At 35.0% G+C, this 50,902-nt stretch carries 40 protein-coding genes, 1 pseudogene and 1 riboswitch; of the genes and pseudogenes, 15 read left to right on the top strand and 26 right to left on the bottom strand.

All coding sequences use genetic code 11. The annotated features are described in order from the left end of the window. Positions 1-227, top strand: a pseudogene (locus JUJ52_RS11720) (hypothetical protein); the annotation flags it as partial. Between the two features lie 133 nt (positions 228-360). Here JUJ52_RS11720 and JUJ52_RS11715 read toward each other — a convergent pair. From JUJ52_RS11715 to JUJ52_RS11705, 3 genes are all read right to left on the bottom strand, one after another. Continuing rightward, positions 361-3,948 carry an N-acetylglucosaminidase gene (locus JUJ52_RS11715; RefSeq protein WP_205389079.1) on the bottom strand — a complete coding sequence of 1,196 codons (3,588 nt, stop codon included), beginning with the start codon at positions 3,946-3,948 and terminating at the stop codon, positions 361-363. A 144-nt stretch (positions 3,949-4,092) separates the two neighbouring features. After that, entirely contained in the window at positions 4,093-5,319 is a 1,227-nt protein-coding gene (locus tag JUJ52_RS11710) for a glycosyltransferase family 4 protein (protein WP_121603909.1), read from the bottom strand. 11 nt (positions 5,320-5,330) lie between these two features. Next, positions 5,331-8,135 carry a CDP-glycerol glycerophosphotransferase family protein gene (locus JUJ52_RS11705; protein ID WP_205389080.1) on the bottom strand — a complete coding sequence of 935 codons (2,805 nt, stop codon included), beginning with the start codon at positions 8,133-8,135 and terminating at the stop codon, positions 5,331-5,333. 594 nt (positions 8,136-8,729) lie between these two features. Here JUJ52_RS11705 and tagD (JUJ52_RS11700) point away from each other — a divergent pair. The 7 genes from tagD (JUJ52_RS11700) to csaB all read left to right on the top strand — a co-directional run bounded on the left by tagD (JUJ52_RS11700) (position 8,730) and on the right by csaB (position 17,951). Further along, entirely contained in the window at positions 8,730-9,128 is a 399-nt protein-coding gene (tagD, locus tag JUJ52_RS11700) for a glycerol-3-phosphate cytidylyltransferase (protein WP_121603912.1), read from the top strand. Beyond that, positions 9,121-10,302: a CDP-glycerol glycerophosphotransferase family protein gene (locus JUJ52_RS11695; protein ID WP_121603913.1), complete on the top strand. Its 1,182-nt coding sequence runs from the start codon at positions 9,121-9,123 to the stop codon at positions 10,300-10,302. The genes tagD (JUJ52_RS11700) and JUJ52_RS11695 overlap by 8 nt, the downstream gene beginning before the upstream one ends. A gap of 251 nt (positions 10,303-10,553) precedes the next feature. Further along, entirely contained in the window at positions 10,554-12,650 is a 2,097-nt protein-coding gene (locus tag JUJ52_RS11690) for an SH3 domain-containing protein (RefSeq protein ID WP_205389082.1), read from the top strand. Between the two features lie 39 nt (positions 12,651-12,689). After that, complete coding sequence (locus JUJ52_RS11685) at positions 12,690-13,424, top strand: WecB/TagA/CpsF family glycosyltransferase (protein ID WP_121603915.1); 735 nt, start codon at positions 12,690-12,692, stop codon at positions 13,422-13,424. Then, the gene (locus JUJ52_RS11680) at positions 13,421-14,989 is read left to right on the top strand and encodes a putative polysaccharide biosynthesis protein (RefSeq protein ID WP_121603916.1); all 1,569 of its coding nucleotides are present in this window, start codon (positions 13,421-13,423) and stop codon (positions 14,987-14,989) included. The genes JUJ52_RS11685 and JUJ52_RS11680 overlap by 4 nt, the downstream gene beginning before the upstream one ends. Next, the gene (locus JUJ52_RS11675) at positions 14,986-16,845 is read left to right on the top strand and encodes a DUF5693 family protein (RefSeq protein WP_205389084.1); all 1,860 of its coding nucleotides are present in this window, start codon (positions 14,986-14,988) and stop codon (positions 16,843-16,845) included. The genes JUJ52_RS11680 and JUJ52_RS11675 overlap by 4 nt, the downstream gene beginning before the upstream one ends. Next, positions 16,845-17,951 (top strand): polysaccharide pyruvyl transferase CsaB, encoded by a 1,107-nt coding sequence (csaB, locus tag JUJ52_RS11670; RefSeq protein WP_205389086.1) that lies wholly within the window; start codon positions 16,845-16,847, stop codon positions 17,949-17,951. The genes JUJ52_RS11675 and csaB overlap by 1 nt, the downstream gene beginning before the upstream one ends. 684 nt (positions 17,952-18,635) lie before the next feature. Here csaB and JUJ52_RS11665 read toward each other — a convergent pair. The 7 genes from JUJ52_RS11665 to JUJ52_RS11635 form a co-directional block, all read right to left on the bottom strand. After that, the gene (locus JUJ52_RS11665; RefSeq protein WP_121603919.1) at positions 18,636-19,985 is read right to left on the bottom strand and encodes an ArnT family glycosyltransferase; all 1,350 of its coding nucleotides are present in this window, start codon (positions 19,983-19,985) and stop codon (positions 18,636-18,638) included. A gap of 3 nt (positions 19,986-19,988) precedes the next feature. Beyond that, positions 19,989-20,330 carry an EamA family transporter gene (locus JUJ52_RS11660; protein WP_121603920.1) on the bottom strand — a complete coding sequence of 114 codons (342 nt, stop codon included), beginning with the start codon at positions 20,328-20,330 and terminating at the stop codon, positions 19,989-19,991. Beyond that, a complete protein-coding gene (locus tag JUJ52_RS11655; protein WP_121603921.1) occupies positions 20,327-20,701 on the bottom strand; it encodes a DUF2304 domain-containing protein in 375 nt (124 codons plus the stop codon). The genes JUJ52_RS11660 and JUJ52_RS11655 overlap by 4 nt, the downstream gene beginning before the upstream one ends. A 6-nt stretch (positions 20,702-20,707) precedes the next feature. Then, positions 20,708-21,427, bottom strand: a complete 720-nt coding sequence (locus JUJ52_RS11650) for a glycosyltransferase family 2 protein (RefSeq protein WP_255637645.1) — start codon at positions 21,425-21,427, stop codon at positions 20,708-20,710. After that, positions 21,405-22,589: an acyltransferase gene (locus tag JUJ52_RS11645; RefSeq protein WP_226983630.1), complete on the bottom strand. Its 1,185-nt coding sequence runs from the start codon at positions 22,587-22,589 to the stop codon at positions 21,405-21,407. The genes JUJ52_RS11650 and JUJ52_RS11645 overlap by 23 nt, the downstream gene beginning before the upstream one ends. Positions 22,590-22,661: 72 nt before the next feature. Further along, positions 22,662-23,714 (bottom strand): MraY family glycosyltransferase, encoded by a 1,053-nt coding sequence (locus JUJ52_RS11640; RefSeq protein WP_121603923.1) that lies wholly within the window; start codon positions 23,712-23,714, stop codon positions 22,662-22,664. A 333-nt stretch (positions 23,715-24,047) separates the two neighbouring features. Further along, complete coding sequence (locus tag JUJ52_RS11635) at positions 24,048-24,776, bottom strand: glycerophosphodiester phosphodiesterase (RefSeq protein ID WP_121603924.1); 729 nt, start codon at positions 24,774-24,776, stop codon at positions 24,048-24,050. A gap of 166 nt (positions 24,777-24,942) precedes the next feature. Here JUJ52_RS11635 and tagD (JUJ52_RS11630) point away from each other — a divergent pair, with 166 nt between their 5' ends. After that, complete coding sequence (gene tagD / locus JUJ52_RS11630; protein ID WP_121603925.1) at positions 24,943-25,341, top strand: glycerol-3-phosphate cytidylyltransferase; 399 nt, start codon at positions 24,943-24,945, stop codon at positions 25,339-25,341. Then, on the top strand, positions 25,334-26,491 hold the full coding sequence (locus JUJ52_RS11625) for a CDP-glycerol glycerophosphotransferase family protein (RefSeq protein ID WP_205389091.1): 1,158 nt from the start codon (positions 25,334-25,336) through the stop codon (positions 26,489-26,491). Before tagD (JUJ52_RS11630) ends, JUJ52_RS11625 begins: the two co-directional genes overlap by 8 nt. 233 nt (positions 26,492-26,724) lie before the next feature. Here the strand turns inward: JUJ52_RS11625 and JUJ52_RS11620 are convergent, their stop codons facing one another. The 9 genes from JUJ52_RS11620 to JUJ52_RS11585 all read right to left on the bottom strand — a co-directional run bounded on the left by JUJ52_RS11620 (position 26,725) and on the right by JUJ52_RS11585 (position 39,711). Next, on the bottom strand, positions 26,725-28,185 hold the full coding sequence (locus tag JUJ52_RS11620; protein WP_121603927.1) for an APC family permease: 1,461 nt from the start codon (positions 28,183-28,185) through the stop codon (positions 26,725-26,727). A gap of 577 nt (positions 28,186-28,762) precedes the next feature. After that, positions 28,763-29,302 (bottom strand): DUF1572 family protein, encoded by a 540-nt coding sequence (locus JUJ52_RS11615; RefSeq protein WP_205389092.1) that lies wholly within the window; start codon positions 29,300-29,302, stop codon positions 28,763-28,765. Positions 29,303-29,406: 104 nt separating this feature from the next. Beyond that, positions 29,407-29,658, bottom strand: coding sequence for a hypothetical protein (locus tag JUJ52_RS11610; RefSeq protein ID WP_026679837.1), 252 nt, complete (start codon positions 29,656-29,658; stop codon positions 29,407-29,409). Then, on the bottom strand, positions 29,655-29,780 hold the full coding sequence (locus tag JUJ52_RS23390) for a hypothetical protein (protein ID WP_255637642.1): 126 nt from the start codon (positions 29,778-29,780) through the stop codon (positions 29,655-29,657). The genes JUJ52_RS11610 and JUJ52_RS23390 overlap by 4 nt, the downstream gene beginning before the upstream one ends. Before the next feature lie 193 nt (positions 29,781-29,973). Further along, positions 29,974-30,171: a hypothetical protein gene (locus JUJ52_RS11605; protein ID WP_121603754.1), complete on the bottom strand. Its 198-nt coding sequence runs from the start codon at positions 30,169-30,171 to the stop codon at positions 29,974-29,976. A 486-nt stretch (positions 30,172-30,657) separates the two neighbouring features. After that, on the bottom strand, positions 30,658-32,091 hold the full coding sequence (gene pdxR / locus JUJ52_RS11600; RefSeq protein ID WP_121603929.1) for a MocR-like pyridoxine biosynthesis transcription factor PdxR: 1,434 nt from the start codon (positions 32,089-32,091) through the stop codon (positions 30,658-30,660). A 428-nt stretch (positions 32,092-32,519) separates the two neighbouring features. Further along, on the bottom strand, positions 32,520-36,290 hold the full coding sequence (locus JUJ52_RS11595) for a S8 family serine peptidase (protein WP_226983561.1): 3,771 nt from the start codon (positions 36,288-36,290) through the stop codon (positions 32,520-32,522). Positions 36,291-37,118: 828 nt separating this feature from the next. After that, positions 37,119-38,525 carry an NADP-dependent phosphogluconate dehydrogenase gene (gene gndA / locus JUJ52_RS11590; RefSeq protein ID WP_166530677.1) on the bottom strand — a complete coding sequence of 469 codons (1,407 nt, stop codon included), beginning with the start codon at positions 38,523-38,525 and terminating at the stop codon, positions 37,119-37,121. Positions 38,526-38,625: 100 nt separating this feature from the next. Continuing rightward, a complete protein-coding gene (locus JUJ52_RS11585) occupies positions 38,626-39,711 on the bottom strand; it encodes a glycosyltransferase family 4 protein (protein WP_026681744.1) in 1,086 nt (361 codons plus the stop codon). 180 nt (positions 39,712-39,891) lie between these two features. On the opposite strand from JUJ52_RS11585, the gene JUJ52_RS11580 reads away from it, so the two are divergent. Further along, positions 39,892-40,296, top strand: coding sequence for a hypothetical protein (locus tag JUJ52_RS11580; RefSeq protein WP_026681745.1), 405 nt, complete (start codon positions 39,892-39,894; stop codon positions 40,294-40,296). A 590-nt stretch (positions 40,297-40,886) separates the two neighbouring features. Here the strand turns inward: JUJ52_RS11580 and hprK are convergent. The 7 genes from hprK to JUJ52_RS11545 form a co-directional block, all read right to left on the bottom strand. Continuing rightward, the gene (hprK, locus tag JUJ52_RS11575) at positions 40,887-41,813 is read right to left on the bottom strand and encodes an HPr(Ser) kinase/phosphatase (protein ID WP_166530678.1); all 927 of its coding nucleotides are present in this window, start codon (positions 41,811-41,813) and stop codon (positions 40,887-40,889) included. A gap of 105 nt (positions 41,814-41,918) precedes the next feature. Further along, positions 41,919-42,863, bottom strand: coding sequence for a lipoyl synthase (gene lipA / locus JUJ52_RS11570; protein WP_026681747.1), 945 nt, complete (start codon positions 42,861-42,863; stop codon positions 41,919-41,921). Continuing rightward, positions 42,856-43,677: a lipoate--protein ligase family protein gene (locus JUJ52_RS11565; RefSeq protein ID WP_026681748.1), complete on the bottom strand. Its 822-nt coding sequence runs from the start codon at positions 43,675-43,677 to the stop codon at positions 42,856-42,858. The genes lipA and JUJ52_RS11565 overlap by 8 nt, the downstream gene beginning before the upstream one ends. Positions 43,678-43,828: 151 nt before the next feature. Further along, positions 43,829-43,936: riboswitch (TPP riboswitch) on the bottom strand. Between the two features lie 295 nt (positions 43,937-44,231). Continuing rightward, entirely contained in the window at positions 44,232-44,534 is a 303-nt protein-coding gene (locus tag JUJ52_RS11560) for a PTS sugar transporter subunit IIB (RefSeq protein WP_121603933.1), read from the bottom strand. Positions 44,535-44,538: 4 nt separating this feature from the next. Beyond that, entirely contained in the window at positions 44,539-44,868 is a 330-nt protein-coding gene (locus JUJ52_RS11555) for a PTS lactose/cellobiose transporter subunit IIA (protein ID WP_026681750.1), read from the bottom strand. Between the two features lie 4 nt (positions 44,869-44,872). Beyond that, positions 44,873-46,144 (bottom strand): PTS sugar transporter subunit IIC, encoded by a 1,272-nt coding sequence (locus tag JUJ52_RS11550; RefSeq protein ID WP_121603935.1) that lies wholly within the window; start codon positions 46,142-46,144, stop codon positions 44,873-44,875. A gap of 1 nt (position 46,145) precedes the next feature. Next, positions 46,146-47,462, bottom strand: coding sequence for a 6-phospho-beta-glucosidase (locus tag JUJ52_RS11545; RefSeq protein WP_026681752.1), 1,317 nt, complete (start codon positions 47,460-47,462; stop codon positions 46,146-46,148). A 496-nt stretch (positions 47,463-47,958) separates the two neighbouring features. Between JUJ52_RS11545 and JUJ52_RS11540 the strand changes: the two genes are divergently transcribed. The 4 genes from JUJ52_RS11540 (at position 47,959) to JUJ52_RS11525 (ending at position 50,708) form a co-directional block, all read left to right on the top strand. Next, positions 47,959-48,690 (top strand): GntR family transcriptional regulator, encoded by a 732-nt coding sequence (locus tag JUJ52_RS11540; RefSeq protein WP_166530682.1) that lies wholly within the window; start codon positions 47,959-47,961, stop codon positions 48,688-48,690. 31 nt (positions 48,691-48,721) lie between these two features. After that, positions 48,722-49,423, top strand: coding sequence for a chitin disaccharide deacetylase (chbG, locus tag JUJ52_RS11535; RefSeq protein WP_121603937.1), 702 nt, complete (start codon positions 48,722-48,724; stop codon positions 49,421-49,423). Positions 49,424-49,499: 76 nt separating this feature from the next. Then, positions 49,500-50,246 (top strand): threonine/serine exporter family protein, encoded by a 747-nt coding sequence (locus JUJ52_RS11530; protein ID WP_205389095.1) that lies wholly within the window; start codon positions 49,500-49,502, stop codon positions 50,244-50,246. 36 nt (positions 50,247-50,282) lie between these two features. Next, on the top strand, positions 50,283-50,708 hold the full coding sequence (locus tag JUJ52_RS11525) for a threonine/serine exporter family protein (RefSeq protein ID WP_121605793.1): 426 nt from the start codon (positions 50,283-50,285) through the stop codon (positions 50,706-50,708). Positions 50,709-50,902 lie beyond the last annotated feature (194 nt).

Here is a 50,902-nt window from a genome sequence, read left to right as displayed (position 1 = left end):
ATCGTCTAATCCATCATTTCACTATCTTTAATATTAAAGCTGACTCTTATCATCTGATGGAAAAGAAAAAGGCTGGCAACAAGCCAGACAAAATTTCCGATAATAGGGAATTTGATTCCGTTGAAGGGAATTCTAAACCATTGTTGACAATTGGTGCAGAGCTCCCATATGATATTTTTTTCTCTAAGGAACGAAATGAAAGGTTTCCGTCTATATATACTCAGTGACAACCTTCACTTTAAATTCTTCACTATATTTAGCCACAAAAACACCCCCAGAAATTAGATCTTTCACTCTAACTTCTGGGGTCGGTACCGACTCGCTCGTCGGCTAAAGGTGTTTCATTTATTACCTTAAACACTATCTATAGGATGGTATATCTAAATGTAAAGAATAAGAACCAATTTGTTGATATAAATTATACATAGTTGTAATTTGCTTTGAAGCCCAACCAATATCCGTAGCATATTGATGTGTTGCTGATCCTGTATTATCCATAGCAAGAGGATTCCATCTCATTTTATATAAAGTATTTTGTCCGGAGGAAATATAATCTCGTCCAATAAATTTAGCGCCTCCTACAATGGCCTTATATGGAGTAGTCCACCCTTCTTCATAAGCCTTTTTAGCCCCACAATCAACCGGGCAACTGTCATATGCCCCGATTCCATACATATTATAGACCGTTTTCCCATTATACTTAACACCACTGGCAAGAGTAGAGGTACCATTACCCGTTTCTAAAATAGCATGAGATACTAGATAGACATCATTAATACTATTTATTATGCTTGCATCAATAAATGCCTGCCCTTGTCCGGCTAGTGTTCCTTTTCCCGATAAGAAATCATTTAGTACAGAAGCAGATATATCACTGGACCTTGATAGGTCTAAGAATTGAAATTTTTGAACATCATCATTAATAAAGTTATTCGGATCTAAATAATATCTAACATCTTCCTCCTTAGCGTTAACCCAATATAATCTATACCAGTCTCCAACTTTTTTTCTTATAGAAACTTTCTCCCCATAATTTAAAGTATCAACTATTGAATAATTAGTACCCGGACCACCTCTTACATTCAAAGTACTTGCGGTAACATAATAGTAATTACCTTTATTATTGTATTGTATATAATCACCATGTACATAATGCACATATTTATCTGTTTTTGGGGTAGCCTTCATTTGTATAGAGACAGCTTCGCTTAGTGTTAAATCATAATAAGAATAGTTTGCAGTATTTTTTTCTAAATGAGATTCATGTACCCAAACCGTCTCCCCTTGTAATTGCCCTTTATACCAAAGTTGACCTCCCACCTTATTTGTTAAAGTTACTTCTAGTATTTCGCCTTTCAAATTAATCATATCTTTTAAATCAAATACTATATTTTTACTTCCACCCCATGGTTTATTGTAAGCTATTCCTTTACCCTTTAAAGTTAATTTTTTCTTATTACTATCTACGCTTTGGTGACTGTATGACGTTAATTCATCCTGTTTGACCCATCCAATGGTTCCACTAGTACTACTTGGTAAATTACTAATTAAGTAATAAATTTCACCATTTATTTCACTTTGACGTTTAATGTAATATACACTATTTAAATACTTCTCTCCTGAATTAATAGCTGATGACTCGTCACCAAGCCTCTTATAAATCTTAGAAGAATCGCTCTTTAATTTCCCTAATTTACTTGTGCTGGTTCCAGTGGTACCAGTTACATGACTTGAGTGAATCCATACTGTTTTTCCATTAACTATTCCCCGATACCATATATTGTTGCCAACCTTTTGAGTCAAATTAACCTGAATACTATAGCCTTCCATAGCATTAATTTCAGTATTATTATAAATAATGTTTTCTTTTCCACCCCATGGACGATCATAGGCTAGACCTGTTCCTTTTAAATATAAATTCTTTGAATTATTATCAATTCCTTCATGAGTATATGAATTAACATCTTCTTTTTTTACCCAACCAATTGTTCCTTCTGTACTACTAGGTTTATTACTTAACAAATAGTAGATTTTGTTGTCTATTTGGCTTTTTCTTTTTATATAAAAAACCTTGTTGGTGTACGTACTTCCAGCATTGATTGTTGTTGTTTCATCACCTAACCCCTTATAGATCTTAGCGGTTTCACTTTTAATTTTCCCTAACCTACTTGTTGCACTACCAGTTATATTCATTAAATGGCTTGAATGAATCCATATACTATTACCTTTTAGATTGGCTCTATACCATATATTATCTCCTACTTTATTAGTCAAGTTAACAATTAGTCCATAGCCTTGCATATTTTTAAGAGCTTCAGAATCATAGATTACATTCTGACTGCCTCCCCATGGTTTGTTATAAGCAACACCTTTTCCGCTTAAGTAGAATATTTTAGAAATGTTATCTACATTTACATGGGTGTACGAAAGCATACTATCCTCTTTTACCCAACCAATTGTTCCTTTATGGATACTTGGATAATTACTTATATTATAATATAGAATGCCATTTAAATTAATTTGCTGTTTAATATAAAAAACTTTATTTATATTTTCTGACCCTGCAGAACTAGCTGTTAACTCGTTACCTGGTGAAGAATAAATTTTCTCTTTATTACTCTTAATCTTCCCTAATTTACTTGTAGATTGAGGCGATTTTACATGATCCGAATGAATCCATACTGTTTTCCCTTCTAGTATCCCTCGATACCATAGGTTATTACCTACTTTTTGAGTCAAGTTAACTTGAAATATCATTCCTTGTCTCTTTTTTAAATCGTTTATATTATAAACTATGTTTTCTTTTCCACCCCACGGCCTATTATAGGCTATGCCTTTTCCCTTTAAATATAAAGTTTTTTCTTTGCTGTCTAATCCTTCATGAGTATAAGAGAGCAAATCATTTTTTCTAACCCATCCTATAGTTCCTGTAGAGTTGCTGGGTTGGTTACTAATTAAATAATATAGCTGACCGTTCAAATTAATAGATTCTTTTATGTAATACACCTTATTTATAAGTTCATTCCCAGCATAGTTATAATCTAGTTCATTACCCGGGGCAGAATAAACTTTTGCATCCACATCTTTAAATTTCCCTAATCTACTTATTTCACTAGATCTTGTTAGATGATTCGAATGAATCCATACTGTTTTTCCATTTAGTAACCCCTTATACCAAGTATTATTACCTACATTATTTGTTAAATTAACTTCGAATTTGTAACCATTTAGTTTATCTAGTTGAGAAGAATTATATACTACATCCTTACTTCCCCCCCAAGGTTTATTATATGCAACCCCTCTCCCATTTAAGTAAAACACCTTTTTTTTAGAATCGACGCTTGTATGAGTATAAGTGGAAAGTTGATCTTTCCTTACCCACCCAATTACTCCATGAGTACTACTTGGTTGATTACTAATTAAATAATATACATCTTTATCAATATTCATTTGTTTTTTTATATAAAAGACTGTGTTCGTATAAGTATCGCCAGCTTTAAAATAATCTTCAGTTCCCTTTTCAGGATTATTATAGATTTTGGTATTAGACTTAATTATCTTGCCAAGTAGGCTTATATTTTTAGTATTTGTTATTTTAGTATCAAAATTATTAGTATCACTAATACTCTTGTTTTCGAGTTCACTAATAACATTATTTTCTTTAGGAACATTAATGCTATCATTATTCTCCACATCAGTATTATCATCACTAATAGAATCTTTAGCTTTTTGAGTTGTAGAACTATGTTCTTTATCCATCTCTAATTTAACTTCAGATTCCTCTTGCTCTAATTTAGGGTTAATAGATTCACCTTCATCATTAACTTGATTTACTGATGTGTCCCCCTCATTTTTTTCAAGATCATTATTTTCTACTGCTTCATCAGCTACTACACTATAAGGGTATAATAGGAATAATAATAATAACAAATTAATAATTTTCTTCATCTCAATCACCCTTTCAAAATTTGGATACTACTAAATTAAACTTTTATAATTAACAGAATTAAATTAATATGGTACTTAAGTGAAATTTAAAATAGATTTCACTTTTGTAGGTTTAAATTCATCCATTTCACATAAAATTTTTCTTTAATTACTACTGTTAGACGATAATGTTTTACTATCGATTTTATGGTTTTGTTCATTTATATTAATAAAAATACTTTTAAAAAACTCATCCCATTGTGCTCCTATAGATTCAATAGAAAACCTCTTTACACTCTCTATAGCATGCAATCCCATTTTTCCTCTTAATTCATTATCTTCTACTAATAGATTAATTGAGTTTGCCAATCCTAAGACATTTTCATTATCTACAAGAATCCCATCAACCTCATTTGTAATTATTTCTGAGGGACCATGCGGACAGTCAAAACTAACAACAGGAACACCACTTTGCATTGACTCTACGATAACCAAACCAAATCCTTCAATTCGTGAACTAACTGCAAAAATAGAAGAGTTTAATAATTCTTTGTTCAAATTCTTAGTCGGCCCCATTAAAAACACATGATTATATAAATGTCTATCTTGTATAAGCTTCATTAATTCATTCTTTTCTTTACCAGTACCATAAATTTTCAACTTCCAATCGGGATTTTTTTTAACAACATATGAAAAAGCTTCAATTAATAAATCATAGCCTTTAATGTAATCAAGTCTTCCCGCTGCTATAACGGTTTTCTCTTTTAATGAAGATTTATATACTTCTTGATTAGCAGAAACTGAATTAGTTATTTTTAAAATTTGTAGATTACTATTTCTATTAAATATCTTTTGATAATGTTCATTATCTTTATCCGTAAGGGTTATAAGATAATCTAATTTTGGATAATATTTTTTAATAGATTTTTTTAAACCTTCTGGGTGCCCTTCGAAGTTAATATGTTCTTGTCCAACTAATTTTATCTTCTTTCTACCAAACTTCGATATAAATAAGTTAAAACAGGGTCTTGTTGATACTAAAACTCCTTCTTTAATCGACCTCAAATATAAAAATAATTTAATATCCGTTAATAATGAGAACTGCTTTATAGATTCTTCATCTTTATGAATAAGTTTACTTTTTCTTGACAATAAAAAGTTAGCAATTTTTGTGCGTATGTCTTGACGATTTCTGTCACGAGCGTATACATCGTGGAGTATTGTTATTTTCACTCTGGGATCCACATGAAAAAAGGGTGTATTTTGCCTTCTAAATAGACTTATAATTTCAATACTATAGTTCTTATTAGCTAAATAATTTGCGGTATTTAAAACAGTTCTTACTGTCCCACCCATTCCATACACATTTAAAATTAAAAAATATATCTTCAAAATAAACCCTCCTAAGATTTCAAGCTATAAAATACCTGATTAATAATTCTTTGTGATGCACAACCATCTTCCCAAGAACAAAATTTATTATAAAACTCTTCATATTTATCAAAGTAAAGCTCAGGTAATGATCTTGAAATCTCTATTGTATCTAATAAATCTTTTCCATTAGTCACAATAGGGCCAGGTGCATCTCTGTGTAAGTTAAAATAGAAACCTCTAAGAGCTGAGGAATATTGTTTTATATCATATGCAAAAAAGATAATTGGTTTTTTTGTATTAGCAAAATCAAACATAACTGAAGAATAATCAGTTATTAATAGGTCAGAAATTAAATATAATAATTTAATATCATCATAGTTAGAAACATTATATATAATATTTTCATATTCCCTAATTTGACATCTTATTGAATCTCTAGGGTGTAAACGAACTAATAGAACATATTCATTTCCAAAGCGTTCAACAAAGTCATTTAAATTAAATTTAAATTCATATGGTTCATTGAACAAACCATTATGAAAGTCATTATCCCTCCATGTTGGAGCATAAAGTATTATTTTCTTATTAGCTGGTATATTTAAATAACTTCTAATTTTATTCACCTGATCACTCTTAAAATCTTTATCTTGATACAAGATATCATTTCTCGGATATCCAACATTTAATATTTGATTTTTAAATAAGTATGCTCTTTGTAATATATTGCCTGTATATTTATTTGGGGACACCAAATAATCCCACCTTTTATTTCTTCTAATTAAATTTTCAGAAGTATTTTCTTTGTATGAAGGTGAACTTGGGTCTATATCGAAGCCCAACTTTTTTAAAGGTGTGCCGTGCCATGTTTGAATATGAACAGTATTTTTTCTTTTTTTGTAGAAGTCTGGAAAATTTCCGTTATTAACGAAATACTTTCCAATTGCTAGATAATAGTAATATCTTAATGTGTTTGGTTTCACTATTTTGGGGTTTCCTTGTATTTTTTGGTTTGTTTTATTCACGACCCATACGGGTTTGAAATCAATACTTTGTTTAAGCATTTCTTCATATAGACCTCTAGGATTACATGAGTAATTCATACCAGTTGTACTTTGAAAAATAACATATTTTGAATTAATGGGTACTACTTTATTCATGAAGTAATAGAATTTTAATTTAATAGAATTACTTAATCTTCTTAGTTCACTATTCTTAACAAATAAACCCTCTAAAGTACTTTCTATTTTCGATGGAAGTAAATTCAAATAGAATACGCTATTGCTTTGGCCAAATTTAATTTCACACTCACATAAATCAAAATTAATATTTTGATATATATTTTCTTTCTGACTGTTGTTTATTGCTGCCGATATTATATACTTGTATTCTAATAATGTTCTACCTGTCTTAATTAATTTTACTTTAACCGGTAATTTCATTTTATGACCATAAGGAAGCTTAAACCTTATATTCCCCTCGATAAGCTCAGGAATTTCATCATTTGGGGTCTGTATATTTAGTAAACCGTCTATTATTAGTTCATTCTTATTAAAAAGTATTCTCTGAAGTTTTTTATTAACAATATGATTTCTGACTAATATTGACACTTCTTCATATAATGTATAATAAACTTTAACCACTTTATTTTCATTTTGTAAATTAGGTGATATTATCTGTGGCATATTGACTATCGAACGTTTATCTTCAATTCCATTTAATCTAGTAACAAAACGTATCCATTCTTCACCGGAAATTAAATAAATATCCCAAACTCCATTAATTAATCTATTACTATGTATTAAATTTTTTACTTCCAATTTATATTCAAATTTATTATTGTATACTTCAATAGAATCTTCAATAATTTCATTTGAATCTCTCTTTTTTATCTTTATCCTATGCAACCCGTTTATTTTTATATCATATCTACTGTTTATATATCCTTTTAAACAAACATTATCTGTATTAATTAATATGTTTGTTATTTCAACTTGCATTTTTTGATTTACAAAAATTACCGATAAATGTTTTGATTTATTCGACTTTTTGAATAGGAGTTCGAATAAAGAAGAATTATTTATCATAAATAAATCTTTTAAATTCACTTTATCATTTATTGACAGTGGAATTTTTTTTGTTCCCACTTGTATATATAACTTAAACTCGCTATTCCCCATAGATTTAATATCATCAAACACAATATTCTGTTTGAATTCAACATAGTTTGAACTCTCTAAGATATCTAACTTAAATTTATAATCGCGCTCAGTTTCTTGATCTTCAAAAACTAAAAACCTCTCAGTTCCTATATCACTATCAAAAACTTTACCAGAAATTAACAACTGATTATTATCTACACTTGTTAATTCATGTACTTCTGCAAAAGCGTTATTATAAGTCGATCTTATCGACAGATTCCCTTTAATTGTATTAAAAAGTTGTAGGCTGACATTCTTATTTACTGGATAATATGGTACTTCTAATGATTCGGTTGCAATATCTTTTATTCTAATATATTCTTTACTTGTAATAGAATCAGAAAGCAAATATAGATCCCAGACTTCATTATAACTACCTTCAAAAATTCTTAATGGTAAAAGAAAAACGAAAGTTTCATAACCATTAAAGTATTTTTTTTCCTTTACTTCAAAAAAATGTTTTTCATTAGAATTTCTGTTCTTCACTAACACAAATTCTTCTTTTATCTTTTCACGCTCGTCATTTCCATAGTCAATTTTAGTATATAATTTAATATACTCTTGTCGATAAGAGATTTCATATATTAAGACTTCTTTTTTATTTGAATAATCCCAAATGTAATTAAGTAGTTTCATTTTAAGCTAATTACCTCCACAACATTGAATTTAATAATTATAATTCCACAAACACCAACCATAGTACTATCAAAACTCCCAAAACAGGATGATATTACTATTTCATATTATTTGGCAATATTCGACAATAATTACTTCTAAATAATAATAATAGCATAATTAATATCATTTTTGGAGGTATTAATAGAAGTATCCTTTTAAGAAAGAATTTATATTATTGTACTGAAAATCAAAAATTCTTTTGTTTTCAAATTACTATTAATTATTATTTATGTATCAGTTTGAATTATAAAAGTAATTCAAAAAGTGCTTTCAGATAACAACCCGGACAAATTAAATAGGTTTTATGACCTATACTATAAAATAAACTAGATTTTCAGATTCAATATATTGAATTATAAATAAATTTATTGGTAAGCTTTTATATAGTATCGACAATTATTTTTAATATTTTAGATTTATGTATTTATATTATTCTAGTTTAATTGTATAATATAGTATGCGTGAAATGTTAATCTTTTGTAATTTTATTATAAATTCAACGTAAATATTTTATGGTATTATAGTCCAAGAATCTATACGGAGGTATTTAACATGAAAAAAGTAATCACTTACGGGACTTTTGACCTACTTCATACTGGTCATATTAATATATTGAGACGTGCTAAGGAGTTTGGAGACTATTTAATTGTTGCTATTTCTGCTGATGAGTTTAATGCGTTGAAGGGGAAAAAAGCGTACTATTCATTCGAACAAAGGAAAGCAATTCTTGAAGCAATACGTTATGTAGACGAAGTTATTCCTGAGTATACGTGGGAACAAAAAGTAGAAGATGTACAAAAACACGATGTGGATGTTTTTGTAATGGGAGATGACTGGGAGGGTAAATTTGACTTTTTAAAAGATTATTGTGAAGTCGTTTACTTACCAAGAACCGTAGGAATCTCTACAACAAAAATTAAAGCAGATTTAAATAAGGCGAATAATGGTTAAAGAACTTGCTATTAGTGTATACTTGTTTATTTTTCGTATACTCTTTAACTTTTTTAAGCTCTTTCCTTTAAAAAAGAAGGTAGTTGGAGTCGCTACATTTGGTGATAATATTTATTATACAACGAATGCTATAAAGAAGCTTTCTAATGAAGAAATTATTATTTTAAAAGACTCGTCATGCAAGTATCGCTTTGATAGTCGACAAGCCCAAATAATTGTATTTGATATAAAGCATCCCATTTCTTATATTAAATCTATTTATCATCTTGCTACTGCTTCAACTATTTTAGTAGATACGTATTATGGATTTTTAGCTGCTACTAAATTTAGAGATAATGCTACTTGCATCCAACTTTGGCATGCTGGCGGTGCCATCAAGAATTTTGGGTTAATGGATCCAACAAATGAATTTAGGACAGCAAAAGCAAATGAACGTTTTGCTCAAGTATATCGTACCTTTGATTTTACCGTTGTTGGATCTAACATGATGGCAGAGACATTTAAAAAAAGTTTCGGTCTTACAGATGACCGCATATTGCGTACTGGAATACCACGTTCTGATATACTGTTCGATCATTCTATGAAGGATCATATCTACAGGAATATGACAGAAAAATATCCGATGATTAAAAACAAACAGATTATCTTGTATGCACCGACTTTTCGAAATAACCAGCTCTCTAATTATCAATTACACTTAGATATTCAAAAGCTGTATCAAGAACTTTCGAATGATTATGTTCTGTTTATTAAACCACATCCTGCTGTAACGTATGAGATCAGTGAAGCGTATAAAGATTTTGTATATGATGTGTCGGACTTCTATGATACGAATCATTTATTGCTAATTACTGACTTATTAATTACAGATTATTCATCTATCCCATTCGAATATGCATTACTAGAAAAGCCAATGATATTCTTTGCATATGATATGGAAGAATATAGCTATACTAGTGGCTTAATTGATGACTATGAACATAAAATGCCGGGCCCGGTTGTAGCATCAACAGATGCTATTATTCTCGCAATAAAGGAAAATAGATTTGATTATTTGCAGATTAAAGAATTCGCTGACCAATGGAACGAATACTCTAATGGTACAGCTAGCCTGAACCTTGCTAAATATTTAACTGGTACAGAAGAAAAGGAAAAAGAAAGAGCTATTATCTAACATTCCATTCGATATGAGTGGGATGTTTTTCTATTTCTGTTACTTCACGTTGTATGAATAATACACTTCTTCCTCACTCATAGAATACCATACTCTCCCACTAACTACTGTTAAGATTCGGTAAATAATATTAATTATCTGTAAATTATACTGAAATTGCCTCTTAAATGTACTACTATTGGTGTTGTCATAAAAGTTAAGTAGAACATTGTATCTGTGAGCACACTTAAAGGGGGCATCTTTACAACGTCATGAAAAAGATATACAAATTTTTCTTCATTCCTATTATGCTAATCACGCTTAGCTTACCTCAACCAGTTTATGCTCAATCGGATATTCATGGACACTATTTTGAAAAAAGTATGTTGATACTTATTGAAAGAGGGATTATGAATGGATACAGTGATGGAACATATCGTCCAAATCGACCAATAACAAGAGCAGAGTTTACTGTTTTTTTAGTTAGAGCTTTAAACCTATCTACTGACTCTACAGGAACTAATTTTTCTGATGTTAAAAAGGACGATTGGTATTACACTGCGATCGTTACCGCAACAAATAATAAGATTATTGGTGGTTATCCAAATCACGTTTTCAAACCAAAAAAGCATATTTCTCGCCAAGAGGTAGCCGCTATGATGAAACGTGCACTAGATCTAAAAGGAGTAAGTGCAGATAAAGCCCCACTTTTATTTACGGATAACAAAGACATTAATCCTATGTTCTACGGTGCTATTCAGGAATTAGTCTATTTAAATATCATTGCTGGTAAAAAAAATAACGAAGGTTTATTTTTTGCACCATTAGATAGCACAACTCGAGGTGAAATGTCAGCTATATTAAATCGGCTGTTGCAACACATCGATGAACCTAAAATAAGAATTGATTACACTCATTATAATTATTCCTTTAAGAAAATGATTGACATTCAAGTAACCAAAACACCTAAAGTAGATGGCGCTGGAAAATATACTGCTAGTAGATCACTTGTCGAATACTATGCGAATCCAAATAATTTCTCTAAGGAATCAAGTGACTACTTTCAGTTTCTAAACCTTTCAGAGAACGCAAATCTAAATCCGCACGAGATTAATAGAAAAGTACTGCAAAATAAGGGCACTTTATCTGGACAAGCTAGCTCATTTATAGAAGCAGGTAGACGATATGGAGTTAATGAAGTGTATTTAATGGCACATGCGCTTCATGAAACCGGCAATGGTACTTCAAAGCTTGCAAGCGGGATTCCAGTGGATAAAAACGGCAATATTGTTTCCGAAAATAAGGCTACCTATACGGTATACAATATGTATGGTTATGGAGCTATAGATAATGATCCATTAAATGGCGGAGCAAAGTATGCTTTTCTGAAAGGCTGGTTTTCCCCAGCAGCAGCCATCATTGGTGGTGCAAAAAATATTGCAAATAACTACATAAACGACGGTCAAAACACATTATATAAGATGAGATGGAATCCAAACAACCCAGGATACCCTCAATACGCTACCCATGTAAGTTGGGCTATTTTGCAAACGAATAGAATTCAAGAGATTTATAATTTACTAGATAATTATGTTTTGAAGTACGATGTACCTACTTTTAATCAACAACCAAATGCCAAAGGTAAACCTAGCGGTGATAAGCAATACCATGTTGATACAAAAAATCAAGGCATAAAATTAACAACTACAGCCAATTTGAACCTTCGAACTGGTCCAACAACATCATTCCGTATTATCAAAACCTTGGAAGATAATATGACAGTAACAGTTATTGGTGAAAATGGAGGCTGGTACAAAGTAAGAGCAAATGAAACTATTGGCTGGGTTTCAGGTAGTTACTTGCAAGCCAAAAATAGTCGGAAGTCGAAACTGATCATGTTTCCTCCTACTGATGATCAAGAAATGCCAAGTCAATCAAAAGCGGTTGGTTCGCTAGTTGCTAGAATCACTGGAAATCATGTCCATTTAAGAACAGAACCTTCCACATCGAATCAAGAGTCAATCATTAAACAACTATTAATTGATACTCCTGTACAAGTGTTCGATGTGCATGAAAATTGGTATTATGTATCAGATTATCAAGATAAAGGTTGGGTGTTTAAAGACTATATTAAGCTTAACAACCTTTTTCAAGTTAAAAATATGGAATCAAATCTGCTTGTGCGCAATAAACCTAATCAAAAAGGAGATATCATTGGCAAACTACAAGCAAATGAATATATTAATGTAGCTTTTAACGAAGAATCTAACGATATTATTCAAGAAGGTGACTGGCTTAAAATTTATTATGAAAATGGATTCGGTTGGGTTCATCATGCCTATCTTCAAAAACAAGATACAACTAACTGATCTTATAATCATGCTTTTCCTTCAAAGGAGTTTGAAAATATGAAGCACGTAACAATTATGGATATACCTTTTTTAAATACAAATCAACATTCTTTTGTACAGCTACTAAACCAACGGATTCAGAAAAAAGAAAAGACATTTATTGTAACAGCTAATCCAGAAGTTGTTATGAAAGCAAATCATGATCAACAGTTCATGCAACATTTGCAGCACGCGACGTATGTTGTTGCTGATGGTATAGGAATCGTAAAGGCAGCTAAGTTGCTAAACCAGCCTTTGCCTGAGCGAGTTACTGGCTATGATACAATGATTGATTTGTTAAAACTCGCAGATAAGAATAGATATCGAATCTTTTTACTTGGTGCTAAAGAAGGAACTTTAGAAAAAACGGTAAACGAAATTTCAACTCGTTACCCAAACATTGAAATTGTTGGTTCTCAGCATGGCTACTTTGATCGAGAATCAAAAGATATTACAGCGTCAATCGCTCGGCTCCAACCAGATATAACTTTTGTCGCGCTTGGTTGCCCTGGACAAGAAAGTTGGATAGCAAATAACCTATCTAATTTTGATTACGGAATATTTATGGGTGTTGGAGGCTCCTTTGATGTTATCGCCGGAACAGTTAAACGAGCACCTATGATTTTTCAAAAGCTAAACTTGGAATGGTTCTACCGCTTATTAAAGCAACCAACCAGATGGAGGAGAATGCTTACACTTCCTCAATTTGCATTCCGGATCGTCAGGCAAAAAACAAAGGGGAAAATTTCATGAGCCGTTCTGCTTTTGTAAAAAGTACGCTGCTATTAACTAGCGCTACATTAGCATCTAAGTTATTAGGAAGCATCTTTCGTATACCACTGCAAAATATAGCGGGAGATCATGTTTTAGGAATCTTTAGCCTCGTGTATCCCGTTTATATGGTTGCTCTTACATTATCGGTGGCAGGAATTCCTATTGCCATTTCGAAACTAATTGCCGAAGCACGAACAAATGGTGAATTATCCTTTATCAAAGAAATTCATGTAACAGCTAGTATTCTTGCTTTGTTATTTGGTATTTGCAGCTTTCTACTAATTTATAGTTTTTCTTTCCCACTTGCATCTGCTTTGGGAGGACATTCTACAAGGCTAGCTTTAATCGTAGTAACAGCCACTTTATTAATAGCGCCATATATGGCCGTTTACAGAGGGTACTTTCAAGGCTTTGATGATATGAAACCAACAGCTATTTCCCAAGTTATTGAACAATTTATTCGCGTCGGATTAATACTAATGATCGCTTATTATTTTGTTCATAAAGGCTTGTCCGATGAAAAGGTAGCTGGTGGTATTATGATTGGATCGGTTGTAGGGGCGCTCGTATCACTTATCTACTTAAGATTAAAATACTTGCGGTCTTCCTTCAAGCAAACGTTAAGTAGAAAATATACGATGCAGCTATTTATTTCCTGGAGTAAACATATATTAAAGCTGTCTATACCTATAGCAATTGGAGCAATTACGATGGCATTAATTAATTTCATCGACTCCTTCACCATTCCATATGGTTTACGAAGTATCGGAGCGTCGGAAACGCGAATTAATTACCTTTACGGTATATATGGACGGGGGCTTTCCGTTGTACAAATTGCAACAGTGTTCGCTACATCCATTGTATTGCCACTCATACCTTTAATAACGACTAAACTCGCAGCAGGTGATAAGTCTCAAGTTCGGTCTATAACAGAAAAGACATACCACATAGCACATATACTTTCTTGGCCCGCAGCGATGGGGTTACTTGCATTAACCTTACCCATTAATTTAGCTTTGTTCACAAACCTAGAGGGAAGCAACGTACTGGCTATTATTGGACTTAGTTCAGTATTTACTTCGTTAACTATACTGAGTACTGGGATTCTTCAAGGTATGAACTTCGCTAAACAAGCAGCTATGATTATTGTTTTCGGTATTATAGCGAAAGCTCTATTCAATATTTATCTAATTCAATTATTGGGTTTACGTGGTGCAGCATTATCTACTCTAGCAGTATACATTATTCTATTTATCATAAATACAATGTTTATTTATAGACACTATTCATTTTCCTTCAGGAAAAAGGTGGTTACAAAAATCGTCGTAGCCTCGGTTCTTATGGGAGCAGTTATTGGGATACCAACATTATTTATCCCAATCTCTGAATGGACGCGAATTCAAGCATTACTCTATTTAGTCGGAGCTACCGTAATTGGAATTATCATATATATTTTACAATTACAGTTATATAACGTAGTGCATAAAAACGACATCCTAAAGAACATTCCTTATTTAAGTCAGAAAGGAAGAGCAAAAAAATGACAAAACAGAAATGGATTTGGCTTACTTTGATTGCCTTACTCGTATGCACGATACCTGGAATCGTTGAGCGCTGGCAGACAGAAACGAAGAACAACACCTATGAGATTGCTGTTCCTTACCAAGAAATTGAACAGTTAGCGACAGAAAATGGAGATGTTAATACGGATGATATTCTCTCTTCCTTAAAAGAAGCTGGATTAACTACCGTTAGTATAAGCCCAATCTCGCTAAAATGGTTGGAAAATCAAGACATAATTACGATTTATAATGAGCAGGAAATAAATAACGCCTTGCGGTTTAACAATCAACAAGCCGTTCATTCAAACAAAAAAGGATATTATTTTTCTCAACCAAAGGAATCCTATTTTAATAAACTCATTAAAGACAATTTGCAGCCTTCCTCTGTAACTATAAACGGTCAAGCATTTTATTTTATTGAACGAGAAAAAGATCTTCTTTCAAAAAATATTGCTTATAACAAAGAAACAATTGAACAAGTTGAACGACATGGATTTCATTATATGTTTAGAGTTGAAAATGCAAGCCCAACATGGAATCAGAAGAGTGTTAACGAACTAATTAAATTAAATGAAGCATACACTTCAAATATATTATTCTATGGGCAAGATGTGATTGGTTATCCACATATGGATAACGTAAAAGAATGGACAAACCAACTAATAGACGCTGGTTACCATTTTTATTCTATTGAATTTAGCCATCAGAAGGGATTACAAACGATTGCTCGTACTACAGATTACAGTACAATTCGCTTGCATAGCATTCACTTAAATAATAAAACACTCCCAGAAAATATTGATCAAGCTGTAAGAGCTGTTAAAGAACGCAATATACGTTCTATTTTCTTTCATATCCCAACAAATGAGCCTGATAAGAGCTTAAAACAGACAAACACTTTTATTACAGGCGTGCATGATGGCTTAGCTCGTAATTATCAACAGGGAATACCTATACCGTTTAAAGAAATAAGCACACCTATATGGATGCAAGTAATTATTTTCATTACAGGCATTCTGTTTACTGGATTAGCTTCATCGATGTTGTTAAACAGAAAATATACAGCTGCTTCTTTTATATTCATGACAATTTTAGCTTTAGCCTATTTCATGACTCAAAAGCTATTTCTCATGCAGGGATTTGCATTAATTATTGCGATCATCGCACCAATATTTGCAGTATTGTCTACAATAAATAAAGGAGATGGAAGACTTCTAAGCATTACCTTACAATTCTTAAAAGCACTGAGTATTACGTTCATCGGAATAATCATTGTGATCGGTTTGTTAAACGGCAATGCCTTTATGTCCGGATTTGAGGTATTTAGAGGAGTAAAATTAGTTTATATCATACCTATCTTGTTTATCGGTGGATTATTATTCTGGAGAGAAGCGTTAAAATTATTACATGTTCCTGTAAAGTATTGGCACCTTCTAGTAATCTTTATCCTTGGTGTAGTCGGTTTTTATTACATTACTAGGACAGGAAATAGTGCTAATGTTAGTGAGATGGAAATGATGATACGAAGCAAATTAGAGGAATGGCTATATGTACGTCCAAGGACCAAAGAATTCCTTATTGGGTTTCCGTTCTATCTATCAGCGATCTATGTCATTAGCACAAATAGACTGCTAGGAAAACTCATGCTTATCCCTGGAATCATTGGGTTTTTATCTGTAATGAATACCTTTACCCATATCCATATTCCTTTACATATTTCCTTGCTACGAACGACATACAGCATTGGAATTGGCTACCTTATTGGACTTTTGCTGATCCTGATATACAGAAAAAGTGCACCGTTTATTGAAAATTACTATCGGAAGAGGTGGACATAATGCATATTGTACTTTCAGGTTATTACGGATTTGATAATGTTGGGGATGAGGCTATTTTATTTTCAATTATTGAACAGATCCGTAAGGTCCAGCCCGATATAAAAATTACTATTTTATCCAATGACCCTGAAAAAACTAAAGATACGTATCAGGTTAATGCTGTAAATCGAAGAAAGATTACCGAGATTACTCAAGCGTTGAAAGAATCAGATGGATTAATTAGTGGTGGTGGAAGCTTATTACAGGATAAAACAGGTATGTTTACAATCCCTTATTATACTGGCATTATTAAGTTAGCAAAGATGTTGAATAAACCCGTTTTTATTTATGCGCAAGGTATGGGACCTATTAACGGAATCCTAAGCAAATGGCTAGTTAAGTATACTTTAAATAATGTTGAACAAATTACTGTACGTGACAAGGCGTCACAGAATTTACTTACTAAGATTGGTGTAAGACATGCATCTACTATTGTACCAGATCCTGTATTAGGTTTAGACTCCAGTTCGTTTACTCATAAGTGGGAAAAGGCTAATAAATTTAACCGAAAATTTATAGCTGTAAGTGTAAGAGATTGGCCGACAAATAAACCATTCATTCAAAAAATAGCATCCTGCTTAGATAAACTCGTTCAAGATGGTTATGCCATTGTATTCGTTCCTATGCATGGAAAACAAGATGAACGCAAATCAAAAGAAACCGCTGAATTAATGAATGAATATAGCTATATTTCACCAGCTAACGCTTCCTTAGAAGCTAAAATTGCACTTATTGGTGAATCCAATCTACTAATAGGTATGCGTCTGCATTCGCTCATATTTTCAGCAATTAATTACACACCATTTATAGCTATTTCCTATGACCCCAAAATAGATGCTTTTGCAGCGCTCTGTGAACAGCCTGTAGTCGGGCATGTTGAAGAAAATAACTGGAACAGCAAACAATTATATAACCAAGCTAATGAGGCATTATGCAATCAAGAACTGAAGCGAACTAAGCTAAGGAAGAAAATAAAGACTTATCAACATGATGCACGGAATACACCTGAACTCGCATTAAATCTTTTCTTTGGGAAAAGGCAAAAACGTCCGTATAGCAATGTTTAAATTTACAAGGAATGGATAACTAGGCCCGAATTTCTATGTTATGTTGCCTTCATTAAAACAGGTACTACATGTTAATTCTATCCAGGATAAGCATGTCTACGAAAAAGAATATGGGGTAGTTAATAGAAAATGCGAACAAAGCTATTAAACTTTGTTCGGATTAGTCTTAGAGTCCAGTTGTCTATTACCTAAGAACTTTAGATAGTACATAATCCTATCTCTTTACCCTAGATAGAATAAAGTGAAACCTCAATCGTTGGGGTTTTGTTTTCCCCTACTGATTGTTATTTAAACCAATCGAACATTTACTGGCAGTCGATCTGCGATCCTCACTTATCCACATCCTAGACTGCCATATAAATACACGGTTACAAGCTTTATTTTAAATTCTTCACTATATTTAGCCACAAAAACCCCCCTGAAATTAGATTTTTTACTCTAACTTCAGGGGGTCGGTACCTTATCGTTCGTTTTTTGATCAGAATCATTCATTTAGCACCTAAAATAAGCGAGACTCCGGCGAGAATAGCACGAGTCCGAAGATTTACTTGGTAATGTGTTTTTCTTTACCAAGTTAGCTGAGGCCGTACCCCCGTAAAGAGTGTATATTTTCACGGTGCGGTAATGATACTCCTATTGATAACATGATTATTCGTATTTTGTGTAAAGAAGTTGTGTTTTGTCTCAGCCTCTTAATACTTTCAATCCTTGGATAATATTTACAACTTTCTTTATGATGGTTACAATAGCATATCCACCTAATATACACATGATTGGTATGATGAAAAATCCATATCGTGGAATAGTTAAGAATAAATTTGATAATCCAATATACATAATAAGAATAGCAGCAATAGCAATTGCCTCTTTCTTTCGAGTAATAAATGAAACGATTGTGGTAATAAATGCTAGATTTACAATTATATTATGAATTAATTTAAATATGTTTACATAGCTATAAGCCGTATAGAAATAAATGGCGTCTGGAAGCTTAAATAATTCGTATGTTTTTCCTACAGTAAACCAAGCAAACCAGAGACCAAAATTATTTTCAAATCCTTCTTTTATTTTCATTATTGCATACTCTTTACTGTCCATCCCCAACTCTGCTTGTTCTTTCCAATAATCAGAAAAACTATACAGGTCAAACGGGTTACTGCCCGCAAACCAGCTATTCCCTGAATGCGTGGATAATAGAATAAACTCATTAAACATAATAAAGTTTCTGATTACCCAAGGTGCGATAATAACCGCTGCGCCAAATGCCCAAACCCCAGTTATAACTATCCACGTTTTTAGCTGATGTCGATATTTTACCAATAAAATAGCAAATGCGATCAGAACTAATGGAGCAATCACTGGTCGTATCATAACTCCATAACAAAATACGACAGCAAAAAGAAAATGAAATATTTTGTTATTCTTTTCAAGCGCTAGTAAAAATAAATAAATTGCTAAACAAAAAAAGAATATTCCTGGTATTTCCGTTAATGACGTCCGAAAGTAATGAAGTGGTGTAAAGTAAGCTGCATACAATGCACTGGCAACAATACCAATCCAACGATTCGCAAACGTCTTAGCGCCAATCAAATAAATTAGTAAAATGGTGCCTAAACTTAATAACATATTAAACAATTTAACTACGGTCATTTGATCTACGTCCAAAATATTTGCTATATGAAACAACACCACCAATATAATTGGATATCCAGGTGTAACAAATGCATTGGACTTCCCATCTGTGTTGTAGCCATAAACACCGTCTTCGATAATCTGGTTTGCCATCTTTGTATATAAGTATGCATCTCTACTTCCATACTTCCATGTATGCTCTCTTAACATTGCAATACGTTCACTTATTTCTCCATTTTCTAATTGTTGCTGGATCTCTGCATCCGTAGGTTGAATAAAATTACTTCCTGGATGCTGAAAGAAAAAATATGTATAAACGATAAAGGAACATAAAAGGATGATTCCAATAATGTATATTGGGGCTTTCTTGTATAACTGTTTATTATCATCTGCTTGATTCATAGTTTACCTCGCTATTAAATATACTCCCAAAACAATAACTGCTGCTCCTACCCATTGACTTGGGGTTACTACCTCTTTAAAAATAACATAGCCAATTACTACACCTAATACGTAAGCTAGACTTTGAAAAGGATATGCAACACTAAAAGGCATTCTAGATAAGATGTATAACCACAGCCCTGTTGCCAACACATAGATAAGGCCACCACCAATAATATAAGGGGATTTTATCACTTGAATAATCGTTCCAAACCCCATTGTTCCAATTTGCTGCATACCTACTTTCCATAACATCTGTCCACTAACTAGAAGCATAATATTTAAAACCAATAACAGATAATTCATACTTTCTTTTCCCTCTTTATCATATTCTCCGAACTTGTATTATCTTGCTGCTGTTCCTTAAGTAAAGCAAATTCTTGCGTTAAATGAATAACTTTACGGTTTAATTTCGAGATGCGTCTAGTTAAATCAAATATCATTATGATCGTACTTAGTAATCCAAATAAAAATAATAGACTCGGTGCATAAGCAATTCCTAACAAATCAGCTATAATTTCTAATAATTTTCGAGATAGACTTAAAATTCCTAAAATAACACATACAAAAATCCAAATTAAAGAGTCACGAGTTTCAAGGATGCCTCTTCGAACCGACTCTATAACGATTGTAAAGAAAAAGCAGATTATGAGAAAACTAAATAATGTAATATTCATGCGAAACTACTCCTTAACAATTGATTGCATCAGGATGGAAAGCGTAACCTTCCCAAAATAGTAAATACTCTTCCATGGAGTTATAGATGATGCTCCACCTTGACGTGCATGCATATTAGCAGTAACTTCTTTGATTCTCATCTTTTTTCGGTTCAAATGCATTAGTACCTCAGGTTCTGGATAATCCTTTGGGTAATTTTGTGCAAATAACGCAATAACTTTTCGATTAATTGCCCGATAACCTGAAGTAGGATCTGTAAAGTTTTTCTTCGTAAGAACTTTCAATACAAAATAAAAATAGTAAATACCAATTCTTCTCGTTATACTTCCTTTATACTCTGTTTTTTGTAAAAACCTGGAACCAATAACCATGTCTTCCTCCCCTTCTATAATTGGTTCCATTAATTCAAATAAATCTTTCGTATTGTGTTGCCCATCCGCATCAAATTGGATTGCAATTTCATAGCCATGATTGTATGCATATTTATATCCAGTTTGCACGGCTCCACCAATCCCTAAATTCTGAGGCAATTTTAATTGAACAATATCAAACTCCTTAATAATCTCCTCCGTACTATCAGTTGAACCGTCATTTACAACACAAACTTCTAGCTTTTCCGTTTTATTCTTTATTTCCATTAGACTTGTTAATGTTGTTGCAATACTATCTTCTTCGTTATAAGCCGGAACAATAATTATCGTTTTAGGAATACTTTTTATATCCATTGATATTCCCTTCCTTTTCAGGATTTTTTGGCATCCTTGGCTGATCCATCTTTCCAAATAGTATCCAATAAAAAGGGATATATCGAAAGGCAAAACGTACAGCAAACCAGCTCAGTAAACCAACAAATATAAATGTTATTACTTGCCAAGTATGATAAATTATCGGTGATCCTGACTGAATTATTTGCCTGAATATCATCAAAAATAAAGGATGAATTAAGTAAATACCAAAGGATGTTGCTCCAATCTCCATAAAGACAAATTTGGTCCGTGGCTGAAAACTTTGATCTGCTATGTGTGCTATATAAAACAATAACACCCCGGCAAACAAAGCATGTGTTGCCCATGTAAATTCACCGATATAATTAGTGACAAATTCAGGTAAATTACTTGAAATCGCAGTAAAGACACCAATTCTAACCAAATACATATAGCCCGTATATAAAATTACTAATACACCATAACCAATACTTATTGGTATGATTATACGTTCTTTAAAAAGCGGCTGTGTCCATTTATGCTTTATATCGTTATAGTAGATTCCAAGAAATGCCCCCAGAAAATAAAAGGATAAATAAGATAAGGATATAGAACCTTTCCAAGGGAACTCAAAGTAGTTATTATTTAATACTACCCAAGTCCATTGCAATACCAAGCCGATCCATATTGCGTGTTTTCTTAAGAATCGTAGCTTCCTAAAAGCAATTAGCAACAATGGAAATAGAAGGTAGAATTGCACACTAATAAAGACAAAGTATAAATGTGTATGCGCTTTTCCAAGTGCTAATAAAGTTAAAAATCGGTTTATCGCAAAAGGGATGCTCGGATAATCGTAATAAACAAACATTTTAATAACAAAATAGACTATTGAAAATACAACATAGGGAATTAAAATAAACTTGAGGCGCTTTACATAAAATCGTCTCATTAATCGCCAAGTTATATCTCTAGGAAAGTAATTATAAAATAATACAAAACTGCTTAGCATAATGAAAGTTGGCGTTCCTAACTTTCCGGCTATGTTCAAAAAATTATAAACAGGAAATAATAATGAATCCGTTTCTAAATACGTCACTCCACTAGACGAGGCATGAACTGTTAGTACTGCCAAAATCGCAAAAGCCCTCGCTAGCTGTATTTCATCTAAAGTATTTCTTTGCATATGCTTCACTACAATCACCAAGACCCTATGTAATATTCGAAGCTACTTATACAATGCAACTCCATTACTAAGCTACTTCGTCTTATCTTTACTAGTTGCAATCCAGTTTAATATGGGTCGATACCGCTCGCTAACGATACCGGTTACTTCAACAATAAGCTCTACCATAATAAGTACCGTAACTAATATTATGGTTGTTCCCCACATCGCTGAACGAGTTAATATAACAGCAGCTAAACTAAACAACATACTCAAAGCGTATATCATAATTACCGTCTGACTATGGCTATATCCCATCCGTATAATACAATGATGCAAATGAAATTTATCTGGGGAAGCTAATGGCTTCTTATGTACAATTCGGCGAATTATGGCAAATAATGTGTCTAAAATCGGTATGGCTAAAATAACAATAGGAACCATCAATGAGAAAAGTGCAACATTTTTGAACAGACCCATCACAGCAATAATGCTAATCATATAACCAAGAAACAGTGAACCAGTATCTCCCATAAATATCTTTGCAGGATGAAAATTATATACCAAAAATCCAAGCGTACTCCCTAACAGCATGAAGGATATTAATGCGATTGGATAATTTCCCATAGAAATAGCAAGCACGGAAATTGTTAGTAAGGCAATAGAGGATACTCCCGCTGCTAGCCCATCCAATCCATCGATTAAGTTAATTGCATTAGTAATTGCCACAACCCAAATGATCGTTATTGGAATGGCCGCTAATCCAAAATCAATTCGGTCGCCAAATGGTACTGTAATAAATTCGATGGTGTATCCACCGAATACAGGAACGATCGCTGCTAACAACTGACCTCCAAACTTAACCTTAGCTGATAATTGAAAAAGGTCGTCTAGTGCACCTACTAGCATAATAATGGTTGCACCAATGGCGACAGGCCAAAAGTCAAATGTTATCGGTAGGAAAATTAGAAAACCAAGTAGAAAACTGGTATAAATGGCAAGACCACCTAAACGTGGCATGATTTTTTGGTGTACTTTTCGATTATTTGGTTCGTCAACTGCGCCACATAAAATAGCTAGTTTCTTTACAAACGGTGTTAATATAATTGCTACAATAAAACATATAATAATACCACTATAATTCACAGTAATCCTCCTACTATTTACCAAAGAGGTTGTTCAAACGTTGAACAAACAGATACATCCAATTTTTTTATTGCTTGGAATATATAAGATTCCTTGCGTTTATTGGTATATTTTAGAATAATAGCCTTTTCCGGTTAAACAAAGAAGGCCGGCCTTTAAATGAAAATTGAACTTTCAAATACAGGTTATCTCCTATTGAGGGAACAGGATAGTATTATGAAAGTAGTTAACTACACTTTCCCACCATTTAAGGTTCAAAATTGTATATTACAAAAATAAAAATGCTCTAGGAGCAAAATGTTTCTACTTTTTCTACTCAAAGTATCTATAAAATTAAATAATTACTTTTTGTAATGTTGAAGAATCAGGGTAATGATAGGCTTTATACTTTTCCAATTCATCTGTTGTTACAAGAACTGATGGATACTTCTTAAAGCGTTGCATTTGTTCTACGCTGTTTACCGTCCATGCAACAACTTGAATACCTAGTCCATCACAACGATTTACATATTTTTCTTTTAATCCATCATGTTTCACAGCAATGTAACTTGCATCCAGCTTTTCAATTAGTCGAAAATGGGAGCGTTTCAACTTATTAACGAGAGGTCCTATTTTAATTTCGCTTGATAGCTGACGTAGCTTCGCAAGCGACTTATGATCAAATGAAATAACATAAACTTGATCAATCATATCTACCTTTTGAATCGCTTCAAAGACCTCTTTTTCTAAATAATCATATAATTTAGTATTTTTCATTTCGATTGAAACAATGATTTGATTTTTAGCTAATCGAAGTACATCCTCTAATGTAGGAATTTTTTCTGAATCACCAACTGTAAATTGTTGGAGTTCCGATAGAGTATAATTTCGAATCTCTCCACTTCCATTTGTCATTCGATCAATTTTATAATCATGCATAACCACTGGAATACCATCTTTACTAAGGTGTACATCTAATTCGATATGAGTGAAACCTAATTCAATAGCAGCTTGAAAAGAAGACAGTGTATTTTCTGGATATTTAGCAGGATAACCTCGGTGTCCAATACCTCTAATATTCATCATCATTCTCCTTTCTGCTTCTAAAAAATATATAATTTATTTTCCGATTATTTTCATTATAAATCTCACTTATTAAGCGCATATTAGCTAAGAGTAAATAGTTTGTAAATTTATTCAATAAATAAACATTGGGTAATCTTACTATAAATATGGGAGGCTAAATAAAATGAAAAAAGTCATTACTTACGGGACGTTTGATATTCTCCATACGGGTCATATTAATTTATTAAGACGTGCCAAAAAGTACGGTGACTATTTAATCGTTGCTATCTCTACAGATACATTCAATACACAAAAAGGAAAGCAGGCATACTATACTTTTGAACAAAGAAAAATGATCTTGGAAGCAATTCAATATGTTGATGAAGTGATTCCAGAACATACCTGGAATCAAAAAAAGAAAGATATCACGAAATACAGTATTGATGTTTTCATTATGGGAGATGACTGGAAAGGCAAATTCGATGATTTACAATCGCTTTGCGAAGTAATTTATTTACCAAGAACTATTGGTATATCTACAACAAAAATTAAAAAGGATTTAACAAAACCAAAACATGAGTAGAGAGGTAGTCATCGCTGTTTACTTATTTATCTTTCGCATATTATTTAATCTATTTCGATTGTTACCGATGAAGCGAAAGACTACATTTATTGCTTCCATAGGTCACAATGTCTCATATACAGCCAAAGAATTGAAACATCAAGCGACTGATTCTATAGTAATTTTGAAAACGAATCGCTTCCAGCTAAATTTCAATCCAAATCATGAATACACAATGATTCATTTTAAAGCTTGTCATCCGTTCGATTGGCTACGATCCGTCTATCATTTAGCCACTTCTCATGTCGTGTTTGTAGATAATTATTACGGAATATTAGCCGTTACAAACTTTCGCTCAAACGTAAAAGTTGTTCAGCTTTGGTATGCAGCAGGAGCAATTAAAAAATTTGGACTTCAAGATCGCTCTAATCAATATCGCTCCAGAAAAGCACGTAATCGATTTAGAAAAGTTTATCAACGCTTCACCCACGTTGTTGTTGGGTCAGAAAGAATGGCTTCTATTTTTATTCAAAGTTTTGGCATTAAAGAAAACAAACTATTACGCACTGGTGTACCAAGAACGGATTTCTTTTTTCAACCTGACAAAATGAAGGTTGCCATGGAAACAATTCAACATAGCATCCCTTTTGATCGTTCAAAGAAGGTTATCTTATATGCACCGACATATAGAAAAACACCTAAAACTGACATTCAATTAGATTTACAACAATTTCATGTTCATATGAAACACGACTATGTCCTATTTTTAAGTATTCATCCATCAGAACGAATGAAAGTGAAAAATAAGTATCCTAACTTTGTTTTTGATGTATCACGCTTTTCATTAAATCATATATTGACTGTTACTGATATACTCATTACGGACTATTCCTCTATCCCATTTGAATTTTCTTTACTAAAGCGACCCATGGTATTCTATGCATATGACTTACAACAATACAAAAGCGAAAGAGGCATATGGGATATGTATGAAGATCAGGTACCAGGGCCTGTAGTTATGAATACAATGGATGCTGTACAAAAAATAAAAGAAGGTTCGTTTAACTTAAATCGTGTATACTATTTTTCAAAGGAATGGAATACTTATTCTACTGGTGTTTCTTCGAAAGAATTAATTAAAGCTATCTATAGTACAAAGATAAAAAATTAATACGAATATAAAGTGAAAAATTTCCATCCGTGAGGGGTTGTTTATCCCCCACGGATGGTTAGTACCACATGGGTATGACTAAAGGCGATGAAACCAATCGGACATATACTAGCAGTCCACCCTTGGTTTTTTTATTGCTTGAAGTGAGGGGAGTACTGCCAGTTATATGCGGGATAAATAATTAAAAAACCTGTTAGTTCACTCTAAAGTGACTCCTAACAGGTTTTCCATCGTTAACTTCGATTTTTTGCTTCAATTTTCTTCGATCCGAGAATCAAATAATTTAATTCCTCTTTAGGAATCTTATTAAATTCCGTTCGTTTTGCAAAATAAAAAATCACACCTAATCCAATCCATGCTGCTAAAGCAATCCGTGATTGGATGCCAAGAAATGCTGGTGATCCAGGTATTAATAATAAAGCTAGGAAAACCAAGCTTGCTAGCATTCCAACTGCTGAGACCGTTTTTTTAAATGGCGACACAGCGTGCTTTTTCGGATCAAAGCTTTTGTCTTTTTTTGTTTTAAACAAAGTGAAAGCCGTGTAGCATGTATAGAAATAAGCAATCGTTACACCTACAGAAGACATATCCACTACCCATAGTAATGCTTCTCGCCCAAACCAAGGAGCGAATGCAGATACAACTACAGTAAATATAATTCCTACATAAGGTGTTTTATATTTTGGGTGAAGCTTTGAAAAGACTTCTGGTAAAATCTTTGCACGTGACATTGCAAATAACAGACGACTTGATGAAATAATAAAACCGTTCAGTCCAGTAAATACTCCCATTGTTAAAGCGGTAACCAGTAGCACAAGTCCCATTGTCCCCAATAGCTCTTGAATTGCAGCGCCTGTACCCCACACATGACTTTCGGCCACTAAACCCTGCCAAGGTTGAATCATTGCCGTTGCGATGATCATGAGACTGTATAATACCGCAGCAAAGAAAATGGCAAGTATGATTAACGAAAAGGCCTTTTTAGATGAAAAGTGAAACTCTTCTGCTGCCTGTGGAACATTATCAAAACCAACATATGCCCAAGGCGCAATTGCTACGATAGAAATAATGGCTGCAAATGCTGTCGTTTCAGTAGGAAAAAATGGTTGCACATTGGAAAGGCCAGCACCTGGCTGCCCACCAACCATAAAGGTTATTGCTACAATACTTAGAATCATAATACTACAAAAGATAAATTGCATACGCCCTGATAAGCCTGTCCCTCTAACGTTAAAATAACCAAATGTACCGAGCGCAACCGAAGCGATAATGATCTCCATTCCATAAACATCCCAACCAGCTACTTGATATAGGGGTAAATTTTCAATAAGTGCTGGAAAAACAAACTTAAACATTAACGCAAATGCCGAAGCGTTTAACGCGACAATACATATATATCCTAGGGTTAAAAACCATCCACTTATAAATGCATGCGTACGACCTAAACTAATAAATGCATACGCAAACTCTCCACCTGATACAGGAAAACTTTTTATAAGGAAACCATAGCTAACTGCTATAAGCATCATTAATAAAGCACCAATACCGAAGCCGATAATTACTCCCATTGGTCCTGCTGCGGACATCCATGTCGTTGGTTGAACAAAAGCCCCCCAACCTATCGATGACCCTAAAGCTATCGCCCAAACCCAATGAGCCTTTAAAGATTTTTTCAGCGTCGTTCTTTCTTCCATGATTGATCTCCTTTTTTTCTTGGTCCTTTGACCTAAGATGTTTACACACCTGTAGAATTCTATCACATTGTCTGATTATTAAACAAATTCCATATTCCTCTATATAGCAAGACATAGACTTTAATCGAGGCATATAGTCACCACCATCGCAAACGTAGTTAAATTATGAGCCATTTCGACTTATTTCCTCACCTACATAACCTTGCATAAGCAATAATGTCTAATGGAAAACTACAGATAGATAGTGGTACCCTTCTTTTATATCGAATAAACATGTTATCTGTCGGATCACCATCCACGTTACGTAAGTAAATCTTCTACATTAAGGAATAACGGTGAGCTTGCGAGCCGATGATGACTTTTCGTAGGGAGATTTGTGAAGTCGCCTCGTTTCTGTACACTGGAGCTGGCGCGGCGCAACACGCCCCTATTTATCAACAACAAAAAGAGAAGAATCAGATATAACAAGATTCTTCTCTAATCATAACGAAGACTCTCCTTCACCTTTATCAGATTGAAGAAGAGTCTGGATTATTCTATGGTCAAGGAGAGTCGTCTACTTTCCTATTCTCTAGTATTAACTTGTACCGTGTTTTTTCTTCATTTCTTTTAAGTATTCCTCTGACTTTCCCTTAGGAATACTTAACGATTGCCATTGCGTCCCTTTTAGTTGTTTACCTATGTAAAGAATTTGTCCAATATGTGATGAATAGTGTGTTAGTTGCCTTTCAATTGCATCGATTACCGATAAAGACTGAGATCGGATGGTTACATATTTTTCTAGGTCCTCTTCCTTTAAACTCTGAAGCGTGCTGATTAATATACGCCAACCGTATTCCCATGTTTCCAGCAAATCATCCTTAGAGGCAATGGTATTAATAAACTCTTGATCCCTATTTCGATTTTCCTTTTCTCCATCACTAGTTAAAAAATCTGTCCATCTGGATACCATATTTCCACTCATATGCTTAACAATAACAGCAATACTATTTGCTGCTTCATTAGGTACCCAATGGATATCGGGTTCCTCTAATTGTTCCAATGCCCGATCGCCTTGATTCTTCAACTGATTAAATCGGCTATTGATTACTTGTAAATACGTCTGTCCAGTTCCCATGTGTATCTCCTTTCATCGCTTACTTTTTCTTTTCAAAGTTAAATCGGTTACGAGATAGAACTATTATAATCTCACTTTGTAGTTCTATCTAAATTGGAGAAGCGTTAAAAAAGATAAATAGCAAAGGCTAAGATAGCTAAAAGAATGGTGATACTGTATATCCATGTTAATATTGGGACATTCGATGATAAAGACTTTGACTCATATTCAATGGATCGCTCCAGCTCATCCTGAGGCGTATGCCCCTCTTCTTCGTACTTCTTCATTTTATTTTCTTCTTGCTTTAATGCAAAAATAGTACCACCTAATGCTGCGATGAATAATACAATTAATAAAAGAATAAGACCTAAACTCATAATATATCACCTGACTTTTTCTGTTTTGGCATCTGCCTTTCTTCATGACAAGATCGCTGAATTATTCTGTTAATGCTTACTGGAAATCCATTAACAATCTTAAGATATACGTTACACTTCAATTCGATGCCTCCTTAAACGGAAAAATGAACCTTCTACCTACTATAATATACCGTTTTCAAATTATATCACCATCCAATTCAGTATCTTTTTCCCCATCAACTTTTATTAAGAAAAACGGAGCAAAATTCGCTCAGTCCTTATCACTAAATGCTCAGATTTACGCTTCCTCTAGTAGCTATTATGGAATAATAGCTACTGCTTGACCACCACTCCGGCTGCCCACTTCCCTTTCCGTGGGGTTTGTCCTTCAGCTAACTTTTTTAGCAAAACCCGCTCAAAAAAGTGGATCTTCAGGTCAAACATTTCCCACAGGAGTTGAAGTGGCCGGCCTTCGCTATTATCAGGCTCTACAACGCTAGCATGAAGTAACACAGCTGCTTTTATACTCACGGATAGCGATTTTCACTTTACCCATTGTAAAAAAAGTCAACCTATTTCTTATGACAAGAATTGTTGCACCTTCTCATAGCGGAGACGAATTACGTAGACTCCTGCGGGATTAGCGCGAGCCGAAAATCCACTTTGCAACGTGTTCTTCTTTGCAAAGTTAGTTGAGGCCGTGCCCACGGAAAGCGAAGTAATTAGTCGGAGCATTGCCAATATACATCAAACATTTCAAAATAACTACTTGGCTTAACACAGTCATTGCACTGATTTTATACTTTCTTAACTTAGAACAAAAGCGCAAGCTCCCGATTAGCAACGTAGCGACTGAAGCGAGTCAACGGAGATAAAGGAATCACGGTGCGCTTGCAAGCCCATGATGACTTATCGCAGGGCGATACGTAAAGTCGCTACGCTTCTGGGTGCTGGAGTTGGACACGACTCAACACGCCCTATAATTATACATAGGCTCAAATTTTATAATTTCCTATACTATAAGAAATGTTTTAGCGCTTCAGAAAATCGTTTAATACCTTGATCGATTCGTGCTTCATCTTCTTTCGCAAATGTAAAGCGAATATACGTACTTCGTGTGCCCAAGGCGCTACCTGGCAAATAAATAACCCCACTTCGAATCGCTTCTTCAAGTAAGTGCATCTCATTAATTTTGGTAGGAATTCTACACCACAAATGAATTCCCCCCTCAGGAGCATAAAAAGTAACATAATCACCTATATGAAATTGCAAACTGGATATGATCTGGTCTCTCCTATTAGCTAATTGCCGCCTTAAGCGCTTCATATGAGGATTGAAATAAACAGGCTGGAGGAATTTATCCGCGATCCTTTGAGAAAATGCACTATGACCAAAATCAAGCTGTTGCTTAGCATCTGACAATCTTTCAATAACAGCTCTTGGTCCAATAATCCAACCAATTCGTAAACCAGAGGCAACTATTTTAGACAAGGAACTAATGTAAAGCACATTCCCATTGAGATCCATTGATTTTAATGTACTCATTTTCTCCCCATTAAATGACGTTAAGCTGTAAGGATCATCTTCAATAATTGGAATTCCAAATTTAGCAGAGATGTCAATAACTCTTTGCCGACCGCTGTAGTTCAATATTGTTCCTGTAGGGTTCTGAAAGATAGGATTTAAAAAAATCATTCTTATCTTGTGTACCTTTAGTAATGAAACTAAATCATCTGGATTAATCCCATGCTTCCCAACAGGTAGCGGTAATGTTTTAACTCCAGCTGTTTGAAAAACTGGTAAATGGTAACTATATGAAGGATCCTCGATAGCCACAGTATCACCTGCCTTTAACAGACATTGAACAACAAGATGCAATGCCTGCTGTGCACCTGAGGTAATTAAAATAGAAGAAGGATTAGTATTAATTGCTTTATATTCTTTCACATGTGCGGCAATTGTCTCTCTTAATTTCTCATTACCTAATGGATGATCATACCCAAGCGTTTCTGGAAATTCCCCTGAACCAGCGATTTCCTTTAACGTAGTTGTTGGAAATAAGCCTTCAGATAACTCACCACTGGCTAAATTAATTATATCCTCTTCCGTCATCTCCTCCCGAAGTCGTTGTGTTATAGGAAGGTTTTGTAGAAAGGAGCCGGCTTCTATATATCTGTTCCAATTTGGAATCCTTTTCTTTTCCATTCCCCATATATCTCTACTAATTGTCGTCCCGCTACCTTTTTTTCTTTCTATTAAACCGTTTGCTTGCAATTCATCATAAGCCGCCACTATCGTACTTCTATTTACCTGTAAATCGTTTGCCAGTGTGCGCTCAGATGGCAAAGGCTTATCAGCCAGAAACGTTCCGTCATCTATTCCACTCTCAATATAATCAGCAATTTGTTTATAAATAGGCTTTTTTGCCATGCGGTCCGGTTTCCATTTCATTGCTTAACGTCCTTTACATAGATTCTTTTCTTCTATTATAACAGGATACTATTGGATTCGAATACGCTACCACGATACAATGTCAAACTTCATTAGTTCCTTTTCCCTTCATTCCTCTCTAAAGCCCCCACGCTTCTATCAATCCACGCTCTCCTATAGGTTCAATTCATCGACGGTAGTTGTTATACCTTTGAAAGAGCGTAAAAGGTGGTTTTCAAGTCAGCTCACCACACAAGCTTTGATGGGTCACTTACACTTTATAAAGTGAAACTTCAATCATTAGGGGAGCATTACTGCCAATTATATGTGGGGTAATTTCTTAAGAAAACTTGAAGTGGGGCTTTTTACGAATAAAAATAAACAATCGGATTCTAGAATTATTAGAACCCGATTGTTTGTCATTCACTTACGCATCAGTTAGTGATTGTTTAACCAAAGATTTCCCAAAAATTACCGAATATGGACCACAGTTTATCGAAGAGATGTCCAAATAAGCTATCCTTCACACTATCTGTATCTCCAGTCCGTTTAGTTACCGTATAGGTTTCAACCGTTTCATGTCCTGCTAGATCAACTACTTTAAACTCGAAGACATTTTCTCCATCTTCTAAATCTAATTCTACCTCAATCTCTTCATTAAATTTCTTCTTACCGTATGGTTTAGATAGTTCATGTGTATAAACATGATCTCCATCAACATATAAATTAATGTCATCGAAATTATCTTTCACTTTTGCAGTTAATGTAATATGATCTTCTTTCGTTTTCTTTTTGCCTTTTATTTTTAACTTTGCTTTCGAAGAATCAACAAAGTATCTTCTACCTATTTCCGTTTCATTTCCAACATTATCTACTGCCTTAATATGCTTAAAATAGTAACCATCTTTTTTATGAGATACCGGCATTGAAAAATCGTAACGCTCTTCTTCCTCGTTGTAAACAAGCTCTGCTTTTTCCCCGTCAATGGTTACTTCTTTTACACCAGACTCATCCGTAACATACCCAGAGAATACGACTTCTTTATCTGCATCAGCACTATTCATTTCTGGAGTTAATAAGTGAAGATCAGGAACCGTTTTATCAGGCTCTATCATTTCTGCTTCCGCTTCTACTTCATTACCTGCATAGTCAGCCGTTACGACTGTAATCGTTGCATCTTCATCTACATCCGTCAACGTATGTTCTGTTTCACCATTTACATATGGTTCTTCCAATACAGATTCTCCGTTTACAAGAACATCCCAATAAGCTACGCCACTTCCACCTTCCGTATCTTCTGCATGTACGGTGAGAAGCTCTTCATCAAAGCTATAAGATGCCTCTACCTCTGGAGCAGTAGTATCTAATATTACTGGAAGTCTTAGTGTTTGCCATTCCGCACCCTCATAATCAATGACTCCCTCTGCTTGTAGATAATAGTTACCCTCAGGAGCTGGTTTTCCTTTTATTTTCCCATCCCATGCACGATCAGCAGAAATAGAGTAATAAGGACCTGCACCTGAATCATAATAGTTTTTCACTAATTCTGATTCTAATCTAATGGTACGTACTTTTTTGCCATCCTCATCTAAGACCGTGAATTTTGCATCTTTTGCGTTCCTTAAGAAAGATAGCATCATTAATGCATCATCCTGCACGCCATCACCATTTGGTGAGAAAGCAATCTTTTCAGGATCTACTTCACCTGTAGCTAAATCTTCACCAAGGTAGCCATATTGCATTTCTCCTGAGTCATCTTTACCTAATGATGTAACGACAGAAGTCATTTCATAAAAGGAATCATCATCCCATACAGGCTCATCAAAAATAGGTGCATTATCCCACTCACCTTTGAACCCTACATATGGGACAGTTAATTCAGGGTTCGTATCTGTTGGATCCGTTAACGTAACAAATCCTTCTAACCAATATCCATTCGTAAATATTTCTGCAAGTGAATCATCTACCGAACTCACATCAATAGTTACTGTAAAGGTTGTTGAATCATTTGCTGGCACTTCTATGGTAGCGTCTTGATCTCCATTAATTGTTGCTAAGTCACCTAAATCATTTGATGGGAACATATTTGGTGCAGTGACAATCACACCACCTCCATCAACTGGTGTATCCGTTTGTACATTTGCCTCAACATCATAGGTTACCGCTTCATCACTGAAGTTTTGTGCAGTAAGTTCAAATGATACTTGATCACCAGAAATTTCTTTTAAAGCAACTTTAGCTTCATTGGTTTCTGCTTCTGTTACAACTACTGGTGTTGATAATGCTGCATGGAGTTGCATTAATCCTGAACCTTGTCGACGTGGTGATACAGGTTCTTCTTCAAAATATACTTGATCAGATGTATTCATCATTAAATTTTTTGCGAGATTAACACGATCTGCTTGCTCATAACCAAATTCCTCATCCACACGTTGCAGAACTAATGCACTTCCACCAGATACATGAGGAGCAGCCATGGAAGTTCCGCTCATTAATCCGTACTCATTATCATTTAATGTAGAATAAATTTGTCCACCTGGTGCTGTAATTTCCGGTTTAAAATCGAGATTCGGCGTAAGACCCCAGGAAGAAAAAGCACTCATTTTCCCAGCATCTGGATTATCTATCGTCGTTGTTTCTCCTGAGAATTCTACTGAAACAGCTTGTCCATTTGCTAATGCTTCTGCAAGTTGATCCCCATCACTTTTCAACATAAATAATTGCGGAATCGTAATGGATGCCTCTGAAGCCATATTCACAACACCATCTGTATTATTATAAATAATAACACCAGTAGCCCCTGCTTCTTGCGCATTTAATGCTTTTTCGGTAAATGCAAGCTCTCCACGTTGAATGAGTGCATATTTACCTGAGAGATCTTTTCCTTCAAAGTCTTCCGGATATCCTAGTCCTGCATCAACTAGTTCAAACGATGATCCATCCTCAGGCGGGCTTGTCTGACCAGCTGACAAAAATGCTGCAGAGCCTGCTTCTCCATCAATGGTATAACCTAATTGGTCTACTTCCATAAACGTGTTTTCATAGGAAGCAACTTGTAAAGATTCATAAGAAACACCAGGTGATCCTACTAAACCATAATCAGGATTAGATGCATACGGGTAAAAATATCCATCGGCAAATAAAGCAGAGTTCCCAGCAGAAATTGACATTAATACGCCATTATCTACCGCACGAGCAACTGCTTGCTGTTCTGGTGAGTCTGGATCAACATAACCTGCTGTAGACCCAAGGCTCATATTTAATGCGTCTACCCCTAATTTAATGGCATCATCAATAGCCTTCACATAAACATCACCATACGTATATTGCATTTCTGGGTCATTTCCGAATACTTTTAAGGCTAACAACTGAGCTTCTGGTGCAATTCCTAGCACCCCACCATTGTCTTCATCACCATTGGCACCTACTGTACCAGCAACGTGCATACCGTGATAATTTGCTTCTGCATGTATCTCACGAATTTCATCATTTTCATCCATATAGTTATAGCCATAAGGAACCTTATCGGTATAAAAATTCCCAGGTAACCCTTCCTCATCAATGGTTTCATTGACTGCCTCTTCGGTTAATGCAGCCGTGTCTGCATCTGATAAAACCATGTCTTGATGAGTAGAATCGATGCCCGTATCAATGATACCGACAACCATACCTTCTCCTTTATAGCCATAATCCCTCCAAGCCTGTTGGGCTTCTACTAATTCTTTACTGTATTTCATTTCAGGCTTAGCAATTGGGCGTTCATACTCATTAACTACGTGTACCTTCTTTACATTTGGTATGTCCTTTATTTTTTTGAGGTCGCCCTGTTTTACCTCTGCACTAAAGCCATTAACGACAGTTGTAAATTCTTGTAAGTATTTTGCTTCCACTTTTTGTTGCTTCATTTCTGATTTAATCGTTTTTTGCTTTGCTTTGGCATCTATCTCCAGTTTCTTTTTCTCGCTTTCTGCAAGACTATTAAATTTTATGCCTTTTTTTGTAGCCACTTCAATAGCTGGCTTATCTTTCACTTCAACGATAACACGTACTTCTTTATCTGGATTTCCTGTTTCTGTCAATTTTTCTGATGTTAAATCAGCTTTTTTCTTGGTTTGTCCAGATAATTGGCCCATTGCACTAGCTGTGGAAAAGTTACTGAATGCAAGTAATAGCACAAATAAGATGATAAAAGACCTTTTTAGCATTGGTTTCCCCTTCATACATTCTCCCCCTTATTAATTTGGTAGTTTACTAGAATCGTGACTCTAGCCTCCTTCCTCTGAATAAACTAAGACTTAATATTCAGATATTAACAATCATAGTAAATTTCCGAATATTAAGCCAGCATCAAAAGTCCTAGTGTTAAAGTTATAGAAATTCTTGGTAATTCGACAAAAAACAACATAAACCTCCAATATTTTGTCATGTTTCTATTACTTTTTCTACATTCAAATGGTAGATAGACTTGTACGGTTTTATTAATATAGTAGGAAATCCACGACGTAACCTGAAATAGGCTCGCTTCACGTTGGCACTTATCAAGCTAACTTGGTAAAGAAAAAAACATTACTAAATGAAGCTTCTGGCTCATGCTGTTCCCGCAGGAAAGATTCGGTAGCCGTACATTGCACGGAGAAAAAATGCACCCTTCTTTTCCCGTTTAAATGGGGAACTCCTTGTTATTCCATACTTCTTAGCCAACATGTCATATTCTAAATAACCCTTTTGATATGCTCTTACTACCATTAATTTATATGGAGCACTATATATAAGCCATAAAGAAACACCCCAAAAGATAGATTTCACTCTAACTTTTGGGGTGCCGTACATCATTTTAGTTCTTTTTATTGTTTCTTATTTACTTTTATGCCGTGGGAGAAATTATCAGTGATGTTTCCGTGTGGCATATTGATTTTTCGGAAAAGCTGAATGACTTTTGTTCTCAAACAAGCTAAGCATCGTCCACAGGATATAGAGACTTTCTGATAATTAGTCATGTTTGATGGACAGCTGATCATCCTTTATAATTCCCGTAATGGGTAATCTATTTATAGCCAATTCGTATGGAAGACGCCCTCTTTATCTTTTCTCTGATAGGTGTGAGCACCAAAGTAATCTCGTTGTGCCTGTAAGAGATTAGCTGGTAAATCTGCAGAACGATAGCTATCATAATAAGCTATTGCACTTGAAAATGCTGGTACAGCAATACCATGCTTAACAGCTGTAGCTACGACTTCTCGTAAAGCTCCTTGGTAGCCTTCGACAATTTCTTTAAAATAAGGATCGAGCATTAAATTAGCTAGTTGTGGTTCACGATCATAAGCTTCTTTAATTTTTTGCAAGAAGTGCGCACGAATGATGCAACCACCTCTCCATATCATGGCGATATCACCATAGCGTAAACCCCAATCATTTTCGTCGGATTGGGCACGCATTTGAGCAAACCCTTGTGCATAAGAGCAGATTTTACTCATATATAGTGCTTTTCGAACAGCTTCAATTAGTGCTTGTTTATCACCTGCAAATGGTACATCAGGACCTTGCAATTGTTTACTTGCTTTTACACGTTCATCTTTCATTGCTGAAATAAAGCGAGCAAACACTGACTCGGTAATCAATGGAAGTGGAACACCTAAATCCAATGCATTCTTACTTGTCCATTTACCAGTTCCTTTTTGTCCAGCAGTGTCGAGAATAACATCAACTAGTGGTTGGCCGGTATCTTCATCTTTCTTTGTAAAAATATCAGCTGTAATCTCAATTAGATAACTGTCCAATTCACCTTTATTCCATTCAGAGAAAACCTCATGAAGCTCATCTGCATTAAGCCCTAGTACATGCTTCAATATGTAATAAGCCTCGGAAATTAGTTGCATATCACCATATTCAATACCATTATGAACCATTTTCACATAGTGCCCGGCACCATCTGGACCAATGTATGTCGTACAAGCTGCTCCGTCTACCTTAGCAGAAATCGCCTCAAAAATTGGTGCCACAAGCTCATAGGCTTCCTTTTGTCCACCAGGCATAATAGATGGACCTTTTAGCGCACCTTCTTCGCCACCAGATACGCCTGTTCCAATAAAATGAATACCTGTTTCTTCAAGTGCCTTATTTCTGCGAATCGTATCTTCATACAGTGTATTTCCACCATCAATTAAAATGTCACCTTTTTCTAAATAAGGCTTCAATGATTCGATAGTTGCGTCTGTAGCAGGTCCTGCTTTTACCATTAGCAAGATTTTTCTTGGCTTTTCAAGGGAATTCACAAATTCCTCTATTGTCTTCGCACCTATGAAATTTTTTCCTGTTGCTTCATCTTCTAAAAATGCTTCTGTTTTATCTACAGAGCGATTGTATACGGCAACAGAGTACCCACGGCTTTCAATATTTAGCGCAAGATTTTTTCCCATAACCGCTAACCCAATTACACCAATTTGCTGTTTTTGCATATATATGCCATTCCTTTCTAATCTATATGTCAGTAAAGAATTTCTATCTTTATTCTATCCCATTATAGTAAACTTTGCTTAAATAACAAAAGCTTATGATTTACGTATTATCTTTATCTACTTTTCTCTTCTTGAATAGCCTCTGTAATAAGTCAAGCATTGGGCGCTTTCCCCCCATTACAATACCCGCCATTTCTGCAAATACATGCAGGAGAATAAGTACAAAAAAAGTAATAACAAAGGCTGTGGTAATACTCGCATTGGAAAATAAAATTGCCATTGCACCAAACAAGGCACTAAATGCGTAAATTATTAGCACTGTTTTGCGATGGCTATAGCCTGCGTGTAGCAGTTGATAATGTATATGCTTATTATCTGCCATCATTATATTCTCTTTATTATATGCTCTTCGAACAATAGCAAATAACGTATCAAAAATCGGCACTGCTAGAACGATAATTGGAATAATAAAGCTGAATAGAGCAATATTTTTAAATAAACCAAGCATCGACACTACGGCAATCATATATCCAAGAAAATTAGATCCCGTATCTCCCATATAAATCTTTGCTGGATAGAAATTATGATAAAGAAAGCCAAGATTACTGCCTATCAACACTACACATATGTAAGCTACAAGAACTTGCGCATCAATTAATGCCATAATAAATATGCTGATCAATGCGATTGTCGTAACTCCCGTTGCCAGCCCATCTAAGCCATCAATTAAATTGATTGCATTTGTAATACCTACCACCCAGACTACAGTGACAAAAACGCTAATAAAACCTAACTCCACAGTACCGAAAAATGGCAATGTCAGTCTTTCTATAATCAGCCCAGCAGATACGAGAAATGTAGCAGCAATTAGCTGGCCCGTCAGCTTTACAACTGGTCGAATGCTGAACCGATCATCTAAAGCACCTGTAAGAATGATTACAACAGCACCTGCAGCAATTTCTGGTAAATGTGGATGCATAGGATGTAAATAAATCATCCCAGCTATCGTTCCTAAAAATATAGCAAGTCCACCTAAACGAGGTGTCACCTTCGTATGTATTTTACGATGATTCGGTAAGTCGACAGCTCCAATAAACATAGCAAATTTTTTCACTGGATATGTAAGTAAAAAAGCAGTTAAGAGTGCTATTAAAAACGCAATCCATAAATCCAAGTAATTAAACATAGAATTCTCCTAAGTATCCTAGATGACTTTCCTAGCTGGATTATAATTATTTTCAATTCAGATAAGACCAGCTTAAATTATATCGAATAATAGCAGTTTTTAGCAAATCTTATTGTGGAACTTCATAGTACATGGTAAGCTGGTTTTAGCATTTTTACTAGAGGTAAGGAGGATGAGACAGTGATTCCCTATGTTTTTGTCGCTGCAGCAGCATTCGCTGTATTTCCCATTTTAATTCTATTTAAAATAAACGTTGAAAAGCTTAAAAAGGATCCTAGACAGCAAGGTAAAGTACAAACAAATATGATGTTAGGTGTAGCTATAAGCGAAGCCATTCCAATTATTCTCATTATATACGGCTTTTCAAAACTAGCCCCTGTTTCTGATGTTTCTACTTTATATGTCCCTGGAATAATTATTGTGTTTTTCATGTTATTTGCTGCTTTCTTTATTTTTATGCAGAGAAAAGTAGATGTGGAGGAAAATTCCAAATCGGCTGTAAACAACTTTTCGATGATCAGCCTAATGTTAACAATGGCCATCCCACTTATTTCTGTTATTTCTTTATTTTTAATGGTTCCATAACGTATAAAAACCTCCTTGATATGGTAGGAGGTTTAGCTTGTAGAGAACCTTTTGTGTTTTCTACAAGACTTTTTTCGTAGGCGAACGGAATACCACTCGCTTTCCGAGGAAACGACAATAACGCAGCCCATGCAGTTCTTCTGAATCTGCGTAGCTACGTTTCACTTCTCTTTTCTCATTCGGATACATCCACTTACTTTGATTATAAATCCAGTTCCTTTGAACCTGTTCTATCGCTACTTCCCACACATGACGTGTAATGGTTTTCTGGAATAAGCACACCTTCTTTACTCAAAATACGAATAATCATGTTATCAATAGGAGTATCATCGCCGCACCGTGAAAATATACGCGCTTTCCGCAGGCCGGCCTTAGCTAACTTGGTAAAGAAAAACACCTTACCAAGTGGATCTGCGGACGCGTACTGTTCCCGCTGGAGTCTCGCTTATTTCAGGTGCTGAATTAATAATTTTGATCAAAAAACGAACAATAATTAATTTCAACCAATTATCGTTCGTTTTTTGATTGTTTCTTCATTCTTTTGTCTCAGTCTCTTGATCCTTCTATGATAGAAGGACTTCTATCTATTTTTACTCTTCTGTTTCTGTCCGATCAGAATCTAAACGTTGAATAAATTCTTCCGCAGCACTATATCCTTGCTGCTGTAAATACCAATTATTTGCTGCCGCTTCAATTAAGCCGACAACATCACGACCAGGCTGTAGCTGTATTTCAATACGAGGAATTGTTACCCCCATATAATCACTAGTTTCCGTAGCTACTTCTAATTCATTATTTAACTCATTCTTTTGCCACGCTGCCAGCTCAATATCAAGAGCAATACGAGTTTCCTCTTGAAATGCCTTTCTACCATACAGTCTTACCACATTTAAGAGCCCAATGCTTCGTAGTGCAAGAAATTCCTTATTTGTACCATTATGTGTACCGAGTAATGTTTCTGGTCCTAATTTTTTTAAGACAACCATATCATCTGCTACAAGCCGATGTCCTCGACCAATTAAGGCATGGGCAATCTCGCTTTTACCAATTCCAGATTTACCACGAATCAATATACCAAGTCCAAAAATATTAACACATACACCGTGAACAGCAGTCTCAGGAGCTAATGCCTTTACCATATAAGCATCATATTTATCCATAAATGTAGATGTCGCTTCCTTCGTACGTAATAATGGAATACCTTCTTGCTTGCAAAATCTAGTCAAATACGTTAATCCCTCTTGATTTGATGTAACAATAAAACAAGGTGGATGATAGTTTACGATGTTACCGATACGTAGCTGCCGCTCCTCATGTGATAATTGATGTAAGTAGGTAATTTCTTTTCTTCCCAATACTTGAACGTGTTCCATCGGAAAGAAATCAAAGTATCCAATAAACTCCAATCCAGGCCGATGCGTTCTAGCTTTTGTTATCGTTCGGTTCAATTGGTCTTTTCCTGCCAATACTTCCAAACTAAATTGCTTTGCTAGTTGCTTTATTGTTACAGCATTCATCTGTATACGCTCCATTTCTATTCACTTCATAGGTCTGAATCTCTTGACTATTCTTATTACGAAAAACAGATACAAGAAGTTTCATGATAACGTATCATGATGAAGTTAAAAAGTGAAGTCGACTTCCTTATTTTCCTGTTTTTCATAGCCCTTCATATAATTAATTCGACGCTGTGCAGAAGCTTGTGTTACTTGCTCATCTGCATGATAGGAAGAACGAACTAATGGACCTGCCTCACAATGCCTGAAGCCTTTATTAATAGCTATTTCCTTCAGCTCTTTAAACTCATCAGGATGATAATAACGCTCTACATTTAAATGTTTTTTAGTTGGTTGTAAGTATTGACCAATTGTTACAATGTCTACCTGATGTGCTAACAGATCATCCATCGCTTGAATAATCTCCTCTTTTTCTTCTCCTAAACCTACCATAATACTAGATTTTGTTGGTGTGTTTGGAGCAATTTCTTTTACCCGTTGAAGTAGCTGCAAGGAACGGTCATACATCGCTCTAGCACGTACACGTTTTGTTAATCTCCTTACCGTTTCAATATTATGGTTAAAAATATCTGGAGCACTATCCATAAGTGTATGCAGACTATCATAGTCACCCTTCATATCAGAAGGTAGAATTTCGATAGTACAGCCAGGATTTTTTCTTCGTACTGCTCGAACAGTTTCAGCAAAAACTGCAGCACCACCATCGTTTAAGTCATCGCGAGCAACTGCTGTTACAACAACATGTCTAAGCCCCATTACAACAACAGAATCCGCAACTCTTTCTGGCTCTCCCCAATCCAGTTCATTTGGCAGTCCAGTCTTTACAGCACAAAAACGGCATCCTCGTGTACATGTATCTCCAAGAATCATAAAGGTAGCTGTTTTTCTTTCACTCCAACATTCATGAATATTCGGGCAACGTGCCTCTTCACATACAGTGTTTAAGCGATTATCACGCATTAGTTTTTTTAGTCCTCTGTATGATTTATTCGTATTTAACTTTGTTTTTAACCATTCAGGCTTTCGAATATACGTCTGATCTTTAGGCATGGGTGACCGCTCCTTTTCTCGTGTTCTCATCAGAATAGTTTGTTTCAGCAAGTTTATATACTTCATCCCATTGACTTTTCGTTAATGAAAAAGGCTCTAGCTTAATGTTTAGTCCTTTCGAGAACCCCTCCATAAAAGCAGGTTTAATTGTTTCGTACGAATGCGCTTGATTTGTTAACTGATTAATTGTTGTTGCTTTTTTCCAAAAGCCTTGTTTTTTTCTTTCTTTCAATTTGTCTGAAGGAAATAAAAATAGATCGAATAGCAAATCAATGTTCATGGTTATCGGTATCGATCCATGCTGAAGCAGTACCCCTTTTTTTCTAGTTTGTGCATTTCCTGAGAGTTTTTTACCATCTGCAACCATTTCATAAAAAGCAGGCCGCTCGAAGCAAATACTACTTCTCTCCTTGGAAAATGATTCAGCGTAGGTTGCTTCTATTCCTAAGTTTTGATAACCTTTTAGAATTCCTTTCGACAAATCATAATAAGCTTGGCGAATCGAAGAAGCTATCATAGGATGATCCTCAGAAATAACAATACTGTATGTTAATTCATCATCATGCAATACCGCACTTCCACCTGTCATTCTGCGTACAAACTGACATTGATGTTTTTGTACACCTTCTAAGTCAATTTTTCCATCTACTTTTTGAAAATGACCAATCGAAAGTGTCGGTTTCATCCATCGATAAAACCGTAATGTCGGCGGTATTTTCCCTTCATAATGCCAATGAAGCAAGGCTTCATCTAATGCCATATTAATGGAAGCATCATGTGGTACATTTTCTAAAAATCCCCATTGTTCATGCATGAAAATCGCCTCCCAATAAGAAATCGACTTCCAGCACATAGAAAGAGCTATCGAGATCAAAACTAGACTGACTACCTGCAAAACAGAGAACGATTTGCTATACATTAAATTAAAAACTGCATTCCTTGTGAATGCAGTCAACATTTATGTAGCCTTGGTGACCACACTTTCCCACGCAGGCATTATCCTGTTCGGGTACAGAGGGTCAAAACGAATACGTCTTTCTCAGCTATTCCAAATAGCTCCCCTAGTGCTGTAACATTTCCTATTAAATTTTCTAACAAAAACAGCTTAACAAGATTGGTATAAATTGTAAAGGTCTAAATAAGAAAACTCTGATAGCTCACCTTTAACAGACTAATAAATCCCTTTAAAACGCTATACGACCAAACAACATGAATGTCGCCTAGTTCTGGGGGCTGGGGCTGGACGCGGCCCAAAACGCGCCTATTTTCCACATTGGCAAATTTTACTATTTCCTAGACGATAAAAAAATAGCTGCGCTGTAATCCATCGTTTCAGAAAACAGGCAGCTATTCCTTTCATGTATGAAATTATTTTGCAAGCTCTACTGCCTGATCTAAAACTTTATCACCTTGTATCATGCCGTATGCCATTTGATCGATTACATCGACGGCAATGCCATGTGGTTCAACCTGTTCTTTAATTTTCTTTTCTAAATAGCGAACCTGTGGACCAATTAATACAACGTCTAGATTATCTAATTCATTTTTTAACTGTGATTCAGCAACTGCATTTATTTCTGCATCTAGATTCCGCTCCTCAGCTGCCTGCTTCATTTTTTTAACAAGCATAGACGTTGACATCCCCGCTGAACAAACTAGTATAATTTTCATTTTATTATCCCTCCAATGTTTGTATTTTCTCATACATGTCTATCATTTCAACCGCTAAGTCTTTCACTGTCATAGCCGTCATTAGATGATCCTGCGCATGGATCAATATTACGGATAAATCCGTTTGTTTTCCATCTGCTTCTTCCTGTAAGAGTTTTGTTTGCATATGGTGTGCGTCATTAAATTCTTTATCAGCCGCTTCAATCTTTTGACGTGCCTCGTTGAACTGGTATGCCTTTGCATGAGAAATTGCTTCCATCGCATGTGACCTTGCATTTCCAGCATGTAAAATAATTTGGAAAGATAACATTTGAACATCCTCTGTTGTTTCCATTGTATTAACCCTCTTTTCGTTGTCTTAGTGTTCTAACTCCTGCCATTATAAACGGTATATACATAAGTACAGCAAGCGTTAAATTAAATACCTGTAAAGCAATTCCACGCCAGCTTCCTCCAGTTACTAAGTAACCGCTTAAAATTGGTGGCGTTGTCCACGGCAAGATCGCCACTGTTCTTGGAACTAGCCCAGTCGCCAATGCTATATATGACGTAACAGTTAACGTAACCGGTATCAAAATAAAAGGAATTAACATTGCAGGATTCAAAACAATTGGCAAACCAAATATTACTGGCTCGTTAATGTTAAATAACCCTGCTGGTGCAGATAACTTTGCCACTTGACGATAAGGGTGATTCTTTTCTCTACGGATGACAATAAAGATAGCAATTAATAAGGCAATTGTGGTACCAGATCCACCCATGAACACGAATGAGTCAAGGAATGGCTTTGTTACAATATTTGGTACTTCAAATGCGGACATTCCACTCTTAAATAGATCTAAATTTTGTTCAATTAATGGTAAATATAATGGTTCAATAACGGATCCAATAATATTCGTACCATGTAAACCAAAGAACCATAGTAAATGATTGAGGAATGAGACAACCATTGCTGCAGGCAGCGTATTCCCTAACCCCTGTAATGGTTCTTGAATAACATTGAAAATAACCTCAAACACGCTTTGCTCTGCAAATACATTCATCAATGCTTGGAAGAAACCAAGAATGATGAGTATAATTACTGCAGGAATTAAAGCTTTAAAAGAACGAGTTACTCCTTCAGGAACACCTTCTGGCATTTTAATTGTCATTTTTGATTTTATTAAGATTCTGAATAATTCCGTTAATACTAATGCAAGAATAATTCCGACGAATAACCCTTGTGTCCCCAACCATGCTGCATTCAAGCCACCATCCTCAGTCCATGGGACGAGCATAATGAAGCCCCCAGCAGATATTAGACCTGCTGATAAGCCATCAACATCATAGGACTTAGCTAAATTATAAGCGATAGAAAACGAAACTAAAAGTCCCAATACAGCAAAGGTTCCATTCCAAATACTTCCCCCAACTGCCTGCCAATTACCGTCTCCAAAAATACCATTCATCCATTCTACGAAATTGAAACTTCCAAATGGCGGAAAGTTATTAATCAGGATTGCTAATGAACCAACAATAATTAAAGGCATAATCGCAACGAATCCATCACGCACTGCTACTAGATGACGTTGTGATCCAATACGACCAGCAATTTCAATGAACTTATTCATTCTAATTCCCCCTTGATTTAAATTGTGGTAAATATGATTTATGTGCTTCTAATAACTCATCAAGCACAACCTTACTACCTTTTTCGTTTGCAAGAAGTGGATTCATAACCATTGCTGTATATGCATCGTTGTAATCTCCAGATATACTTGCCCGAATCACTAACTCTTCAAATGCCTTCATTTGATAAATATGGCCTTTCACTGTATGTGGCAATGCACCTACAGAAATCGGTTTTGGACCATTATTTGTAATCATGCAGTTTACTTCAATAACTGCATCTTCAGGCAGATCTGGAATAGCCCCATTATTAATCGTATTTACAGTCTGAACATCCTGTTTGTTGTTATATATAGAGTCCATCAAACTGCAAGCGACGTCACTGTAAAAAGCACCACCACGTTCTTCTAGTTCCTTAGGTTTTTCATATAATGATGGATTACTATAGATGTTAAATAAAGATGTTTCCAAATTTTGCACAACCTCAGCCCTAGTACCATTTTCCTTAAATGCTTTCACATCTTTTTCCAAAACCTCTTTCGTTTGGAAATAATACTGATGATATGGATTAGGAAGAAGTCCAGTTGCTTCAATGAATGTCTTCGACCAGCCTAAATTAACAATGTTTGCAGGTGAGTAATCTAAATCGCCGCTTAACTTCTCCAAAACTTCTTTGGTACGATCTATTCCATTGACATATACCTTCTTACCGAAAACAAAATGGTTCATCCCAATAAATTCAATTAATACGTCATTTGGATCGGCATCCAATATTTCTGCTGTTGAATGACGCATATTGTATGGAATATTACAAACACCAATAACCTTCTTATGTGGTGAATGTTTCAATAATGCTTCTGTAACGATTCCAGCAGGATTTGTAAAGTTTATAATCCACGCATTGGGACAAATTTCATGAACATCTTTTGCCAAATCCAATAATACTGGTATGGTACGAAAGGCCTTAAATATTCCTCCAGCCCCATTTGTTTCCTGACCAATAAATCCGTGACTTAATGGGATTCGTTCATCCTTTGAACGAGCAGCTAAACCTCCTACTCTTATCTGTGTTGAAACAAAGTCAGCTTGTTTAAGTGCTTCTCTACGATCTAATGTCCACGATAGATTAATAGGTTTATTGGATTTTTCTATCATGCGTTGTGCCAGATTACCGATAATCTCGAGTTTTTCCTTCCCAGCTTCAATATCAACTAGAACAATATCTGTAACAGGGAATGAATCATGGCGACGAATTATCCCTTCAATAATCTCAGGTGTATAACTCGATCCACCACCAACTACTACAAGTTTTACTGTCATTTGTATAAACTCCTTTGATGAATTTTGAAAACGCTTTTAATTATAATGAAAAATTAAGCGTCTTCTGGAATGATCCAAAAAACTCTAAACTTCTTCCTTAACTATTGGTTACTTATACCTATTCCGTTTCTCCATTAAAAATGTATCATACAAATTATTTATTGTCCATACATTATTAAAAAATTGTTTTATATTGTCATTACATTTATAAAATATTGTCATTAAATGTGTAATCTTGTACACTTTAATTAAATAAATTTACAAGTAAAAGAATTTTTAATAACGCATACATGTAGACAGTACAATTACTATCGGGCTATCGACAACCATCTACATTACCTAACCGGGTACTTCATGTATTATCCTGCAAAAAGGTCTTTTGCTTTTTACAACATATAACCAGATAATTTTAGTTTCACGTAATTTTAACGAATTGAAAATTTCCTTTTAACCCATGAACATGATAAAAAGATCAAATAGATAAGGGAGTGCACGAATGGAAAAGAACCAATCATTACATGCCTATATAAAAGAGGAACTACTGAATCGAATTAAAGCTAATAAATATAAGAGAGGAGAAAAGATACCTACAGAGCTAGAATTATGTAAGGGTTTTGGCGTGAGTAGAACAACTATTCGAACTGCTCTCAATCAATTAACTGTTGAGGGTTACTTAGAGCGTCATCAAGGCAGAGGAACTTTTGTCGCCGATCAGAAAGTAAAACAGACATTATCCCAAACCGTAAAACGATATAGCGACCAGATTGCCATTCAAGGGAAAAAAGCAGAAATCACGTTGATTAGTATTCAAGTTGTACCGGCAAATGAATATCTAGAACAATCGTTAGATGTTACGTTAAATGACCCCATTCAAAGGGTGGAGCGGGTTCGTAAAGCGAATACTGAGCCGACTCAATATGAGATCGCCTACATTCCGTGGAATGTTGCACCAGGAATTACAAAGGAACAAGCCGAGACCTCGCTTTATGGAGCTTTAAAAGAGGATTTCAGCGTCCACATAGCAAAAACAACGGAACATGTAGAAATCGCACTTGCTGATGAGCGCTCCTCTTCACATTTAAACTGTGAACCTGGTTCACCATGCTTTTATATTGAAACCGTTGCAGAAAATGAAAAAGGGGAGAAGGTAGAATATTCTCGCTCTTACTTTAGAGGAGATAAAACAAATTTTGTCATTGAACGTAACTACCCATTTGAAGCTGAATAAAAGTTTAATAATATGGAGGGGGAAAATATTTATGAAGGTTTTATTTAATGCGGATGATTATGGTCTAACAAAAGGAGTAACAGATGGCATTATACAGTCCCATTTGCAGGGGGTAGTTGATTCTACAACGTTAATGATGAATGGGCTGGCTGTAGACTATGCAGTAGAACAAGCGAAAGCACATCCAACTTTAAAAGTAGGAATCCATCTGGTATTAACTTGGGGGAAACCATTAAGCTCCAAGATATCTGATCTTGTAAACGAGGATGGTACGTTTAGATTTAGTAGTCGTTTTCGACAAATGAATCCGCCCAATTTACAGGAATTGGAGTTAGAATGGCGCTCCCAAATAGAAGCTTTTTTGAATACGGGTCTTCCTTTACATCATATTGATAGTCATCATCATGTACATGGTTGGGAGCCACTTAAACCTTTAATCATGAAGTTAGCAAAGGATTATCAGGTCCCTGTTCGTGTTACTGACTCCTTAAAAGATGAGAAAGATATATTATTAACAGAACAAATCTGGTTAGACTTCTATGGAGAAGGAATAACCCCTGATTTATTCTCACAAATCCAATCACTTGAAGCATCAAGTATTGAAATAATGACGCATCCAGCGATGGTCGACAACGACTTATTAAATATAAGTTCTTATTTAGATAAAAGACAGGAAGAATTAAAGATATTATGCTCCTTACAAGCACCAGATTGGGTGGAAAAAATAGAATAAGCCGAACATCCTATCTTCTGGACGAATCGTTCCTATCATTACATATTAGTAACATGCTTATGAAAGGGGGAACCCTATGTATAACAATGACCCTACTTCTGTAGCTAAAGTCTGCATTCTTGCTGGAAAAATCATGTTGGAGAGTGGTGCAGAAACCTATCGAGTGGAAGATACAATGAATCGAATCGCAATTGCCTATGGATTAGAAAATGCGGAAAGCTATGCGACACCAACAGGTATTCATTTTTCTACTGAAGGAGAAGCGACCTATTTCCGTAGAATCTCCAATCGTTCAACTGATCTCCATAAAATTACTGAAGTAAACAGTATTTCGCGACAAATAGCCGAACAATCTATTGAGGTAAAAGAGGCTTTATTATTGCTAAAGGGCGTTCAGCATGCCAGTGAATCATTTCCATATTGGATGCAAATTCTAGCAGCTGCATTAGTTAGCGGTAGCTTCACCATCATGTTTGGTGGATTATGGGGTGATTTTATCCCTTCTTTTATTGCTGGTGGAGGAGGCTTTGCTGCCATGATCTGGTTTGAAAAGCTAGTGGAGATAAGATTTATTGCCGAATTTCTAGCTTCTTTTATCATTGCCATTCTCGCACTTATAGCTATCGAGCTGAATTTCGGCATGCTAATGGATAAGATTATTATCGGGGCCGTAATGCCTCTTGTACCTGGGTTACACATAACAAATGCAGTACGTGATTTGATGGCAGGTCATTTAGTAGCCGGTGTTTCAAAAGGCGTTGAAGCAATATTAACAGCCTTTGCAATCGGTGCTGGTGTTGCTGTCGTATTTGCCTTTATGTAGGATTAGGAGGAGATAAACTTGCTCTTTGCTCAACTAATGACAAGCTTCATCGCTGCTAGTGGATTTGGTATTCTTTTTAATGCCCCCAGACAAGCTTTAATCCAGTGTGGACTTGTCGGCATGTTCGGCTGGATTGTCTATTATATCTTGGTTGATCAAGGAATTGATACCGTTCCTGCTACTATCTTTGGTTCCATGCTTGTTGCTGTATTAAGTCATCTATGTGCAAGATTATATAAGACACCAATAATTATTTTTAATGTGTCCGGAATAATCCCTCTCGTGCCTGGAGGCATTGCTTATGATGCCATGCGAAAATTTGTTGAAAATGATTATTTTAGCGCTGTTCAACTTTCAGCAAAAGTGATGCTGTTAGCCGGGGCTATTGCCATCGGCTTGATGTTCTCTGAAGTCGCTAATCAAATTTTTAAGAAAGCCTGGGGCTGGTTCCGTCTCGAATAGTTGATTTTCTAATTTCTAACTTATATGATAGTGGAAGTTAATGATTTATAAGTGAAGCTTCAATCAGTTGAGGGGCTGTTTTATCCCCCACTTATGGTTAGTACCACAGGGGTATGGCCTAAAGGCCTTTGAACCAATCGGACATTTACTGGCAGTTGTTCCCATACTTATCCATATTTATTTCAGTTTATCGC

Source organism: Virgibacillus sp. AGTR (assembly GCF_016919725.2).
In the GTDB taxonomy this organism is placed as follows: domain Bacteria; phylum Bacillota; class Bacilli; order Bacillales; family Amphibacillaceae; genus Virgibacillus; species Virgibacillus salarius.
This window is presented reverse-complemented; position numbering and strand designations above follow the sequence as displayed.

What these genes read in the sequence shown, in the direction of transcription:
- gndA (WP_166530677.1), bottom strand. Translation starts at nt 38,525, where the DNA reads ATGCAAAAACAGCAAATTGGTGTAATTGGGTTAGCGGTTATGGGAAAA.
- JUJ52_RS11690 (WP_205389082.1), top strand. Translation starts at nt 10,554, where the DNA reads ATGAAAAAGATATACAAATTTTTCTTCATTCCTATTATGCTAATCACG.
- hprK (WP_166530678.1), bottom strand. Translation starts at nt 41,813, where the DNA reads ATGAATGCTGTAACAATAAAGCAACTAGCAAAGCAATTTAGTTTGGAA.
- JUJ52_RS11645 (WP_226983630.1), bottom strand. Translation starts at nt 22,589, where the DNA reads ATGCAAAGAAATACTTTAGATGAAATACAGCTAGCGAGGGCTTTTGCG.
- lipA (WP_026681747.1), bottom strand. Translation starts at nt 42,863, where the DNA reads ATGCCTAAAGATCAGACGTATATTCGAAAGCCTGAATGGTTAAAAACA.
- JUJ52_RS11540 (WP_166530682.1), top strand. Translation starts at nt 47,959, where the DNA reads ATGGAAAAGAACCAATCATTACATGCCTATATAAAAGAGGAACTACTG.
- JUJ52_RS11560 (WP_121603933.1), bottom strand. Translation starts at nt 44,534, where the DNA reads ATGAAAATTATACTAGTTTGTTCAGCGGGGATGTCAACGTCTATGCTT.
- JUJ52_RS11610 (WP_026679837.1), bottom strand. Translation starts at nt 29,658, where the DNA reads ATGAGTTTAGGTCTTATTCTTTTATTAATTGTATTATTCATCGCAGCA.
- JUJ52_RS11675 (WP_205389084.1), top strand. Translation starts at nt 14,986, where the DNA reads ATGACAAAACAGAAATGGATTTGGCTTACTTTGATTGCCTTACTCGTA.
- chbG (WP_121603937.1), top strand. Translation starts at nt 48,722, where the DNA reads ATGAAGGTTTTATTTAATGCGGATGATTATGGTCTAACAAAAGGAGTA.
- JUJ52_RS11625 (WP_205389091.1), top strand. Translation starts at nt 25,334, where the DNA reads ATGAGTAGAGAGGTAGTCATCGCTGTTTACTTATTTATCTTTCGCATA.
- pdxR (WP_121603929.1), bottom strand. Translation starts at nt 32,091, where the DNA reads ATGAAATGGAAACCGGACCGCATGGCAAAAAAGCCTATTTATAAACAA.
- JUJ52_RS11665 (WP_121603919.1), bottom strand. Translation starts at nt 19,985, where the DNA reads ATGAATCAAGCAGATGATAATAAACAGTTATACAAGAAAGCCCCAATA.
- csaB (WP_205389086.1), top strand. Translation starts at nt 16,845, where the DNA reads ATGCATATTGTACTTTCAGGTTATTACGGATTTGATAATGTTGGGGAT.
- JUJ52_RS11525 (WP_121605793.1), top strand. Translation starts at nt 50,283, where the DNA reads ATGACAAGCTTCATCGCTGCTAGTGGATTTGGTATTCTTTTTAATGCC.
- JUJ52_RS11615 (WP_205389092.1), bottom strand. Translation starts at nt 29,302, where the DNA reads ATGGGAACTGGACAGACGTATTTACAAGTAATCAATAGCCGATTTAAT.
- JUJ52_RS11545 (WP_026681752.1), bottom strand. Translation starts at nt 47,462, where the DNA reads ATGACAGTAAAACTTGTAGTAGTTGGTGGTGGATCGAGTTATACACCT.
- JUJ52_RS11550 (WP_121603935.1), bottom strand. Translation starts at nt 46,144, where the DNA reads ATGAATAAGTTCATTGAAATTGCTGGTCGTATTGGATCACAACGTCAT.
- JUJ52_RS11715 (WP_205389079.1), bottom strand. Translation starts at nt 3,948, where the DNA reads ATGAAGAAAATTATTAATTTGTTATTATTATTATTCCTATTATACCCT.
- JUJ52_RS11530 (WP_205389095.1), top strand. Translation starts at nt 49,500, where the DNA reads ATGTATAACAATGACCCTACTTCTGTAGCTAAAGTCTGCATTCTTGCT.
- tagD (WP_121603925.1), top strand. Translation starts at nt 24,943, where the DNA reads ATGAAAAAAGTCATTACTTACGGGACGTTTGATATTCTCCATACGGGT.
- JUJ52_RS11650 (WP_255637645.1), bottom strand. Translation starts at nt 21,427, where the DNA reads ATGGATATAAAAAGTATTCCTAAAACGATAATTATTGTTCCGGCTTAT.
- JUJ52_RS11585 (WP_026681744.1), bottom strand. Translation starts at nt 39,711, where the DNA reads ATGTTTAATTACTTGGATTTATGGATTGCGTTTTTAATAGCACTCTTA.
- JUJ52_RS11635 (WP_121603924.1), bottom strand. Translation starts at nt 24,776, where the DNA reads ATGAATATTAGAGGTATTGGACACCGAGGTTATCCTGCTAAATATCCA.
- JUJ52_RS11695 (WP_121603913.1), top strand. Translation starts at nt 9,121, where the DNA reads ATGGTTAAAGAACTTGCTATTAGTGTATACTTGTTTATTTTTCGTATA.
- JUJ52_RS11685 (WP_121603915.1), top strand. Translation starts at nt 12,690, where the DNA reads ATGAAGCACGTAACAATTATGGATATACCTTTTTTAAATACAAATCAA.
- JUJ52_RS11660 (WP_121603920.1), bottom strand. Translation starts at nt 20,330, where the DNA reads ATGAATTATCTGTTATTGGTTTTAAATATTATGCTTCTAGTTAGTGGA.
- JUJ52_RS11595 (WP_226983561.1), bottom strand. Translation starts at nt 36,290, where the DNA reads ATGAAGGGGAAACCAATGCTAAAAAGGTCTTTTATCATCTTATTTGTG.
- JUJ52_RS11565 (WP_026681748.1), bottom strand. Translation starts at nt 43,677, where the DNA reads ATGCATGAACAATGGGGATTTTTAGAAAATGTACCACATGATGCTTCC.
- JUJ52_RS11680 (WP_121603916.1), top strand. Translation starts at nt 13,421, where the DNA reads ATGAGCCGTTCTGCTTTTGTAAAAAGTACGCTGCTATTAACTAGCGCT.
- JUJ52_RS11655 (WP_121603921.1), bottom strand. Translation starts at nt 20,701, where the DNA reads ATGAATATTACATTATTTAGTTTTCTCATAATCTGCTTTTTCTTTACA.
- JUJ52_RS11555 (WP_026681750.1), bottom strand. Translation starts at nt 44,868, where the DNA reads ATGGAAACAACAGAGGATGTTCAAATGTTATCTTTCCAAATTATTTTA.
- tagD (WP_121603912.1), top strand. Translation starts at nt 8,730, where the DNA reads ATGAAAAAAGTAATCACTTACGGGACTTTTGACCTACTTCATACTGGT.
- JUJ52_RS11620 (WP_121603927.1), bottom strand. Translation starts at nt 28,185, where the DNA reads ATGGAAGAAAGAACGACGCTGAAAAAATCTTTAAAGGCTCATTGGGTT.
- JUJ52_RS11705 (WP_205389080.1), bottom strand. Translation starts at nt 8,135, where the DNA reads ATGAAACTACTTAATTACATTTGGGATTATTCAAATAAAAAAGAAGTC.